General features: G+C 45.9%; 36 protein-coding genes (1 of these 36 cut by a window edge). 17 read left to right on the top strand and 19 right to left on the bottom strand.

The window, feature by feature from the left end; all coding sequences use genetic code 11:
• Window positions 1-753 precede the first annotated feature (753 nt).
• Window positions 754-1,197: a hypothetical protein gene (locus QUB51_RS15295; RefSeq protein WP_333058561.1), complete on the bottom strand. Its 444-nt coding sequence runs from the start codon at window positions 1,195-1,197 to the stop codon at window positions 754-756.
• A 66-nt stretch (window positions 1,198-1,263) separates the two neighbouring features.
• Entirely contained in the window at window positions 1,264-1,668 is a 405-nt protein-coding gene (locus tag QUB51_RS15290; protein WP_190741019.1) for an NIL domain-containing protein, read from the bottom strand.
• Between the two features lie 178 nt (window positions 1,669-1,846).
• On the opposite strand from QUB51_RS15290, the gene QUB51_RS15285 reads away from it, so the two are divergent.
• The 5 genes from QUB51_RS15285 to QUB51_RS15265 all read left to right on the top strand — a co-directional run bounded on the left by QUB51_RS15285 (window position 1,847) and on the right by QUB51_RS15265 (window position 11,042).
• The gene (locus QUB51_RS15285; protein ID WP_333058562.1) at window positions 1,847-2,449 is read left to right on the top strand and encodes a thioredoxin family protein; all 603 of its coding nucleotides are present in this window, start codon (window positions 1,847-1,849) and stop codon (window positions 2,447-2,449) included.
• A gap of 434 nt (window positions 2,450-2,883) precedes the next feature.
• Window positions 2,884-6,108, top strand: coding sequence for an efflux RND transporter permease subunit (locus tag QUB51_RS15280; protein WP_333208285.1), 3,225 nt, complete (start codon window positions 2,884-2,886; stop codon window positions 6,106-6,108).
• A gap of 462 nt (window positions 6,109-6,570) precedes the next feature.
• On the top strand, window positions 6,571-7,698 hold the full coding sequence (locus tag QUB51_RS15275) for a hypothetical protein (RefSeq protein ID WP_333262227.1): 1,128 nt from the start codon (window positions 6,571-6,573) through the stop codon (window positions 7,696-7,698).
• A 381-nt stretch (window positions 7,699-8,079) separates the two neighbouring features.
• Window positions 8,080-9,210 (top strand): hypothetical protein, encoded by a 1,131-nt coding sequence (locus QUB51_RS15270; protein ID WP_333262230.1) that lies wholly within the window; start codon window positions 8,080-8,082, stop codon window positions 9,208-9,210.
• 650 nt (window positions 9,211-9,860) lie between these two features.
• Window positions 9,861-11,042, top strand: a complete 1,182-nt coding sequence (locus QUB51_RS15265; protein WP_333262233.1) for an RtcB family protein — start codon at window positions 9,861-9,863, stop codon at window positions 11,040-11,042.
• Window positions 11,043-11,269: 227 nt separating this feature from the next.
• Here QUB51_RS15265 and QUB51_RS15260 read toward each other — a convergent pair whose 3' ends face one another.
• The 10 genes from QUB51_RS15260 to purC all read right to left on the bottom strand — a co-directional run bounded on the left by QUB51_RS15260 (window position 11,270) and on the right by purC (window position 21,873).
• Window positions 11,270-11,641: a DUF4278 domain-containing protein gene (locus tag QUB51_RS15260; protein ID WP_333262236.1), complete on the bottom strand. Its 372-nt coding sequence runs from the start codon at window positions 11,639-11,641 to the stop codon at window positions 11,270-11,272.
• Window positions 11,642-11,984: 343 nt separating this feature from the next.
• Window positions 11,985-12,329 (bottom strand): BON domain-containing protein, encoded by a 345-nt coding sequence (locus tag QUB51_RS15255; protein ID WP_333053154.1) that lies wholly within the window; start codon window positions 12,327-12,329, stop codon window positions 11,985-11,987.
• A 379-nt stretch (window positions 12,330-12,708) separates the two neighbouring features.
• Window positions 12,709-13,971 carry a DNA cytosine methyltransferase gene (locus QUB51_RS15250; RefSeq protein WP_333053155.1) on the bottom strand — a complete coding sequence of 421 codons (1,263 nt, stop codon included), beginning with the start codon at window positions 13,969-13,971 and terminating at the stop codon, window positions 12,709-12,711.
• Between the two features lie 136 nt (window positions 13,972-14,107).
• Window positions 14,108-15,280: a lipid-A-disaccharide synthase gene (lpxB, locus tag QUB51_RS15245; RefSeq protein ID WP_333208290.1), complete on the bottom strand. Its 1,173-nt coding sequence runs from the start codon at window positions 15,278-15,280 to the stop codon at window positions 14,108-14,110.
• Between the two features lie 9 nt (window positions 15,281-15,289).
• Window positions 15,290-15,892: a Uma2 family endonuclease gene (locus QUB51_RS15240; protein ID WP_333053159.1), complete on the bottom strand. Its 603-nt coding sequence runs from the start codon at window positions 15,890-15,892 to the stop codon at window positions 15,290-15,292.
• Window positions 15,893-15,933: 41 nt separating this feature from the next.
• Entirely contained in the window at window positions 15,934-16,728 is a 795-nt protein-coding gene (gene lpxA, locus QUB51_RS15235) for an acyl-ACP--UDP-N-acetylglucosamine O-acyltransferase (RefSeq protein ID WP_333208292.1), read from the bottom strand.
• Between the two features lie 267 nt (window positions 16,729-16,995).
• Entirely contained in the window at window positions 16,996-17,517 is a 522-nt protein-coding gene (fabZ, locus tag QUB51_RS15230; RefSeq protein WP_333053161.1) for a 3-hydroxyacyl-ACP dehydratase FabZ, read from the bottom strand.
• Between the two features lie 85 nt (window positions 17,518-17,602).
• A complete protein-coding gene (lpxC, locus tag QUB51_RS15225; RefSeq protein WP_333053162.1) occupies window positions 17,603-18,460 on the bottom strand; it encodes a UDP-3-O-acyl-N-acetylglucosamine deacetylase in 858 nt (285 codons plus the stop codon).
• 120 nt (window positions 18,461-18,580) lie between these two features.
• On the bottom strand, window positions 18,581-20,962 hold the full coding sequence (locus QUB51_RS15220; protein WP_333053164.1) for a BamA/TamA family outer membrane protein: 2,382 nt from the start codon (window positions 20,960-20,962) through the stop codon (window positions 18,581-18,583).
• A gap of 182 nt (window positions 20,963-21,144) precedes the next feature.
• Window positions 21,145-21,873, bottom strand: a complete 729-nt coding sequence (gene purC / locus QUB51_RS15215; protein WP_333041222.1) for a phosphoribosylaminoimidazolesuccinocarboxamide synthase — start codon at window positions 21,871-21,873, stop codon at window positions 21,145-21,147.
• A 402-nt stretch (window positions 21,874-22,275) separates the two neighbouring features.
• Here purC and QUB51_RS15210 point away from each other — a divergent pair, with 402 nt between their 5' ends.
• The 10 genes from QUB51_RS15210 to QUB51_RS15170 all read left to right on the top strand — a co-directional run bounded on the left by QUB51_RS15210 (window position 22,276) and on the right by QUB51_RS15170 (window position 31,166).
• Window positions 22,276-22,707: a response regulator gene (locus QUB51_RS15210; protein WP_333053165.1), complete on the top strand. Its 432-nt coding sequence runs from the start codon at window positions 22,276-22,278 to the stop codon at window positions 22,705-22,707.
• 120 nt (window positions 22,708-22,827) lie between these two features.
• Window positions 22,828-26,241 (top strand): response regulator, encoded by a 3,414-nt coding sequence (locus QUB51_RS15205; protein WP_333208293.1) that lies wholly within the window; start codon window positions 22,828-22,830, stop codon window positions 26,239-26,241.
• A 189-nt stretch (window positions 26,242-26,430) separates the two neighbouring features.
• Window positions 26,431-28,734, top strand: coding sequence for a DNA phosphorothioation-associated putative methyltransferase (locus tag QUB51_RS15200; protein WP_333053169.1), 2,304 nt, complete (start codon window positions 26,431-26,433; stop codon window positions 28,732-28,734).
• 161 nt (window positions 28,735-28,895) lie between these two features.
• The gene (locus QUB51_RS15195) at window positions 28,896-29,123 is read left to right on the top strand and encodes a hypothetical protein (protein WP_333053171.1); all 228 of its coding nucleotides are present in this window, start codon (window positions 28,896-28,898) and stop codon (window positions 29,121-29,123) included.
• A 7-nt stretch (window positions 29,124-29,130) separates the two neighbouring features.
• Window positions 29,131-29,520 (top strand): type II toxin-antitoxin system VapC family toxin, encoded by a 390-nt coding sequence (locus QUB51_RS15190; RefSeq protein WP_333053173.1) that lies wholly within the window; start codon window positions 29,131-29,133, stop codon window positions 29,518-29,520.
• Between the two features lie 136 nt (window positions 29,521-29,656).
• Window positions 29,657-29,884 carry a hypothetical protein gene (locus QUB51_RS15185; protein WP_333053175.1) on the top strand — a complete coding sequence of 76 codons (228 nt, stop codon included), beginning with the start codon at window positions 29,657-29,659 and terminating at the stop codon, window positions 29,882-29,884.
• Between the two features lie 170 nt (window positions 29,885-30,054).
• The gene (locus tag QUB51_RS15180) at window positions 30,055-30,420 is read left to right on the top strand and encodes a DUF433 domain-containing protein (RefSeq protein WP_333053176.1); all 366 of its coding nucleotides are present in this window, start codon (window positions 30,055-30,057) and stop codon (window positions 30,418-30,420) included.
• Window positions 30,404-30,643: a DUF5615 family PIN-like protein gene (locus QUB51_RS15175; protein WP_333053177.1), complete on the top strand. Its 240-nt coding sequence runs from the start codon at window positions 30,404-30,406 to the stop codon at window positions 30,641-30,643. Before QUB51_RS15180 ends, QUB51_RS15175 begins: the two co-directional genes overlap by 17 nt.
• A 114-nt stretch (window positions 30,644-30,757) precedes the next feature.
• Window positions 30,758-30,883, top strand: a complete 126-nt coding sequence (locus QUB51_RS30425; RefSeq protein WP_445243088.1) for a BrnT family toxin — start codon at window positions 30,758-30,760, stop codon at window positions 30,881-30,883.
• Window positions 30,873-31,166, top strand: a complete 294-nt coding sequence (locus QUB51_RS15170) for a hypothetical protein (RefSeq protein ID WP_333053179.1) — start codon at window positions 30,873-30,875, stop codon at window positions 31,164-31,166. The genes QUB51_RS30425 and QUB51_RS15170 overlap by 11 nt, the downstream gene beginning before the upstream one ends.
• A gap of 340 nt (window positions 31,167-31,506) precedes the next feature.
• On the opposite strand, the gene QUB51_RS15165 is transcribed toward QUB51_RS15170, so the two are convergent.
• Both QUB51_RS15165 and QUB51_RS15160 read right to left on the bottom strand, forming a co-directional pair.
• On the bottom strand, window positions 31,507-32,679 hold the full coding sequence (locus QUB51_RS15165) for a TRC40/GET3/ArsA family transport-energizing ATPase (RefSeq protein WP_333262239.1): 1,173 nt from the start codon (window positions 32,677-32,679) through the stop codon (window positions 31,507-31,509).
• A 298-nt stretch (window positions 32,680-32,977) separates the two neighbouring features.
• Window positions 32,978-33,370 carry a DUF2358 domain-containing protein gene (locus QUB51_RS15160; RefSeq protein WP_333053182.1) on the bottom strand — a complete coding sequence of 131 codons (393 nt, stop codon included), beginning with the start codon at window positions 33,368-33,370 and terminating at the stop codon, window positions 32,978-32,980.
• Between the two features lie 69 nt (window positions 33,371-33,439).
• On the opposite strand from QUB51_RS15160, the gene QUB51_RS15155 reads away from it, so the two are divergent.
• On the top strand, window positions 33,440-34,048 hold the full coding sequence (locus QUB51_RS15155) for a glutathione S-transferase N-terminal domain-containing protein (protein WP_333208294.1): 609 nt from the start codon (window positions 33,440-33,442) through the stop codon (window positions 34,046-34,048).
• A gap of 321 nt (window positions 34,049-34,369) precedes the next feature.
• Here QUB51_RS15155 and QUB51_RS15150 read toward each other — a convergent pair whose 3' ends face one another.
• From QUB51_RS15150 to ahcY, 3 genes are all read right to left on the bottom strand, one after another.
• Window positions 34,370-35,794, bottom strand: coding sequence for an NADP-dependent isocitrate dehydrogenase (locus QUB51_RS15150; RefSeq protein ID WP_333262243.1), 1,425 nt, complete (start codon window positions 35,792-35,794; stop codon window positions 34,370-34,372).
• A gap of 449 nt (window positions 35,795-36,243) precedes the next feature.
• Window positions 36,244-36,858 (bottom strand): DedA family protein, encoded by a 615-nt coding sequence (locus QUB51_RS15145; protein ID WP_333053186.1) that lies wholly within the window; start codon window positions 36,856-36,858, stop codon window positions 36,244-36,246.
• Window positions 36,859-37,019: 161 nt separating this feature from the next.
• Window positions 37,020-38,297: an adenosylhomocysteinase gene (gene ahcY, locus QUB51_RS15140; RefSeq protein ID WP_333047387.1), complete on the bottom strand. Its 1,278-nt coding sequence runs from the start codon at window positions 38,295-38,297 to the stop codon at window positions 37,020-37,022.
• A gap of 353 nt (window positions 38,298-38,650) precedes the next feature.
• On the opposite strand from ahcY, the gene QUB51_RS15135 reads away from it, so the two are divergent.
• Entirely contained in the window at window positions 38,651-38,944 is a 294-nt protein-coding gene (locus tag QUB51_RS15135; protein ID WP_333053187.1) for a mechanosensitive ion channel domain-containing protein, read from the top strand.
• A gap of 663 nt (window positions 38,945-39,607) precedes the next feature.
• Here the strand turns inward: QUB51_RS15135 and QUB51_RS15130 are convergent.
• Window positions 39,608-40,300, bottom strand: a complete 693-nt coding sequence (locus QUB51_RS15130) for a PEP-CTERM sorting domain-containing protein (protein ID WP_333232161.1) — start codon at window positions 40,298-40,300, stop codon at window positions 39,608-39,610.
• Window positions 40,301-40,927: 627 nt separating this feature from the next.
• On the bottom strand, window positions 40,928-41,086 hold the end of the coding sequence (locus tag QUB51_RS15125; RefSeq protein ID WP_333053320.1) for a sulfite oxidase-like oxidoreductase. It continues 441 nt past the right edge of the window; 159 of the gene's 600 nt are visible here — the last part of the coding sequence; its start codon lies off the right edge, out of view; its stop codon occupies window positions 40,928-40,930.

Genomic DNA, 41,086 nt, shown 5'->3' with positions numbered 1-41,086 from the left:
GCTCAAAGTAAAAGTGAAAGGGGAGGGACTTGAAGCCTCCCATGTCTATAAATGACTATACTTTTACCAGCTATGAGGATGTGGCGATGCGGAGATTTTATACAAGAACTAATGGCAGACTCATCTGATGCGTTAAAGTCGGCTATTGAGTTCTCCCTAAAAATAAAATGGCCCCACCGCTGAAGGGCTGTAGGGCGCAAGGACAGTTAAACGCTAACTTGATTGTCGGGAAATTTAGCATCAATGATACTCTGCTATGTGACGATTTTACGATCGTCCATTCACTAATCAACTCTCCCGTATCAAAAAATGTAACCCAGCACCGATCGAATTCAACCTGTCCTATTCTAAAAACAATACCTCATGCATTCTGACTAGCAGCTCCCTAAAGCTGCTTTTTTATTGCGATGAGTTTTTGGCTGCGGGACTTGCGGGTTCTTGGCAATAACATTTTGAGCAACAGTCGCTACACTTCAATACTGCCCTAGGGGTTTTCAGTTCCACTCCAGGTTTGTCGGTAATGGGTAATTAGTAATTGGGAATTAGTAACGCGCAACCGGGAATCGGCAATTGAGAAGCTTTACCTCACGAGGCTGGAAAACTGCTATGATTACGGCGCGGAACGGGGAATTAATCCGGGGGTGGGGGATTGAAAAAAAATAAGCTGTATTTATTGATGGGCGATCTGATAGTTTTCGGCTAAATATCCATTGCGAGTTATAGAATTTGGTTGGATGAATTTCCCGTTCCGAATTAAGAGAATACGAGCCTGCCTGTTTTTGCCCAAAACTCGATCGCTCCGCCCAACCCCACACCTGTTAAAGAAATGGTAGCTAATACCGCAAAAGCCCGCCAATTTTTCCAACCAGATATTTGAATATCGAGTCTTGCCAAAGCTCCGGCTGAAATCAAGAGTAAACAAGTAGCAAAAAGGTGCATCCAAGCAATAATTACTACTGCTACAAAAGCTCCTAAAATTATAGAAATAAAAGCACCCATATCACTCGAAAACCACCGCAAAATTAATGCTTTTATGTCTTTCAACGGGAACGAGAAGGCGGCAGTCAACACTAGAATTGAAGCTATGGCTAGAAACCAAGTCAGGTGCGGGGGAACATCAAACTCAGATAATTTCCAGCCAAAAGTGAAATAAGTAACAAAAAGTAGAGTTAGGGAAACCCAAGAGTTTTTTTTCATCCAATGGCACAATTAGGAGAACCAGGCAAAAAAAAAGATGATGCTCCCGATGAGTTTGTACAGGGCTTAGAGGTTAGTAGAAATAGCTTGCACCGGACAAGTAGGGATGCACTGCTCGCAAACGATACAGCGCGATCGAGCAAAACTTAGTTTAAAGCTTTCTGGGTCAAGGGTCAAGGCTTCTGTCGGGCAAACCCCCGTACATAAACCGCAGTCAACGCAGATATCTTCGTCTATAAGTATTTCCCGACTGGCTAGGGAAACGCCGATATTTTGCGATCGCATCCAGTCGATCGCGGCTTCTAGTTGGTCGATGTCCCCTGATAACTCTAGCACCAGTTTGCCCACCTGATTCGGAGCCACCTGAGCGCGGATAATGTTGGCTGCAACATTAAAATCCTTTGCCAGTCGATAGGTGACAGGCATTTGGATCGATCGTTGGGGAAACGTCAGTGTTACCCGTTTTTTCACCCTGCAAGTCCTCGGTAATTTACAAACAATCTTTGTTATCTTCTGTTTTAGCGCACTTAATCTAATTACTGCCTTTAGCACAAATTTTTATGAAATGGGTCTGATTATCTCAAAATGTGGTATAATCTGAATCTATTATTTAAAATAAAAACATAGAAATCAAAGCGCAATTTATTTTATGACCCAGAATTCGCCCAAGTCAACGGTCGCCCCCGTCGCCAAAAATCCCGAAACAAAAGTCGCCACGCGCCTCAGAAACTTATTGATCGTGTTAACAGCGATCGCCCTTTCAATATCCATCTTCTTCGGGCTGCAAACCCAAACGCCGTCAAGCAGTCTCACCGACATGGCAAAAGCTTCAACGCCATTAGAAACAGCTTTGGTAAATGGCAAACCGACACTCATGGAATTTTATGCTAATTGGTGCGGTAGCTGTCAGGCAATGGCTAAGGATCTGAGCGAAATCAAACAGAAATACGCCGAACCGATGAATTTTGTGATGCTGAATGTAGATAATGACAAATGGCTGCCCGAAATCACAAAATATCGAGTAGATGGCATTCCGCACTTTGTCTATTTGAACGATAAAGGCAGCGCCGTTGCTGAAACGATGGGCGAAATGCCGCGCAGTATTATGGAAGCTAACTTAGAAGCTTTAATTGCAGGAAAACCTCTGCCACACGCCCAAGCAGGCGGTCAAGTTTCTAATTTTACTCCCCCCACAGGGCCTGTGAAAACAAGTAGCTCCGACCCCCGCGCCCACGGCTCTCAAGTACAGTAAATGAAGGAAGTTCGGCAACGGATTCTGTAACGGATGTAACGGATGTCAGGAAGAAGGAAGAAGGAAGAAGGAATAAAGAAGAGGGAAAAGGGAAGAAGACTTTAGGAACAGGCAAGATTCCTGTTCCACAAGAAAGTTTATTTGTTGTGGAACAGGCATCTTGCCTGTTCCTGATGGCGATAAGTTAGAGAGATTCAAAAGCCCCTTGCAATTTCTGCCAATCTGCGTTGTGGGCGATCGACTACCTCTAAAGAAATATTCACAAAAACTTTTGGGAATATTTATTAAGATTTATTATACTCCTCGTAAGGTGCGTCAGTAGATATTCTCTCACCGCCTAGAAAAATTCAAGACTGACGCACCCTACTAGAATTAGTCTGAATGACGGGGCCGACTCTTCAATCTAAAATCTAAAATCTAAAATCTAAAATCGAATGACTCCTGACAAAACCGGATTCAGTATTAGCGCGACCGCGATTCGTCGCCACATCGGCACCCTCATGCTGACACTTGCTATCATAATCGTGGGCCTTTTCTACATCACCCAACTGCCCGTTGACTTGCTACCCTCCATCACCTATCCCCGCATCGGCGTGCGCTTGAACGCCCCAGGCGTATCCCCAGAAGTAGCAATAGACGAAGTTACTCGCCCCCTCGAACAAGGGCTGTCCGCCACTGAAGGCGTCATGCAAGTTTTCTCCCGCACTCGCGAAGGACAAGTCAGCGTCGATTTATTCTTCAGACCGGGGGGAAACATCGACCAGGCCCTCAACGACGCCACCGCCGCTGTCAACCGCATCCGCAACCGACTTCCCGATACAGTTGAATCGCCCACTCTATTCAAAGTGGACCCTTCCCAGCAGCCGATTTACGAATTTGCCCTCACTTCCGACTCCCTGCAAGGAGTAGATTTGCGCGTATTTGCTGACGAAGAATTATCCAGAGAACTAAACGTAATTCCTGGAATCGCAGCAATTGACGTGGCCGGCGGCGTGCAAGAAGAAATTCAAGTAAATATTGACTTAAATCGCTTGCAATCTTTAGGTGTCAGTATTTCTGACGTTTTATCAGCGCTCGAATCCCGGAACCTGGACACTTCCGGCGGGCGGCTGCGGCAAGAAGCAGCAGAACCTTTAACCCGCACCGTCGGGCGATTTCAGAACGCGAAAGAAATTCAGGCAATTTCTTTTCAAGCATCGGGTTCCAATCCGCCAAAACGAGTTTTTCTGCGCGATTTTGCTCAGGTAATTGACGGTACAGAAGAAGAGCGAGTTAAAGTATTTCTCAATCAGAAATCAGCCGTAAAAATTAGCATTCAAAAGCAGCCAGACGCGAATACAATTTCAGTTGTAGATGGCATCAAAAAGCGGCTAGAAGAATTAAAAACATCCGGGGCAATTCCCGAAGGTACGACTATCGTTACTACTTTTGATGAGTCTAAATTTATCCGCGATTCTATTAGTAACGTCGTATTTTCTGGTTTAACCGGGGCTGTTTTAGCGGGGGCATCTGTATTGCTTTTCCTCGCTTCACTTCGCCAAACTTTGATTATTGTCCTGGCAATTCCCCTCGCAACTTTAATGGCGATTATCCTGATGGGAGTTTTTGGCCTATCTCTGAACGTTTTCAGTTTGGGTGGTTTGGCGCTGGGTGTGGGAATTGTGGTCGATAACTCGATCGTCATGCTGGAGAATATTGTCGAAGGAACCAGCAATGCAAACAGTGCCAACGGCAAGCAGCGTTTAAGTAACAAGCAGTTGATTCAGCAAGCAGAAAAAAGCAGCCAAGAATTAGAATCAGCTTTATTTGCTTCCACCATCACTAACTTAGTTGCCGTACTGCCATTTTTGCTCATCGGCGGCTTAGTTTCCTTACTTTTCAACGAATTAATTCTCACCATCACCTTTTCTGTCGCCGCCTCTCTGATTGTCGGATTGACAGTTGTACCGATGATGGCTTCTCGACTGCTAGCGCTGCGGGTATCCAGCGGTTTGAGCAACTTTTGGCCGCTGCGCGCATTCGATCGAGCTTTTACCAATGCTACCGCCGGCTACGGGAAATTTTTATCGGGAGTAGTGCGGTGGCGGTTGATTATCATTGCAGTAGCGATTATTGGATTGGGTGGCGGCAGTTGGCTGATGGCTGGTCAAATTCCCCAGGAAATATTGCCCAGAATTAATACCGGTCAAGCGAGATTGTTTGCTTTGTTTCCTGCAGGCACAAATTTGGCAACCAACCAAAAAATCATGGCAGAAGCTGATAAAATTATCCTCAGCCAACCAGAAACTCAATACACTTTGACGACGGTGGGCGGGCTGTTATTCGGCAACAATACGGTTGAGAATTTGCTGCGCGGCGGCTGCAACATTACGCTGAAACCGGGCACCAATACATTGGATTTTGTGCAGCGAGTTACGCAAGAATTGAATAAAATTGATTTGCCAAAAAACACTCGTTTGCGCCTGATTCCAGAAAATGTGCGGGGTTTGGTTTTAACTAATTCGCCAGTGCGGGGCGCTGAAGTAGATGTCCTGCTTCAGGGCGAAAATGAACAAATATTGCAGCAAACTGGCCGCGAGATATTGGCAACTTTGGATCAAAAGGTAAAATTAGCTCGTTTTCGCCCGGATGGAGACCCGCAGCAAACGGAAGTGCAGATTCGCCCCAACTGGGAACAAGCGGAAGTCTACGGGTTGAATGCGAGGCAAATTGGAGAGGCGATTCAGACAGCAATTCAAGGTTCTGTTCCCACGCAATTGCAGCGGGGAAACCGTTTGGTTGATGTGCGGGTACAGTTCGATCGCGATTCTGTCCAATCGGTTTCGGAACTAAAATTTATTCCTTTAACTGCTAGGGATAACAGCATTATCCGCTTGAGCGATGTGGCGAATATTGAACTGGGAAAAGCGCCGGGGGAAATTCAAAGGCTTAACCAGCGCCAAGTTTTCTTGATTGCGGGGAATATTAATAAGGGCGCGAGTTTGGGCGATGCTTTGAAACAAGTGGATGCAGTTTTGTCAGAAATAAAATTGCCGCAAGGAGTGCGAGTCATACCGAGTTCGGCGGCGGAAACCAACCGGGAATTGCAAAGTTCGCTGATTGTTTTGGGTTCTTTGGCGGCGTTTTTGGTATTTGTGGTAATGGCGGTGCAGTACAATTCGCTTGTCGATCCGCTGGTGATTATGTTAACGGTGCCCCTGGCTTTGGCTGGGGGGATTTTCGGGTTGTATGCGACTAAAACTCCGATCGGCGCAACGGTGATTGTGGGGGCGATTTTGCTGGTGGGAATTGTGGTAAATAATGCGATTATTATGGTGGAGTTGGCGAACCAAATTGGGGAAGATGAAAAGGTCGATCGCGCCACAGCAATTCTCAGGGCCGCACCTCAGCGCTTGCGTCCGATTTTGATGACAACTATTACTACAGTTTTGGGTTTATTCCCCCTAGCTTTGGGCATTGGCGACGGTTCGGAATTCTTGCAACCGCTGGGTGTGGTGGTGTTTTCCGGTTTGTCGCTGGCGACGCTGCTGACGCTGTTTATTATTCCGTGTTTTTACATTTTGCTGCACGATTTATTTGGTATGTTTGCAGGGAATAAGAAACCGCAGGCGGTTGCTATTCCTGTGCAGAAGGTGGGGAGAAAGACTCCGAATTTGTAATAATTTAGTGCCAGCAAATACGCGCTTTTCCCACAATCCGACAGGGAATGAATTCCCTGCCTCATAGCGAAAGTCGGTTAAAACCGACTGTAGATTTTGACGGGAAGTGCGATCTATTTCAGTCCTCTTTTAGAGGACTTTTACTATGAGACAGGGAATTCATTCCCTGTCGGGCTGTCGGTTAAAACAGACTGTAGATTTTGAGGAAAAATACGATCTATTTCAGTCCTCTTTGAGAGGACTTTCGCTATGAGACAGGGAATTCATTCCCTGTCGGACTGTCGGACTTACCAACAATACTGGTACGGCATTTGATGTTAAGTTGACGCGCCGATAATTAGTCGGTAAGGTGCGTCAGTAAACAGTCTCTGACTCCCCAAAGAAATTCCAGACTGACGCACCCTACGATAAATGCTGCAAGATTTCAGTTAAAATAGAGCTTATTTACGCTGAAATATCTTTATGCTGATTTTACCAAAACATGAAAAACAAATTGACTGGGGTATCTTAGCCATAAATCAACGCACTGATTCCGATTGGACTATTGCGACAAGTTGCGATCACAAAAAAGTCACTTTAGTCGATCGTAACTTGTCGCCAAAATACGAATACCACCTTCCCGACGAAATTAGCTGTTTAGCCATCAGCCCCAAAGGCGATTTGCTGGCAGCAATTATGGCAAATGGCAATCATTTAGCAATTGTGGCAGCAGAAAACCAGCTAGTTTTTGAAGAACAGCTACCTAACCCTCCTGTTAAGTTTTCGTATAACAAAAATGGATTTCAGGACTGCTGGTTTGATGCAGACGGCGTGCGTTTTTGGTGCATGAAATTAATTGAAGGCGGGGAAGTCGAGATTCAAATTCGCGATACCAATTCGTGGCAAATCCAGCGACAACTTTTGCTCAAAGACCCTCTTGGCGCCGGCAGTTCTTTCTCGTTTCACCCGCACCCAGAAAATCACATTTTAGCTCTTTATGCTGCTGCCGGTCAGCACGGACAGCAAATCTACTGGCTTTATGATGATGGTACGAGAATTCATGCCGTGGAGGTTCCCTGTCTCTATGATACAGCGCCTCCAGAATTTCATCCTGCTGGTGGCGAATTTGTGGTTATAAATAATTACGATCGACAAATCAGCCGATTCAGTTTTCCTGACTGCAATCTACTTGGAATATGCGAATGCCCTTGTCCTGATTCGGATGACTGGTTTAGGTACTCTATGTGCTACCTATCAGACGATCGCCTTCTAATTGACACGGTTCAAGGAAGAATGTATTTAATCGATCTTAAAAAAATGGAGATATCAGATGAACTGATTTTAAGCGGTCATGAACCCCGTCCTTCTGAAGAACTTTACCCTAATCTCAAGGATGTTGAAGAAGGGCTTTGCAGCGACTTGGACTGTTTTTATCGATTTGATTCAGATAGGATTCTTTCCGTTCACTCACAACTGCCGAGTCAAAAACCTGACTCTAAACAGAAGACATTAGTTATCTTCGGGGGAAAAGAGCTGTTTGGTTCGCTGGCGAAGGTACAACAATCCGCACCCTACAGTAAATTATTCATTCAATCTTTAGGCATTTCTTAAGGATTTTCAATACAAAACGCTTTTTGTGCCGTGTTAGCTTTTCACTCGCTTTCCCGCAGTCCGACAGGGGTTGAAACCCCTGCCTCATAGCGAAAGTCGGTTAAAACCGACTGTAGATTTTGACGGGAAGTGCGAGGGATTTTAGTCCTCTTTCAGAGGACTTGAGCTATGAGACAGGGAATTCATTCCCTGTCGGAGTGTCGGATTTACCAACAATACCGCTACTGCATTTGATGTTAAGTTGACGCGCCGATAATTAGTCGGTAAGGTGCGTCAGTAAACAGTCTCTGACTCCCCAAAGAAATTCCAGACTGACGCACCCTACGATAAATGCTGCAAGATTTCAGTTAAAATAGAGCTTATTTACGCTGAAATATCTTTATGCTGATTTTACCAAAATATGAAATACAAATTGACTGGTCGTTCTCATATATAAATCAACCCATTAATTCCGAGTGGGCGACGATTGTCAGTGGCGATCGCAAAAAAGTCACTTTAGTCGATCGTAACTTGTCGCCAAAATACGAATACCACCTTCCCGACGAAATTAGCTGTTTAGCCATCAGCCCCAAAGGCGATTTGCTGGCAGCAATTATGGCAAATGGCAATCATTTAGCAATTGTGGCAGCAGAAAACCAGCTAGTTTTTGAAGAACAGCTACCTAACCCTCCTGTTAAGTTTTCACATTTGCATAACAAGAATGGATTTCAGGACTGCTGGTTTGATGCAGACGGCGTGCGTTTTTGGTGCATGAAATTAATTGAAATGAAGCAAGTCGAGATTCAAATTCGCGATACCAGTTCGTGGCAAATCCAGCGACAACTTTTGCTCAAAGACCCTCTTGGCGCCGGCAGTTCTTTCTCGTTTCACCCACACCCAGAAAATCACATTTTAGCTCTTTATGCTGCTGCCGGTCAGCACGGACAGCAAATCTACTGGCTTTATGATGATGGTACGAGAATTCATGCCGTGGAGGTTCCCTGTCTCTATGACACAGCGCCTCCAGAATTTCATCCTGCTGGTGGCGAATTTGTGGTTATAAATAATTACGATCGACAAATCAGCCGATTCAGTTTTCCTGACTGCAATCTACTTGGAATATGCGAATGCCCTTGTCCTGATTCGGATGACTGGTTTAGGTACTCTATGTGCTACCTATCAGACGATCGCCTTCTAATTGACACCGTTGAAGGGAGAATGTATTTAATCGATATTGACAAAATGGAAATGTTAGATGAACTGATTTTAAGCGGTCATGAACCGCGTCCTTCTCAAGAACTTTATCCTAATCTTAATGAGGAAGAAGGGCTTTGCAGCGACTTGGACTGCTTTTATAGATTTGATTCAGATAGGATTCTTTCGGTTCACTCACAACTGCCGAGTCAAAAGCCTGAGTCTAAACAGAAGACATTAGTTATCTTCGGCGGAAAAGAGCTGTTTGGTTCGCTGGCGGAGGTACAACAATCCGCACCATACAGTAAATTATTCATTCAATCTTTAGGCATTTCTTAATGATTTTCAATACAAAACGCTTCTTGTGCCGTGTTAGCTTTTCACTCGCTTTCCCACAATCCGACAGGGGTTGAAACCCCTGCCTCATAGCGAAAGTCGGTTAAAACCGACTGTAGATTTTGACGGGAAGTGCGAGGGATTTTAGTCCTCTTTCAGAGGACTTTAGCTATGAGACAGGGAATTCATTCCCTGTCGGACTGTCGCTTAAAACTGAGATATTGCACCATTCTCAATTAGACGTAGGGGCGGGTTCGCCAACAGCCTTAAAGCTTGCAAATAGGTTCTATAAACCCGCCCGACCCCACGAAAAATCCTCTTATTGATATTGCTGCAAGATGTCGGTTAAAACCGACTGTAGATTTTGACGGGAAGTGCGATCGATTTCAGTCCTCTTTGAGAGGACTTTTGCTATGAGACAGGGAATTCATTCCCTGTCGGAATGTCGGACTTACCAACAATACCGCTACTGCATCTGATGTGAAGTTGACGCGGCAAGAATTAGTGGGTAAGGTGCGTCAGTAAAAATTCTATGACTCCCAAAAGAAATTCCAGACTGACGCACCCTACGAGAATTAGTGTGTTTGACATCCGAAAGTCTTTGTGTTACACTCGTACTACATAACAAACTTGCAAAACCAACTTAAACAAAAATGCCCTACGAAAAATTAGACATATCAGCCCCAAAACCAGTATTATCTTGGGCAAATCACGCCCTGGGCGAAAAAGAAACCAAGATGACCGCAAACGTAGCATCTTTGCCCTTTGTATTCAAACACGTCGCACTAATGCCCGACGTACATTTAGGAAAAGGTGCTTTAGTCGGTTCAGTAATTGCCACAAAAGAAGCGATTATTCCGGCGGCTGTGGGCGTCGATGTGGGTTGCGGTATGTCTGCGATAAAAATGCCATTCAAAGCCAACAAACTAGAAGGCAAACTCAAACAAATTCGCCTCGATATCGAAGCAGCAATTCCAGTCGGATTTTCGGAAAACAAAGAAGTAGAAACAACTGTCACCAACTGGCAAGGATGGGGCGAGTTTAAGGAACTTCATCAAGGTGTGCAGCACCAAAACAATAAAGCCTTAAAACAAATGGGTTCCCTCGGCGGCGGTAATCATTTTATTGAGGTTTGCGTTGATACTGAAAACTTTGTGTGGCTAATGCTGCACTCCGGTTCTCGCGGCATTGGAAATTTGCTCGCACAGCAGCATATCGAGACTGCTAAAGATTTAGCTAAACTGGCAGAAATTAATCTGGCTGACAAAGATTTGGCTTATTTTGTAGCGGGTACGCGGGAGTTTGCGGCTTACTGGCACGATTTGCAGTGGGCGCAAGATTATGCTCGTTTTAATCGCGATGTAATGATGAATCGGTTTAAGCGAATTGTGGAAAAGCACGTCGCGGGTGGCAAATCTGTTAAGCCGTTATTAGAGGTGAATTGCCACCACAATTATGCGGAAAAAGAAGTGCATTTTGGCGAAGATGTGTATGTTACTCGCAAGGGTGCCGTACGCGCGGATGTAGAGGATTACGGGATTATTCCGGGTTCGATGGGGGCGAAATCTTTTATTGTTAAAGGGAAGGGAAATGCTGAAAGTTACTGTAGTTGCAGTCACGGTGCGGGGCGGTTGATGTCTCGCACTCAAGCTAAAAATGTATTCACTCTCGATGATTTGGTGCGGCAGACTGAGGGGGTTGAGTGCCGGAAAGATGAGCAATTTTTAGATGAAATTCCGGGGGCTTATAAGCCGATTGATGAGGTGATGAGTCAGCAGTCGGATTTGGTGGAAGTTGTGGCGACTTTGAAGCAGGTGGTTTGTGTCAAGGGGTGACAGAAACTGGTTTATTTGTACTTCATATCGTTTCCGGTTGTATCGGAATGATTTAACCGCAGAGGGCGCAGAGAACGCAGAGGGAGAGAATACAGAGAGGAATAATTCCGATGCTACCGGATTTGATATCACTTACCTGGAAAGTGCTTTATGGGAAGAGGGGGGAAATCAAGCCGCTGCTGATTTCCCCCCTCTTTACAAACGCTTTGTTTTCTGAAGCTTTTTCTCTAACACACCATTTGTCTCGACTCAATTTCTAGCAAGCGCAGCAGTGTTTCATCGCCCTTGGCTTTGGCTGCTTGCTTTCTACGATCGAGAATATTGCAAAGATTCGCTTGGTGCACTTGCGCCACTTCCACAACTGTTGGGTAATAATCCACCCTCGCTGAGGCGCTAGCTGCTGCGACATCACGATCGCCAGCTTGAGCATCTCGCTTTTTGGTATGGTTTGTGCCGCCGTATTTTCTGGGGTTGGGAATGTGTCTCGGATACCGATAGTTCCAGTTTTGACCCCGGTATTTGCCCGCGACTTCCCCTTCGATCATATCGACTGTCGGAATGTCGTACTCGTAGTTTGAACCGCGATAAGTGAGTTTCATATTTTTTGATCCTTATATTTATCGAGATAAAAAGGGCAATCAGGTCAGCGTTGGTTTTCTTCGCTAAAACATTTTTAGTTTCTGTATTCAATTATACTGTTTTTTTAGATAAATCGCTTTTTTTTACAAAAATTAATATTTTGAGGGGGAGACGGCAAGAAAAAACCCGCCGCAGCGGGTTTAATCCAGTTTCATAAAGTAGCGCTAGATATTACCCCCCCAACCCCCCCTCCCGCGGGGGGGCTAAGACTTCATCCATAGCACATCTTTAGAAAAATGGTATTAATCCAGTTTTTGACTGCTTCGAGCAGCCCCGGAGCGAAACTACTTCGGTTCCGAATAACTAGCCGACTGTCACCTGATCGGTTTGCACGTTTGTGGCACCTTCTTCAGCAGAGGCGATCGCCACCAACTTGTCGAGAATTTCCTGACTGGGAACTTGACCTTTGAGAACAACCGTGCTGCTGAGCTGAGCAACCCAAACAGTCTCGATATCAGCAACTTCTGCATCGCTGTCAAAAGCTAAAGCAACCCGCTTCGCGAGGCCACTTTCGTCAAAATTTCCGTCTGGGCCGACTTTAGCAGGAGCGATGGATTGCGCTTGTGCTGCTTGCTGTACTACTTGTGCCATCGGTTCAGCCTGGGGTGCAGGCTTTTCGAGTCCGAACAGTCTTTTAAACCAACCCATAGTATTTGAGTCTCCTGAAAATACACTTTTTACACAATAGCTCTAGAAGTCCAAAAGACTCGTAATTGTTGCAAAACTCAGCGAAATTTATCAAAATGTTTTCCGGTAGACTTTCACAATCTCAAATCTCCCATGATATGCAGATGTTAATTTTGCTATTTTATGTCTAGGATGCTACGCCTTGGATTGCAGACCAGTAGTCGAAATAGTTCCCACTTTTACCTTGAACAAACTGCACAGCGCGCCGGAATACATTCCCGGTTTGTTTAACTACTGGGGACATCTTGTGCTGGTCATCGAACTGTGTCCACGGATACAAGGGACGCTAAACCCGCGCTTAATTGGGGGTAGCCCTGCATATACGCTGTCAATCTAATTCTTAACTTTTTAGATAATATTCTTCTGCTTCTGACCAATTGAGTTTAAGCAAGGAATCATCTCCCCATGTCAGCTTGAGACTCGGCTTAATGGCTTCCACGCCCAAAGCGCTAATAATTTGCGCTGCGACAGCTTTCGCCAATAGCGGCGGTACAGAATTTCCGACTTGGCGAAAACCGTGCCATTTTGTGACATGAAATCTAAACCAGTCAGGATAGGAATGCAGTCGCGCAGCTTCTCTGACTGTAATGCACCGAGGGGCGATCGGGTGAATCGGTCTCGGCGAAGTATAAGCCCCCCTAGCCCTGTCGGTTCCGGCCCTGAGAGTGTTGCAAACTCCGTCGGGGTGAAGCTTGTAAAAACGGCTGATCGGCTCTTTTTCGCCGCGTTTTGCCGCCTGAAACCTTTCTATACATTCCTGAGAATGTTTAGTTCGCAAACTACAAGAGAGGATTTGTCGATCGTACTCGCGATCGTAGGAATAATCATCATCCAAACCATCAATTCCGCGCATTATACTCGCATAAGTGCTGCACTTTCCGTACTCTGCCATTACCCAATCTCGGTGCAGCAACTCGCTGTAGTTTTCCACTTCCGGCAAATCTCCAATCGCATCCCAAACAGTCGGAACAGCAGGTAAATTAATTTTTTTATAGCGTTTAGGAATTTTAATTTTGGGCAATATAGTAGTTTGCTGAGGGTATTTGGGTAGCTCATAACCTGCTTTGCACCCAATCAAAAACAATCGTTTGCGAGCTTGCGGCACTCCATAGTTAACAGCGTTGAGAACTTGATAATTTTCTTCTACTTTATAGCCACGTTTCAGAAAAGAGCTAATTAAAACATTCAGGAGTTCTTTGTGTTCTCCTGATGCAATTCCCGGTACATTTTCCATTACAAAAAACTTGGGTTTTAGCTCCAAAACTAAGCGCTGAAAGTGAAAAATTAGAGAATTTCGTGGATCGTCCACATCGCGCTTGCCCATCATCGAGAATCCTTGACAGGGCGAACCGCTGATTACTACGTCTATCTCGCGCCCCCCGATCGCCGATTTTTTCCGAATTTCCGAGCCCGTAAGCTGTGTGACATCTTTACACAGAATAGAACACAGCGGGAAATTAAACTCGTGTGTGGCGCAGTGAATAGGGTCAATTTCGACTGAGGCAAGTACGTCAAAACCTGCTTGTTCAAAGCCCAGAGTCATGCCGCCCGCACCTGCAAATAAATCAACAGCGATCGGTCGCTTTTTCCGATTGCTTGGCATAACATTTCAATAAAAAAGTTGCTTTAATAGAAATTAAGGAAATCAACAGCGTTTCTGGTAATAAATCGTGAATTTGTCCACGAGCCAGCCACAAAGGAACCGGGTTTATACATAACTTTTAAATACAAAAAATGCTTTAAGAAGCTGTATTTAATTTGACATTTTTCATTATTTCCGCAGCCGCCCGATCGCACACGCCCACATCTCCGAGACTTTCCCGCATTTCCCGATAACCCGCCAAAGTTTGCTGGCGCCGATCGGCATTTTGCAGCAATTCCAATGCGTGATGCACTATATTTTCCGCAGTCGCCTCGTCTTGCAGCAACTCCGGGACGATCGGCTTCATTTGCACCAAATTGGGCGGAGACATAAAAGGAATCGAAAATTTCAGCACGTGGCGAAAAATCCAAGCCGTAATTGGACTGACGCGATAGAGGACAACTTGCGGAACATCCAGCAAAGCCAGCTCCAGATTAACAGTACCAGATTTAGTAATCGCCAGATCGGCAGCAGCCAAGATTTCCAGAGTTTGATTTTCTAACAGAGTAGCCCGCAAACCGTAATTCTCGATCGCCTGTTCAATTTTGTGGCGAAAAGCGTTATTAGCAAGCGGAATCCAAAAATGAACTTCCGGCAATTTAGCTTGAATAATTTGAGCTGCCTCAAATATAACCGGCATCAGGTACTTGAGTTCTTGGTGTCTAGAAGCGGGAATTAGGGCGATCGACACCTGTTCCGGTCCAATTCCCAAAGTTTTGCGGGCAACTTCCCGGCTGGGCGCAGATTGCATTCTATCCACCAAAGGATGACCAACCCAACTCACTTCGGCTCCTTTTTCTCGATAATAACAAGCTTCCTCTGGGAAAATTGCCAAAAGTTGGTCGCAAATATTGACAATCAGATCAGTATTGCGAGGAGAAATCGACCAAACCCATTCTTGAGGTGCGATGTACCAAACCACGGGCAAATCAGGCAAACAGCGGCGGATATAGCTGCCAATACCGAGATTTGGAGTCAAATAATCAATCAATACAACAGCATCGGGGCGGAAGTTTTTGAGATATTGTTTAGCTTTTTGTTGAACTTTGATCGTTGGCCAAATATACGGCACTGATTCTATCAAACCCATAGAACCAATGCCCACAGTATCGCCTAAAATAGTAGCCCCAGCTTCTGCCATACGAGGGCCGCCCAATCCGGTTATTTCTAACTCCAAACCAGCGGCGACAGCGTAACGTTTTAAGGCTGCAACTAACAAAGCTCCTTGCAAATCGCCCGAAACCTCACCAGTGCTGATAAAAATTTTCATATTTTGACTTTATACAGGTGAGATGTTTGCTAATAACTCGGTAACAGCATCATATTGATCGGGCATATTAGCACAGCGTAGCAGTAATTCTAAGTCCAGAGCGGGAAGGAATGTACTCCGGGAAATCTGCTCATAATTTTCACCTGTTAAGTAATAGAGAGATAACTGACTATTTTGCCAAAACCAGACTTCCCGAACTCCCAATCTTTTGTAGAATTCTAGAGTATTTATCCCGCCACTGGTAATTACCACTTCAATAGCAATATCTGGGACTATTTTTTGGGTTCCTATATCATAGGAATCATCCGGCTCTTTTCTACCGCCTAATTCTCTGTTACCCAGAGTCGGGCCGCCCTTGCCGTAAAATCTAATCCCATTTGCTCTCATATATGCCTCTAGCAGCATACAGAGAGTTTTCTTGATTATTTCGTGTTCGGGCGAGACAGTCATAATTTGCAGTATTTTATCGAGATAGAAAAATTTCACACCTCTGACATCTTTAAAAGCTGCTTCTATCGCTTCAAATTGCTCCCAACTAACATCTGAGAACCTGATGCAGCCATCTGGTTCTGTTTCAGGGGATGTAGATTTGACAGAAGTATATACATTCATAGGGCAACAGTCGCTTAGTTCATAGGTTTATTCTACCTCATTCACTTTTTGCCAGGAATCAAACCGCGTCGCCCTTTGGTTATAGACTGCTGCATAAATCTCCGCAGGTGCTGCAAGTGGGCGTTTTCTGGCAACAAATCCAACTGTTCCAAAGCTCGATCGAGAGTGTAGCCAGAACGGTATAGAATACGAAAAGTTTTCTTCAAAAGTAGCAAATCTTCTTGGGTAAAACCGGCGCGTTCGAGGCCTATTTTGTTGATTGCTCGCACTCTCGAAGGATTTCCCTCGACTAGCATATAAGGAGGCACATCTCGATCGATCCTGCTCAAGCCGCCCACCATAGACAAACGGCCGATTTGGACAAACTGATGAACCCCCAAAACACCGCTCAAGCGGGCTTGAGACTCGATTTTAACGTGTCCGGCTAAGGCTACAGCATTAGCGATAATTACTCGATCGGCGATCGCGCAATTGTGTCCCACATGAACATAAGCCATCAATAGATTATGATTGCCAATAGTCGTGCTTTCCCCCGCTCCAGTAGCGCGGTTAATTGTCACGTATTCCCGAATGAGATTGTTGTCGCCAATTTTCACCCTAGTTAGAGAACCCTCATATTTCAAATCTTGAGGTTCCAAACCAATCGCCGCACCGGGGAAAATTTGATTGCGAGCGCCTATTTCTGTTAGCCCGTCGATAATAGCATGAGCGCCAATCTTAGTCTCCGGCCCTATTTTCACTCTTTCCCCAATTACAGCATAAGCTCCCACTTCTACAGTCGGGTGAAGTTCAGCGCGGGGATGAATCACAGCAGTTGGGTGAATCAAAGTAAGCATTTTTTATTAGTCAGTTTTCAGTTTTCAGTTTTCAGTTTTCATACAAAATCAAGCTTAAATACCCCGTTTATTTCTTAGTCCGCGGCGGACTTCGTTTGTGTAGTAGCGATTGCAATCGCCGAATCATCAAGGAGTAACAAACCAGGATTTAGTATCAGTAGTCAATTGTCAATTGTCAATTGTCAGTGGTTATCAGGAATATAGAGAAATCCCCAAATAACACATAACCAATCACCAATCACCAATCACCAATCACCAATCACCAACTTAATCTACCATCGAAAACGTCAATTCTCCTTCACAAACTTTTTGTCCGTCTACTTCAGCCAGAGCCTGCATTTTTGCGAAGCGGCGGCGTTTTACCCACAGCAATTCTACAGTCATCAGCAACTGATCGCCCGGTACAACCTGACGACGGAACTTGACTCGATCAATTCCGGTAAACATCCACAATCCTTGCTTGATATCGGGCAACTGAGCCAGAACAATACCGCCAACTTGAGCCATCGCTTCGACAATTAATACTCCAGGCATAATCGGCCGTCCGGGGAAATGCCCTTGAAAATGCGGTTCGTTAAAAGTCACATTTTTAATTCCTACAGCCTTCTCGGACGGCACGTAATCAACAATCTTGTCAACCAGTGCAAAAGGATAGCGATGAGGCAATAATTTCTGAACTTCTTCGAGAGTAAAAGTAGATTTAACCGCTGGAGAATCTTCACCGTTTTTGGTGGGGACGGATTCAGAATTAGCAGTATTGAGGGTGTTAACTTCAGTCAGCGTAGACATTTCTTGAAGAATTTTGAGTGTGGTATGGCAGAAGGCAGAAGGCAGAAGGAAGATGTAATCTTAACAGAAGATCGCCTGTTTTTTCCTAACTTTTATCTAGCGTAGCTAGAGCTTGGGAGTTCAGGGCTTGGGCGAGTTGGACGTGCAGGTTGTGACTGGCTTTGTAAGCCAAGTAGTGAGCTTTTGGCCAAGTTCCGAGCAGACTGAGGTCGCCTACTAAGTCTAGGATTTTATGGCGCACTGGTTCGTTGGCAAATCTCAAAGGCGGGTTGAGCCAGCCGGATCGATCGCAAACTAGGGCGTTTTCTAGGGTACCACCTTTGATCAAACCAGCTTGTCGCAATTGGTCAACTTGGCGAGCAAGTCCAAAAGTGCGGGCTGGGGCGATCGCCGTCGCAAAACTTTCTGCCTCTGGCGACCAACTGTACCATTGATTGCCGATCGCCTGTTCCTCAAAATCAATTCCGTAACTAAATCGAGTTTCGGCTGAGGGTAAAGCTGCTGCAAAAGCATCCCCGTGACGCACCCAAATTGGCTCACTAACGACAAAGGAGGAAGTGGGGTATTGCTTAGATTCTTGAGGAACTAAGCCGGTATGGGCGATCGCCTCTACCCAAACCAGAGCCGAACCGTCCAGCAGCGGCACTTCCGGCCCATCAACCTCAATTCGAGCATTATCCGCTCCCATCCCCGCCAAAGCGGCTAATAGATGCTCTACAGTGCGAATTTGAGCATCGATACCTGCCAGTTCCGTTGAAAGTGCAGTCTGGCAAACCGCCTCAATTTTTGCAGGAATTCTCGGAGCACCAGGCAAGTCAATTCTGACAAAATAGCGACCTTCCCCAACCTCTGCAGGCAAAACTCGGACGCGAGTTTGTTCGCCGCTGTGCAAACCGATTCCCGACAGTTCAAATTCAGATTTTAAGGTACGTTCAATAGTCATTAGTTAGTAGTCAGTAGTCATTAGTTAGTAGTCAGTAGTTAGTAGTCAACTGTCAACAGTCAACTGCCAACTGTCAACAGTCAACTGCCAACTGCCAACTGCCAACTGCCAACTGTCAACTTAGAATCGCTCACCAATTCCAAAGTGAATTTGATTGTCGCCAGTGTCGTTGATACCGTAATCGATCCGGATCGGCCCTAAAGGAGATTGAACCCGCACGCCGATGCCGTAACCGTAACCGCTACCGGGCTTTTCGCGGATACCTGCCGGGTCGCCTGGGACATCTTTGCCCGTGCCCAAGTCAGTGCCAGCATCCAAAAATAGCGCTCCGCCGATAAACGAAATAATCGGGAAACGGTACTCAACGCTGGCCTCTAGGAAGCTGCGGCCGGCTCCCATGTCGCCTTCGTCGTATCCGCGCACCGAGTTGGCGCCGCCCAAGGCAAAGGCTTCGTAGGGAGGCAAATCTCCGAATACGGTGCCGCCCCTAAAACTGAATGCCAGGGTTTGAGGGCCGGCGGTAAAGTTAGTGTACTTGACTGGTAGGTACAAGCTGTAGCTGGCCCGCAGGCGGTTTAACAGGATGCTGCCGGAACCTACAGGAATCGATTGTTCCATCCCAAATCTGAGCAGGGAACCGCTAGTGGGGCGGAGGGGGTCGTTGCGCCGATCGCGTACAACACCTGCTTGCAAAGTTGTCAAGTCATCCGAACCCGAATCGCTAAAACTCAACAGGTTGCCGAGTTCGTCCTCGGATTCGCGCCGGCCTTTGCGATCGGTAATTGAGACTCGCTGGTACTGCAAGCCTACTGAAGCTGTCCACTCAGAATCGGCAAAAGGATTCCGATCCAGGGGACGGGTGAAATTGATACCGGCACCAGTACGATTGATGCGGGGTCGATCGTCGTTGGGCAATCTGACTTCCCGTTCGCCGCCGTCAAAAATCACGCTGATCGATCGTCTTCTAAACGCATTAATCGTATAAGAAGTCCGGTAAGGATCGCCCGCAATCCAGGGATCTGTAAAACTCAAGTCAAACAGATTTTGGCGTTCCCCGATTTGTACTTCAGCCCCCAATTTCTGGTTCCTACCTCTCAAGTTTTGCTGCTGGTAACTCAGCGTACCGAACAAACCCGTCGCGGAACTCAAACCTGCACCAGCCGCCAGAGAACCGGTATTTTTCTCAATGACGTTGACAATTACTCTTGCCTTGCGGGGGTCAGTCGTTCCCGGTTCCAAGGCAAGTCGCACGTCTTCAAAAATTCCCAAACCAAACACCCGTCTCAAATCTCTTTCCGCCTTGGTGCGGTTAAAGATGTCTCCGGGCTTGAGTTCTACTTCGCGGGTGATGACAAACTGACGGGTGTTGCCTCCGATCGGCTGACCCGTCGCATCTGTTGCCTCTCCCTCCTTGTTCAGGAAGCGGACATCAACGGATTCGATCTGGCCTTCTGCCACTACCAGGGTGACAGTGCCGTCGTCTGCTACTTGCGGGGCATCAGTGATTTGGCCCAAAACATAGCCGTTCTCTTGATACCACGCATTAATTTTTTTCACTCCCTCTTCAAAGCGGCGGAGGTTGAGAATTTTGCCGTATTGATCGCGGAAGCTTTCGTCAATTACGCTTTGGGGCAGCACTTGCTGACCGGTGATTGTCACTCCCTGCAGCACCGGATTTGGCTGCACAATAAAAGTCACCCGGACGCCCAACGGGGTGTCTTCCGGTACTGCCCGCACGTTTCTAAAAAAGCCCGTGGCAAAAATGGCGTTGATGTCTTGTTGCAGTTGGCTGCGGTTGGTTGTGCGTCCCGGTTGGGTGCTGATGACTCGGTAAATTTCGGTTTCCAAGTCTTCCGTCGCGCCGGTGACTGTAACTTCTGCTACTAGCACTTGCGGTTCTGCCGCCCCGGCGGGTGCAGGGGCTTGTCTCGGCTGCGGTGCCCGGCCAGGGGGCAATGGAGGAACGGTGTTAGTCGGCGGTCCCGTCGGGGCCGGTATTGTCGGAACTTGGGCGTTTTGAGCGATCGCCTCGGATTCATCTGGTTTCCCTAGCTCTGCTGCGATCCAGGCGGGCGTTACCGCCGCTTCCGATGGGGGGAGCGAGCTTTCCTGTTGCGCCTCTGGCAGGGCGTTTTGGCTGCTAGAGGCGGGGGAAGGGTTGGATGCTAGCTCGGGTTTGAGTTCAAGGATCGGAGGTGAAACCGGGGATGGCGGGTCTGTGACTTGGTTTGGGGGTTCGCGGTCGTTCCCTCCTCTGGCAGGGGCCTCCGCTATTTTTAGGGCTTCCCCTTTGCTGGTTTTAGCGGCTTTAGGGTTTTGAGGAGGGTTTGGGGTTAATTCTGGAAGGGGGCGATCGGGTAATTCGATCGACGGGGCGGGCCCGGCGGCAGTCAAAGCTTCCTCTGCTGATTCAGAGTAGGATGTTTGGCCGGAAGCAGAATTTGATAACCCGAATGTTGCTGAGGCAGTAAAAACTGCCACCAATACAGCAGATAAACGCATTTTTGTTCACTTTTTTGGAATCCACACACCACATTAGTCATTAGTCATTAGTCATTAGTCATTAGTTATTAAGTCGGTTGAATTTCGCGCTGATCGCTAATTGATGACTGTTGACCGCTGATTGCTGACATCGAAAGCAGAAGGGTAACAAACTGTGCAATTCTAGCGCATTACCAAGGCCTCTAGACTTTCTGAGCGAGAACGCGTTGGAGAACTTGCTGGTAAGCGGTTTCTACCGATCCTAAGTCGCGGCGGAATCGGTCTTTGTCCATAACACGGGCGTCGGGGTCGGCTTCTGCATTGTCCCAGAGGCGGCAGGTGTCGGGACTGATTTCGTCGGCGAGGATCAGATTTTGATGTTGGTCGATACCGAATTCTAGTTTGAAGTCTACCAGGGTGATGCCGCACTGGCTGAAAAATTCTTTGAGTATTTCGTTAATTTCGCGGGCGGCGATTTCTAGTTGGTCTACTTGTTCGGGGGTGGCTAGCTGCATTAGCAGCAGCCTGTCGCGGGTCAGCAGCGGGTCTCCCAAATCGTCGTTTTTGTAATAAAACTCGACCAGCGGCGGATTGACAATTGTGCCGAGGGCGAGTCCGGTTTGCTTGCAAAGACTGCCGGCGGCAATGTTTCTGACTACGACTTCCAAGGGCAAGATTTGGACGCGACAGACTCGCATTTGGTTGGGGGCCGGGGTGTCGATGAAGTGGGTGGGAATGCCTTTGGCTTCTAGCATCCGAAACAGGTGGGCGGATACGGCGCAGTTGATTTCGCCTTTGCCGACGATGCTGCCGCGTTTCTGGGCGTTAAAGGCTGTGGCGTCGTCTTTGAAGTGGGTCAGCAAAATTTCGCTGTCTTCGGTGGAGTAGAGGATTTTGGCTTTGCCTTCGTAGAGTTTGCGATCGGCTGACATGGCGATTAATAATAATGTAGATGAGTTTTAGATTTTACCGTAGCTCGATCGGGTGTTATTGGCGAGTTTTTGGATCTCCGCTGCACCGCTCATCCTCTGACAAGCGAATTTCTTCATGTGGTACCCGCCACGTGATTTATCCGTGGAATCCATCCCAAATCTCAAATCTCAAATCCTCAAGCCCCCGCATTTATCCGTCGGGTCAATCCAAAATCTCAAATCTCAAATCCAAAATCGAATGACGGGCAAGTACGCCTGCAGGTAGATACTGTCATCGACCCCGGCATAAATGATTCTTGACAAAGGACAATAGATATTAAACCTGCTGGGTTCGCGATCCGTGCTGACAAAACCTCGCCAACGAGACGGGCGCTTAAAAAACATCTAGAAAATGGCTGATTTATGCAAGACAAAAAAATTCATATTCTTTTGGTAGAAGATGATGAGGTTGATGTGATGAACGTCCGGCGAGCTTTCAAAAAAAATAACATCGTCAACCCCCTCTACATTGCTGCCAATGGATTAGAAGCTCTAGCTATATTGCGTGGACAAGGAAAAATAGATCCTCCCATGCCTCAAGCGCGCCGGTTGATTTTGCTGGACTTGAATATGCCGAGAATGAGCGGGATCGAGTTTTTGCAAGAATTGCGACTGGATGAATGTTTGAGGTCGATTCCGGTAATCGTCCTCACAACTTCTAATGAAGATAGAGATAAAGTAAAAGCTTATAATTTGAATGTAGCGGGCTATATTCTTAAACCTGTTACTTTTTCTAACTTTGTGGAAGTGATGGCTACCCTAAACAAATACTGGATGCTGAGTGAAATTCCCTAAAATAGGGAAATTTGAATAGAAAAATTTTCAAGGGGGCTTTATGATTTTTCAGCGATGCAGTTGTTTTAAGTCCTTTTTCTTGACAGCAGCTTTTTCGGACTAATCCACAATTCGGTTTTTATGGACAAAATTCTCACAATTCTGATAGTTGATGACGATGCAGTCGATCGAATGGCAATCAAACGATCGCTCAAGTCTGCTGGTGTTTCTGCAGAAGTTACTGAAGCAGAAGACTGCGCGGATGCGCTGGCACAACTCTCGGTTAGCAAAAATTCTATGCAGGCTACCGCAAAACTCTCCCAACAAAATAAATCTCAACCTTTAAGCGAGGTTGAGGAGACAGAAAAGGGGCTGCTATTAAATCAAATATTTGAGTGCAAATTTGACTGCGTATTCCTCGACTACGGATTGCCGGACGGAGACGGACTGAGTTTGGTAAAACATCTACGAGAAGCTGGACTGAAAGTTCCCTTAATTGTACTCACAGGTCAAGGCGACGAACAAATCGCTGTGGAATTGATGAAGGCAGGAGCTTCTGATTATATTGCTAAAAATAAGCTTTCTCCCGATAGTTTGTCCCGCAGTTTGTCCAATGCGATGCGCGTTTACCGCGCCGAATTTCAGGCGTTTCATACCAGTCAAAAGCTTAAGGAAAGTGAGGAACGGTACAGGTTAGTTTTAGAGGGAGTGAACGACGGAATTTGGGATTGGGATTTAAGTAAAAATGAGGTTTATTGGAACGATCGCCTTTTGGAAATTATCGGTTTGTCGCGAAAGCAATTTGGCAGGACTATGGAAGCTCTATACAACCGCCTGCACCCCGATGACAAGGAGGGAATTGTCGCGGCGATCGCCGCTCACTTGGAACAAGAAATAGATTATAATGTAGAATTCCGGCTGCTACACTCGAACGGTGTTTACCGCTACTGCACTTCTCAGGGAAAAGCTCAGCGAAATTCCAAAGGAAAAGCGCTGCGAATGGCCGGCATGATTAGCGACATTACTGAGCGGAAACAGGCGGAATATGCTCTGGAAAGGGAACGGCAGCAACTGAAACAAATTATTACTTGCGTGCCGGTAGCAATGGCGATGTTCGATACGGAAATGCGCTATTTAGCTAACTCGCACAAATGGCTGACTCAATTTAATTTTGAGTGGCAGTCGCTGACTAATCTCAGTCATTACGAATTGTTTCCAGATACCCCGAATCGCTGGAAAGTAATGTATCAAGAAGTGCTCAGAGGTGAGGTCGTTTCTGTGAGCGAAGATGCTTGGGAACGAGCAGACGGCTCTGTTATCTACCTGCGCTGGGCCGCTCACCCTTGGTACAATCCAGACGGTAAAGTAGGGGGAATTGTGATGGTGGCCGACAAGATTAATGAGTTGGTGGAAGCGCGGGAAACTGCCTTAGAAGCTAGCCGGGTGAAGTCGCAATTCTTGGCGAACATGAGTCACGAAATTCGCACTCCGATGAATGGGGTTTTGGCAATGGCTCAATTGCTGCTGCGCGCTCCTCTGGAACAGAAACAGCGGGACTGTGCTCAGACGATTTACCGCAGTGCTGAACATTTGCTAAGTGTTATTAATGATATCCTTGATTTCTCTAAAATTGAAGCTGGAGAAATGCGACTTGAAAAGTCTAATTTTGATTTGGATAGTTGCGTTGAGTCGGTGATAGAAATTATAGCGCATTTGGCCGAAGAAAAAGGTATTGAATTGAATATTTTAGTTGACAGCTCAGTGCCGAGAAAGTTGGTGGGCGACTCGGGCAGATTGAAGCAAGTTTTGCTGAATTTGACGGGGAATGCCATAAAATTTACCGATCGCGGTCAAGTTCTAGTTCACGTAACTGTGAAACAGGGCAACAGACTGGCAGAGGGTAGACAAGAAGCAAGGTTGCTATTTTCGGTGCGGGATACTGGCATTGGAATTTCGGCCCAAGGACAAACAAAGCTGTTCCAATCTTTTTCTCAGGTAGATGATTCTCCTACTAGGCCTTACGGCGGGACGGGTTTAGGTTTGGCTATTTGTAAGCAGTTAGTGGAGATGATGGGAGGGGACATTGGAGTTCGCAGTTTGCTAGGCAGCGGTGCTACTTTTTGGTTTACTGTACCTTTGGAAAAACAGTTGCCAGTTGAGCCTCACGATCCCGAACTTGCGGGCAAGAAGTTGTTAGTAATCTCTGGAAGTGCTTTGAGGAGGGCAGCAGTGCGATCGCTCGCTCAAAGTTGGGGTGCGCGCTGCGACGAGGCAGAAAGTGCTGCTGAGGCTTGGAGTTGGTTGAAAAATACCCAGGGCGGGATTTCTCAGAATTCGGGAGAGGGGGGAAAAAGTTGGGATGTGGTGCTGGTGGACTTGCAAATGCCGGAGTTGGATGCGGAGGAATTTGCTAGGAAAGTGCGATCGACCTCGACAGTTGGCTCGTTAATCGCCATGACTGCTTTGCGAGAACAGCCGAAGGCTGAATCGCTTTGCAGTCGAGGTTTTAACGGATATTTGATCGAGCCGGTGCGGCCAAGTCGCCTGCTTGAGGCAATGGCGCCGATGAAGGGAAGGGGAGATTCTGGGAGAGTGGAGGCTGCTAATACTTGCAAGTTGCCACCAGTTAATACTCAATATGTTACTCCCAATTCGCTGTCATCGCTGAGAATTTTGGTGGCGGAAGACCACCCGATCAATCAACAAGTTCTTGTCGAACAGTTGGCAGTTTTAGGCTATCAGGCTGACTGCGTAGTCAACGGTCAAGAAGCGCTGGATTTGCTGGCAAAAAAAAGCTATGATTTAGTGCTGATGGACTGTCAAATGCCGGTACTGGATGGTTATAAAACGGCGCAAAAGTTGAGGGAAATCGAAGGAAGCGATCGGCATACTTTTGTGATGGCTTTAACTGCTCATGCTATGCCGGGGGAACGAGAAAAGTGTCTAGCGGCGGGGATGGACGATTATCTCAGCAAACCTGTAGATTTAGATGCTTTGGCGGCGGCCCTGAAAAAGTATGAAGCCCTAAATGTTCAGGATGAAAATAAGTATGGAGTTAAAACTATAAATTCGGAAAATAAATCTCAATTAGCAACAAATTATACAGAAGTTGTGGAAAAAGCGCAGGTTGTGGCCGGGCCGACACCAAGGGCGATCGCACTTCCAACTTGGGAACATAGAGACTGCGACGGACTGTTCGACAAGAGCAGATTGGAGCAACTCGGACGAGTTAATATTAAATTGCCAGAGCGACTCTTGCAAGCTTTTGTGGCAGGAGCCCAAGCTGATGTAGCTGCTGCCAAAAGAGCCGTAGAAGCTAAAGATTGGCAAGCTGTGGAATATCAAGCCCACCGTCTCAAGGGAACTTCGGCTAATGTGGGAGTTGCTCAGATGTCGGATTTGGCCGCACAATTGGAGCATCAAGCGCGAAGCTTTCAATCTGAACCAAAAGGGGTGGAATTGTCAAATAGTGAGAGGATTGAGAACCTATTAGTAAGTTTGTCCAGTCATTTAGCCCGGGTGCAAGAATTTGTGGAAAATCGAATGTTTAGTTAGTCGGTTAGTCGCTATTAATCGATATTAGTCGGCGCTTGAAATCGCGCCTAAACAAACGAAGTCCGCCTACGCGGACTAAGAAATAAATTCTTTGTTTCTTTGTTTGTTTATTTCTTTGTTTCTTTCTTTCTTCACTCTGTGTTCTCTGCGTTCTCTGCGGTTAATTTAAAAAAAATAATTAATTTAGCTATGAATTACGATACCATTACAAACACTATTTCAAATAGCAATTCCTTAGAAAACGAGGAAAAACTGCTAACGCCTTTGATGGTTTTTGCTCGCGAAATTTTATTGTATGAAAAAGAGGGTATTTCTGAGCAATATTCTGTAAATGCTGTGCCTTACCCGCTCGATGAAATCAATAATTTTTCTGTGGACAATCTAGTAGCAAAAGTGGCTCGCTGCTGTCGGGAAAGCAAGGTGGGAAAAAAATTACCTACGGCTTTTTACGTTCACGTTTCAGCTTTGCAGAGACTCAACCCTGTCCTCGGAATCTACGAAAATTGTGCCAGACGCACTCTCGAAAATATTGATGAAGCAACTTTAGTTAAATTTTTGCTTCATCAACCTAAAATATCTTATCTTTTTTACCCTGATTTCGATACAAATGCTCATCCTGATTTGCAAACCAGCATCCAGATTAATCTAGCAACAGGGGAAGTTAAATATTTTGATTACAGTAACTGCGAAAATCCCCCGGTTTTGCACCGCAAGGAAACTTTTGTAGCTGCGGATTATCCCCATTACGAAAAGTTTGCGAGGCTGACTCGCTGCGAGGAAAAGTGGGGACTGCTTGACAATACTAGCGTTATCGGAACTCGCGAAGGTTGGCTCAAATATTTGGGATATTGCGGTGTAGAAATTCAAGATCATACTGTTGTCGAGCGTTTGAAAGAGGAGAATAGTGAGCTATCAATTCCTAAAATCGAGCGACATAAAGCTGCAATGGTACGCAATTCGCTTTCTAAACCCCTGCGTCTGGTTTTAGAAGCTGATTTAGTGAGGGACGGGGCGACTTTTTTTGATTACGGTTGCGGTTACGGCGGGGATGTTAAATATATTGCACAAGAGGGTTATGCTATTTCTGGTTGGGACCCATACTATCAGCCGGATACTCCGCGAATGTGTGCGGATATTGTGAATATTGGTTATGTGATTAATGTAATTGAATCTTTGGCGGAACGCCGAGAAGCTTTGCTAAGTGCTTGGGAATTAACTAAGAGTTTATTAGTTGTAGCGGCTCAAGTTTTGATTGATGATAGCGATCGAGGCCAAATTGCTTATGGGGATGGGGTGATTACTTCTCGGAATACTTTTCAGAAGTATTACGAACAGGAAGAGTTGAAGGTTTATATTGACCAAGTTTTGAATGTTGATGCAATTCCTGTGGCTTTGGGAATCTATTTTGTGTTTCGGGATGCAGCGGAGGGTGAAAGTTTTCGTGCTTCTCGGTTTCGATCGCACTTATCGACTCCCAGGGTGCGATCGCAAGTTAAGCGGTTTGAGGATTATGCGGAAATGTTGGCTCCTTTGATGGCTTTTGTGAGCGATCGGGGCCGGCTTCCTGTTAAAGGCGAACTAGCGGAAGAATCGGCGATTAAGGAGGAATTTCACAGTTTTAATCGCGCTTGGAGGGTGATTTTGCAAGCAACGGATGCGGATGATTGGGAGAAAATCGCCGACAAGCGCCGCCAAGATTTGCTGGTATATCTCGCTCTCAACGGTTTGGGCGATCGACCTTCGATGCGCCGACTCCCAGCTCAAATCCGCAACGACATCAAAGGTTTGTTTGACAATTATCAAAAAGCTTGCACTTTGGCAGATTTAATGCTATATAGTCTGAGCAAACCTGATATTGTTGCGGATTGCTGCGAAGATAGTGCGATCGGCTACAAACAGCATGGTTCCCTTTCTGTTCACGTCTCTGCATTAGAAGAACTAGACCCTTTGCTCAGGCTCTACGAAGGCTGCGCCAACCGCACAATTGGCAGACTTGACGGCGCGACAATTATCAAATTTTACGCTCGCAGACCTCAGATTTCCTATCTATTTTATCCCGATTTTGACACTAACCCGCATCCAGCCCTTCACACTTCTATGCACATAGATTTGCGCGACCTTTCTGTGAGCTATCAAGACTATTCTGATGTGTACAATCCGCCAATTTTAGTGAGAAAAGAAGCTTTTGTTACTGAGAGTTATCCGCATTATGACAAGTTTGCGAAACTCACCCGCCAAGAAGAAAAGTTAGGTATTCTCGATCGTGGCGTAGTTAAGAAACATCGGGAATGGATGAAGTGTTTGGAGGAAAATTGCGTGAAAATTAAGGATCATAAGTTGTTTTGGCGATCGAATGCTGACCCAGAAAAGTTGAAAATGCTGCAAAAAGCTGCGTCGGAACGTCAGGCGCGAAAGATTGAGGTTAATGCAGGAAAGAGTGAAGGAACCGCAGAGGGCACAGAGAGCACAGAGGAAGGGAAAGAAGAGGAATAGTCATGGAAACAGAGAAAGTTTCTGCCTAACTACCCAAAATTGGGATTTCACACAGAAAATTTCTGCTTTTGACCCCATGACGGGAAGGGAGTAGTTCCCAAAATCTCAAAATATTGATAGACTTAATCAAAGATATCTTGTTCTGTTTAAAAGGTATAGCCATGACAAATCAAGAGTTTTTAGGTGAATTTTTATCTCTGCCGGCTGAAGCACAGAGTCAAGTGGTAAGTTTGATCGCCTTTTTAAAACAAAAGTACATATATGATGAACATGTCTCTTCGTCAGTAAATGTTGATTTAATGAACGATCCATTTATTGGAATGTGGCGAGATCGTCAAGACTTAGGTAGCACTACCTGGGTACGTAATCTCCGAGAAAACGAGTGGTAAAAAGCACATGGCTAGTTCAACTATCATAGATACCGACATAATCATCGATGTTGGTCGTGGTATTCCTGATGCAGTTAATTGTTTGCAAGGACTAAAATCAAGTTCTCGATTAGCAATTAGCATAATCACACAAATGGAGCTAATTGTTGGTTGCGCTAACAAGGTAGAGTTACAGACTCTAGAAAAATTTCTCCAGCAGTTTGACGTGATTAGAATTGACCAGTCTATTTCAGATAAGGCGGTTGACTTGTTACGGTTGTATCGGCTAAGTCACGGCTTACTAATTGCCGATGGCTTGATCGCAGCTACAGCAATAGTATGGGAGTACCCTTTCATCACTAAGAACCAACGAGATTATCGATTCATTCAAAACTTAAATTTATTGCCCTATCCGTAGCAATCAGAAAGCCTAACAATGCGTTGGAGTCGAGTATCGGTATTGGTTTACTTGATGGACGAATTGTAGTTGTTGTCTACACGGAGCTTGATGAGGAAACAGTTCGTATTATCTCCAGGGCGAAAGTCACTGTCTTATGAACGCAGACGCTATGAACAATACCTCACAAACCGACTGGGCGAGAATCGACGCAATGAGCAATGAAGATATCGATACTTCCGATAGTCCACCACTATCGGAGGAGTTCTTTACTAGAGCGCAATTACGAATGCCTCAGTCGGCTATTACTATGCAAGTTCAAGTCGATCCTGAAACATTTGCTTGGTTTCAGGCACAAGGAGAAACTGCCAGCAAATGTCTGTAGCACTTAGGATTTATGCAGATGCACACAAAACCTATCCTGCATTCGTAGCAAAGCCAGCATAGCGACAGCTATAATTATGGTTGGCTTTCATTACCTTCCGACAAAGAATTAGGCTTCTTGCTACAATGTTTTGATACAGTTCAAGTCAGGTAGAATATGTCCCTAATGTAATGAGCGCCCCAGCAAAATTCCAAGCAACCTCTCCTCCTTTCCGTTGGGATGAAGCGGGAGGTATCCGTATAGGTTCGAGTCGAGTCACCCTAGATAGCATACTTGCTTCATACCACAATGGCTCCACTCCCGAAGAAATCGCTATTCAGTATTCAGTTGTTCGCTTAGAAGACATATACAGTACCATTGCTTACTATCTAAACCATCGTCAGGAAATTGACAGTTATTTGGAACAGCGCAGCCAACAATCTCAGCAACTGAGACAAGAACTTTCTCGACAACACAACTTAGTTGATCTGAGACAACGTTTGCTTACTCGTTATCAGTCAAAAGGGGAGTCGATACCAAGTGCGCCTTCTAACTGATGAAAATTTTAATGGAGCCATATTGCGTGGGCTGGTGAGACGTTTGCCTGAATTAGATATTGTTCGTGTCCAAGATGTAGGGCTGATTCACACTGACGATCCAGATATTTTAGAATGGGCGGCTAATGAAGGACGCATCTTACTTACCCATGATGTGGCCACTATTACGATGTATGCCTACGAGCGAGTCAATCAAGGACTACCTAGGGCTTGGAGTTATTGAGGTTATTGCAACAGCACCCATTGGTAAGATCATTGATGATTTAGAACTATTTATTTGTTGCAGTCAGCCTGATGAATATGAAGGTCGAATTCTTTTCATCCCTTTCCCTATACTGTGATTTGGCTAGATAGTCGGTGGAATCTACTGTATGTGGTTCACATTGAGCGTGAAGAAAATGTCATTCGGATTATTTCAGCACGTAAAGCAACTCGTCAGGAGAGGGCAGAGTATGAAAGTTGAAGCATTAAAACAGCGATTAAACCGCAACCGTCCAATGACTAGCGTGACGATTCGTATGCCCGAAGATGTTGTGGAATATCTAAAGAAAGTTGCACCCTTGTTGGGTTTTTCGGGTTATCAGCCATTAATTCGTGCTTATATCGGTCAAGGTTTGCGCGTTGATTTAGAACGATTTGAGAGCGAGACAGTAAGAGCCTTAGTAGCAAGTTTGAAGCGCCGAGGTGTCAGCGATGCAGTGATTGATGAGGCATTAAAGGAAGTCGTTCATGCTAAATCATGTTAATTGTATCTAGCCAGCAGCATCTCATATCCAACCCGTTGACATCGGAATTATTCATCTCTCTCTTCTGGAGACTCTGCGCCCTCTGCGCCCTCTGCGGTTAAATCATTCCCATAAAATCGGAATTGATACCATTACAAAAGTCATGGTCTCATAAACGCAGACGCAACCATCCTACTTTTGACAAAGCAGTTCGCCTCAGACAAGAAGGGCGTAAGTCTGCTGAATAGCTCAATACCTGCACGCGGGCCAAAAACCCGGTTTCTGCGTGAATATCTCAAGGGATAATCCACGATTTTTCCTAGAAACCGGGTTTTTTAGGTAGAAGCGTGCGTAAGTCTTGTTAAGCAAACTTAATCTTCAAATAATCATCCTCCATCTTCGCCCCCGAAGGTTGCAGCGCCGCTAAAGCTTGCGGCAACACCAAATTACGGCGGTGATTCCCAATCCGAACATTCAACTCATCTCCCGTTTTGGTCAACTGGATCTGATCCTTAGCAATTCCGGGCAAATACAGTTCAAGACTATATTGATTGTTTTCCTGCACGATCTTAATCGTATTTTCTTTGTAATAAACTTGACTTGGGTCTTCGTCTTTGTAAAGCGTTTCTTTCAACCGTTCCAAAGCTGCCAAACCGCACATTTCTTCTGAATAAAGTGGCACTTCCTTAACTGGCAGCGGCATGAAATCTGAGTGAATTTCCTGACGGTACTGTTCCTGGCTTTCTTTCCACCGTTTAAAAAATGGGTCAGTTACTTCTGCGGGAATAATCCGGTTAGCTACTACTAAATCTGTGGCTACATTGTACAAACTCAAATAGGCATGAGCCCGCAGAGACTCTTTAATTACCATTTTTTCGGGATTGGTAACTAACCTTACCGAAGTCACAGTATTGTCAGTTAAAACCTTTTCCAAAGCTTCGATTTGTTCGTAAAATTCGTAAGGTGCATCCATCACCTCTTTGTCTGGTAAAGAAAAACCCGCAATTGGTCTAAAAATTGGTTCAACTAAAGGTCTAAGAGCGGCTGATATGCCTTGCAGCGGCTTGTAAAATTTTCTCATGTACCAGCCGCCAACTTCCGGCAAACTTAGCAGTCTCAATGCAGTGCCAGTCGGAGCCGAATCGATAATTAAAACATCAAATTCGCCTTCGTCGTAATGCCGCTTCATTCGCACCAAACCGAAGATTTCATCCATTCCTGGCAAGATAGCTAATTCTTCAGCTTGTACCCCTTCGAGTCCCTGGGCACGCAAGACTTGAGTAATGTAGCGCTTAACGGCTCCCCAATTGCCTTCTAATTCCCTGAGAGCGTCTAATTCTGCTCCCCACAAATTCGGTTTCACCAGCCGCGAATCGTGTCCGAGTTCCATGTCGAAGCTGTCGGCTAAGGAGTGAGCGGGATCTGTACTCAGCACTAGGGTTTTGTATCCCAATTCGGCACACCGCAGCCCCGTCGCAGCGGCTACGGAGGTTTTGCCGACGCCGCCTTTTCCGGTCATTAATATTAAGCGCATTGATTGTTTAGCTCGCCTGAAAGTAGTTTACTCCTATATTGTAACGTTATGTAACGGGAATTAATTTTGTGGGTAATTAATTTGGGCGACAAGCAGCCGCCGGACACAGCACATTTTCGCTAACTCACGAAATTGCTGCCATGTCAAGATAAGTTAAAATTATTTATTTCAGATATCAATTGCGACCCATAAAAATCAATCAGCGTTCATCTGTGTTTATCTGCTAATATTTGCCTTAAAAAAGGGATCTCGCTCTTGAAACACTATTTTTTATTGCTAACAAACCTAAGAACAATTCTCAAACATTAGTTTTCACAGGAAATACAAGCTGTTTGAGCACATCCAACCGCGAACAGTCCCAGTAATCGATGTGAGAAACAATTAAACCGTCGCTGTTGACTTTCAGTTCGCTCCTACCGGCGATCGCCATTTTCGGTTTCCAAGGTAGCGGTGCGATCCAGCTCAGAGTCCAGCGAGTGTCTATAGTATCTCCCGATCGCGAAATCCCGTGCAAATCGAGATTTATATCCTGAAAAAAAGTCCCCATAAACCCGATCATTTTGCGGTAGCGATCGACTCCTGTAAATCGATTCACTGGGTCTTCAAAATAAACATCTTTTGCATAGATGCTGTAAGTCTGATTATCGGGAAATCTTTGATAATCGTCTTTGAGAATTTCAATAAGATCCATTATGATTAGCTATTTGCCTGAAATTATTATAATATAGTTTATACCTGCTTGAGAAAAGGCGGACAACTTATGATCGACCTATACACTTTTACCACACCGAACGGCCGCAAAGTTTCGATCATGCTCGAAGAAATAGGTTTACCCTACAACGTGCACGTCATCGACATCACAAAAAACGACCAATTTAGCCCAGAGTTCATCGCCATCAACCCCAACAGCAAAATTCCGGCGATAGTCGATCGAGATAACGGCATCACCGTCTTCGAGTCCGGCGCTATTCTGATCTATCTTGCCGAAAAAAGCGGCAGATTTCTGCCCACAGACAAACAAAAATACTTTCAAGTTATGGAATGGCTGATGTTTCAAATGGCCAGCGTCGGCCCGATGTTTGGTCAGCTAAACCACTTCAAACGCTTTGCACCCGAACAAATTCCCTATGCGATCGGGCGCTACGAAAAAGAAACCTTGCGCCTCTACGGAGTATTAGACACTCAACTAGCAAAATACGAATACATCTGCGGCGACTATTCTATTGCCGACATTGCTACCTATCCCTGGGTTGCTATTTACGAATTTCAAGGATTAACCCTCGACAACCACCCCCACCTCAAACGTTGGGTAGAAACCTTGCAGAAGCGTCCCGCCGTTGAGCGCGGAATGGCTGTCCCATCATTATAAACCCCGCCTCTAAATTGTATTTTCAGGAGGGCAGGACACCCCACAAACAAGTTGACTTTTGTGGAACTCAGAGGTTGCACCATTCTCAATAAGCTTTTTAGGAACAGGCAAGATGCCTGTTCCACAAGAAAATTCCCTCTTTGTGGAACAGGCCGGAAAGCCTGTTCTTGACAATGGTGCAAGATGTGAGGTGGAACGGGCACGCGAGCCCGTTCTTAATCAACAGCGGGCGGGCTCGCGTGCCCAACCCCTACTCCCCACAAAGCAAATTGACTGGTTGTGGAACGGGCACGCGAGCCCGTTCAAAAAAAGCCCTCAAACTCAATCCACGAAATGCTTAATAATCGCCTCAGCAAACTCTGAACACTTCAACTCAGGCACCGGCGGCTCCATCAACCTCGCCAAATCATAAGTAACTTCACCGTTAGAAATTGCCGCTCCCAAACCCTTCTTAATCAAGTCTGCCGCTTCCTGCCATCCCATGTATTCTAACATCATCACCCCGGACAAAATCAGGGAACCGGGATTGACTTTATCCAAACCAGCGTGTTTCGGTGCAGTGCCGTGAGTCGCCTCAAAAACTGCACATTCATCACCAATATTCGCACCGGGGCCCATGCCCAATCCACCGACAATGGCGGCGGCCGCATCGGACAAATAATCCCCGTTCAGATTCATTGTCGCCAAAATCGAATACTCGGCCGGTCGGGTTTGAATTTGTTGGAAAATACTGTCAGCAATTCGGTCGTTGACCATGATTTTTTCTTTCCACTGGCCGCTGCCGTGACTGTCCCAAATTGCAAACAGAACGTCGGCTACTTCTTGACGAATTTTGGCTTGTTTTTCTGGGGTCAAAGCATCGTATCCTGGGTCTATTTGGCGAGCATTATCTTCTAAGCTAATGTCGGGATTTTTTTCTTTGTTGCTCAGAATCCAGGACTCTCTTTCCGTTACGCACTGTTGGCGAAACTCGGTGGTGGCTAATTCATAACCCCAATCTCGGAAAGCTCCTTCAGTATATTTCATGATGTTGCCTTTGTGCACCAAGGTCACTTGCTGCTTATCTCTCGGCAACCGTAAAGCGTGGGTAATGGCGCGCCGTACTAAACGCTGAGAACCTGTTTTGCTAATGGGTTTAATTCCGATGCCAGAATCGAGGCGAATTTGTTTTTGGCCGTGTTCTGGTGTTGCCGGAATTAACTCATTATTGAGGAATTCAATCAATTTTTTGCCGATTTCGCTGCCTTTGGCCCATTCAATTCCGAGGTAAATATCTTCTGTATTTTCCCGGTAAATAATTACGTCTAGGAGTTCAGGAGTTTTGTGTAGCGATGGTGTTCCAGCATAATATTTGCAGGGCCGCACGCAGGCGTAAAGGTCAAAGATTTGCCGCAAAGCTACGTTTAGCGATCGAATTCCGCCCCCGATTGGGGTTGTCAGCGGCCCTTTGATGGCGACTCCGTATTCTTTGATGGCGTCTAAGGAATCCTGGGGCAGATATTGGTAAGTACCGTAGACATCGCAGGCTTCGTCGCCTACATAGATTTTAAACCAGTTGATTTTGCGATCGCCACCGTAAGCCTTTTCTACCGCAGCATCCATGACTTTCTGGGATGCAGGCCACAAGTCAACGCCCGTACCGTCGCCGCGAATGAAGGGAATAATTGGGTCATTGGGGACGATCGGCAAACCGTCTTTGAAAGTAATTTTAGAACCTGTTGTCGGGGCTACAATCTTTTCGTACATATCTTAACAGCGCGGATAGGAATGTTCCCTATTTTGCCACGATTATCTGCCTAAACCTCCACCAATCCTAAATATTTGTATAAATTTAAGTTGGATTTTTGGGCGATCGGCTGCCCGTCACTGTGACTTTTGGGCGATCGCCCATTTAAAAGTTAATTTAAAAAAGTAGCCAAGATAGCAGAATTTTCTATCAAATTTCCCTCTCTATCTTTCAGCGCTACGGTTGAGAGGATGCTGGAAACAAGTCAGTGGATTTTAGATTTTACATTTTAGATTTTTAGATTTACTCCCCAGATTAATCGGGGAGGTTGAACCTTAGTCTAAAATTTTGGGTTGATAACGCACGACTCCTGTCGGAAAGTTGTATGCGTTTTGGGGTGGGGTCAAAATGGTGATTGTAGCCGCCGATGAACGCAAATAAAGGCAGATTATTTTCACAAATTTTGCATTTATTTGCGATATTTTTCCTTCTGCATATTCTTCTTCACAACCCACAAAATACACCAAATGACAATAATCACCACAACTATTTTGGAAACCGGGGCCAGATATTCCTCTACAAGTGTATAATTTTGCCCTAATTTATATCCGGTAAAAGTCAGGAAACTTACCCATAAAAGAGTACCTCCTGTTGAGTAGATTAAAAAAGGAATTAAAGGCATATTATTGATGCCAGCGGGCAGGGAAATCAGGGTGCGAACTCCGGGTACTAGGCGACACAAAAACACGGCTTTGTTGCCGTGTCTGTTAAACCATCTATTTGCTTTGTCAATATCGGCCCCCGATACAGTAATCCACTTGCCGTATTTGTCGGCTAAATTCCTCAAGCGTTCTTCGCTCAATAATTTACCAGCATAGTACCAGGGAAGCGCCCCCAAAACTGTACCGATTACCCCTGCGGCGATCGCCGGTGAAAACTCCATTCGGTTCTGGAATACCGTGAACCCTGCCAGCGGCATAATCAATTCTGAGGGTATGGGGGGGAAAAGATTTTCTAAAAACATCAACAGTCCTATTCCGAAATAGCCCATAGACTGCATTGTGTTAGTTATCCATTCAACCATTTTGATTCCCTAATTTGGTAAGAAGAAGTCATTAGTCATTGCTCGTTCCTAGGCTCTGCCTGGGAACACATATCGAGAGGCTCTGCCTCGACTCCCCATGAGGGAGGCAGAGCCTTGCTGCATTCATTCCCAGGCTGATCCTGGGAACGAGAATACTATGATTAAGTACCCGAAGTCCAAGAGTTTGTGTACTCAATTTGTTCGGCAGTCAAGGTATCAATGTGAATACCCATTGCTTCCAATTTGAGACGGGCAATTTCTTTGTCAACTTCCACGGGAATTGAGTGAATACCAGGCTCTAGTTTGCCTTTGTTCGTAACTAGATATTCGCAGGCTAAAGCTTGGTTAGCAAAGCTCATATCCATCACGGCGCTGGGGTGTCCTTCGGCTGCTGCCAAGTTGATCAAACGACCTTCGCCCAACACAATAATCGACTTGCCATTATTCAGGTGATATTCTTGAGTGAAAGACCGGACTGTTTTCACGTCGGTGCTTTTTGCGCCGAGGGATTTGAGGTCAATTTCAATGTCGAAGTGACCGGAATTGCAAACAATTGCGCCGTCTTTCATTGTCTCGAAATGTTCGGCACGAATGACGTGTTTGTTGCCGGTAACGGTAATGAATATATCTCCGACTGTTGCTGCTTCGTCCATCGGCATGACGCGGAAACCGTCCATCACTGCTTCGATCGCCCGAATCGGATCGATTTCTGTGACAATTACGTTAGCACCCATTCCGCGGGCGCGCAGTGCCGTGCCTTTGCCGCACCAACCGTAACCTGCAACCACAATATTTTTACCGGCTAACAAAATATTGGTAGCGCGGATAATCCCATCTAGGGTAGATTGACCGGTACCGTAGCGGTTGTCGAAGAAGTGCTTGGTGTCGGCGTCGTTGACGTTCATTGCGGGGAAAGTCAGCACGCCGTCTTTCAACATGGCCCGCAGGCGCACGATGCCTGTGGTAGTTTCTTCGGTAGTTCCGATTAAGTCGGAAATTTGGTTCGGGCGGTGCTGGATCAGGGCCGCTACCACGTCGCTGCCGTCGTCGATGATAATATTGGGGCGGTGGTCTAGGGCTGTGTAGACGTGACGTTCGTAGGTAGCCGCGTCTTCTCCTTTGAGGGCGAAGACGGAAATGCCGTAGTCTTCAACTAAGCAAGCTGCTACGTCATCTTGAGTGCTCAAGGGGTTGCTGGCGATCAGTACGGCGTCGCCACCGCCGAGTTTGATGGCGATTGCCAAATGAGCGGTTTCTGTGGTTACGTGGCAGCAAGCAGCCAAGCGAATGCCAGCGAAAGGCTTTTCTTTAGCGAAGCGTTCTTGAATTTGCCGCAAAACGGGCATTTCCCGGCCGGCCCACTCGATACGTTGCTTTCCCAAGGGGGCGAGGGACAAGTCTTTGACTTCGTGTTTAATCTTGACGGATGTAGCAACCATGTATGTTATTTCTCAGAAATCATCAAACTTTGTTAGTTTTAGCAGATTAACCCATCGGCGGGCAAGTGCTGTGATTTTACTCGATCGGGGTCGGCGCTGCTAATCTTAAATTTTGATTAGGTTTTAATGATTAGCGAACGAGTAGATGGAGTCACCCGCACCGTGAGAGTCAAACATTCTTGTCGGGCGATCGAGCTCAATCTTTTGTGTTAGCGTGGCCTTCTTTAATTTTTTGACAATCAAGCATCCAGGATACAAGCCCCCGAATTGATCCGTGGGGTCAAGGCTTCAATCGAAAATCGAAAATCTAAAATCTAAAATCGATTGACACTCTCACTTGGGCTGCTGGCAGTTTGAGCGCCTGCGTGGCGTTCCCAGCTTGGCACCCTGCAGATATCATCAGTTGGTTAGGACTTGGTTCCGTAGGGATTAGTTTCCCGTTCCCAGACATCTTCAAATACTTTTTATCGGAAATATTGTTGCTGTGGCACGAACCGTTTCAATTGGGCGATCGGATAATTGTGGAAGGCTTTGAAGGTACGGTTGAAAAGATTTTGCTGCGTTCAACTCAAGTTATTAGCGATCGGGGAGAGCGAGTTATCGTGCCGAAGGCGATCGTATTTGCCAATTCAGTGCGGGTAAGCTAATCCGCATTTAAATTGCATAGTCAAATAAATCTTTACTTGTGTGGGGAGTAGGGGTTGGGCAGGAGATCGCGCCCTCAATATACAATTTAAATGCACAACAGCTTAGGAATGAGAATTAAATAACTTCCACAAGTTTGTGGGACGGGCGGGACGCCCATCCCACAATAACAATTAAAATTATAAGTTATTTAATTCGCGCTCCTTATTTATTTTTCATTCCTAAAATTCCTCAACCGGTACTGGTGATTTTGTACTCGAACAATTTACCGTGAGTGAGTTTTTAATTTTGAGTTGGGAGAGGGAGAGAGTGGGAGGGTGGGAAAAATCCTCTTGCTTCACGCTTGACTTCTTCCCTCAACCCCCATCCGTTAAATCCGTTAAATCTCGTAGACTTCGCGTTCTTGAAATTCACCCTGACATCAAATCCGCGCTTGGAAAGTCGGGCGTAAAATCGAGTCAACATCCAACACTCAACCATCATTCAGTTTTGCGACCCCGAGTCAACAGTCAACAATTCCCGATGAGTGCAACCAGAATTGATATGACTTCTGCCTTCTGACTTTTCCAATCAAGCAAAAGGCGAGCCGATTTCTCATTAGCGCGCCTCCTAATTGAATTTTATTTTGTAACACGTAAAAGAGGAGATTGTTCCGGTTGACAAAATCATGAAGTCGTCTTGCTAGCGCGACGGCGGCGGGCTGCAACCAAACCACCCAAACCGAGAGCCAAACCAGTCATTGTCATGGGTTCGGGAACTGCTTCTGCGCTGACTGTGAAGTCTTGGAAGTCTGCGTCATTGCCGTTACCGCCATCGTCGAAGGAGATTAGTGTGCCTCCATTGAACAGAGAACCTATTCCGTTTGTGAATTTTCCGGCAGATCCGAAGCTGTTCGTTTCTTCTGTGTTGAGTGCGTCCCACAGTTGCGATTGCGCGCCAAACACTGCTTGCTGGTTGCGCGTATTCAAGGCTGAGGTCGAGTAGACAGTGCCAGCCCAGCCGCTGTTGAGTCCCAAAGTATAAATTTGATTGGCCAGGAATGTGAATACTGTCGAGCCAGAACCCAAGACTGTATTGCCCAGAGTTCCTTTCCATTCGTTACTCGAGCCGTTGTCTGAGGATTTAGTTTCCGAAAACAGGGTGCTAACTAGAGTGGCCGCCGAGTTGTTCACACTGTAGATGCCCAAAGAGGAAGTATACCCACCGTGAGATTCTTTGAAGTTAAACTTGACGCTGGTATCTTGGCTGAATGTGATGCCGTTGGTGCCAAAGGAGAAGGCTTGAGCTGGAGCTCCGGCGCCAAACAGAGCTGTGGCGGCGGCGGTAGCTGTTAGGGCGGATAAGAGTTTGGTATTCATAAACCTGTTCCTTTTGTGCGATCGTCTTAATAATTTCATTATGCGATACTTTGTTTGTATTTGGCGCACTTTAGGTAAAGTTTGACATATTCTTTATCAAGGCTTTACATATCCTTCATAAATTCTCTCTATCACATCTGCGGGCGGGGGATCGATCCCTAATAATACCCACTAAATAATTATAAATATTGTGGTCTGAAACCTTGCAGTCGCGGGCAGGGGAGCGCGGATGAACTTAAGTGATTTGGATCGGGCTTATGGCTACTTTTTTTTATAGTCTCAAGTCTAAATCCTCAATAGCAAACACTTAAGTATAAATACGGTAATATTCGTGGGTACTGACAGTTCCAGAAGTTTTCTATTAACCCTAAACTGGGAATATTTGTTTTTTGGGGCTTATGTATGGGAGTTAAAGTAGTTTATCTATCAGGTAAATTACGTACAAAATGCGATCGTGTGGTCTACGTATTTTGGTTGAATTAAATAGAACCCCTGGTGTGAGATATCCCCAAGATGGGATCGAGAAGATGCAATTTCCGCAGATTGAAGCGGTAAAAGACCGGATTGCCCCTCAACAAAGATTGTATAGAGAAGCTGTGGCCCCGTCTTTGCTCCCGATCGCCCGCATCAAAACAGACCGCTGTAGCGTTCCTCTGCCCAAGGTTCGCCCCGCCGATGGTAGCCGTTGCGTTCCCAAAAACCGAGTTCTTCGGTTTCTGTAAACTCCAGGCCGTTAATCCATTTGGCGCTTTTCCAAGCGTACAGGTGGGGAACTACGAGCCGCAT

The sequence above is a fragment of the Microcoleus sp. AT8-A3 genome, from assembly GCF_036705675.1.
GTDB lineage: Bacteria > Cyanobacteriota > Cyanobacteriia > Cyanobacteriales > Microcoleaceae > Microcoleus.
This window is presented reverse-complemented; position numbering and strand designations above follow the sequence as displayed.

Bases quoted from the DNA above. Each gene is read 5' to 3' on its own strand.
- QUB51_RS15295 (WP_333058561.1), bottom strand. From the start codon at position 1,197: ATGAAAAAAAACTCTTGGGTTTCCCTAACTCTACTTTTTGTTACTTAT.
- QUB51_RS15155 (WP_333208294.1), top strand. From the start codon at position 33,440: ATGATCGACCTATACACTTTTACCACACCGAACGGCCGCAAAGTTTCG.
- fabZ (WP_333053161.1), bottom strand. From the start codon at position 17,517: ATGTCTACGCTGACTGAAGTTAACACCCTCAATACTGCTAATTCTGAA.
- ahcY (WP_333047387.1), bottom strand. From the start codon at position 38,297: ATGGTTGCTACATCCGTCAAGATTAAACACGAAGTCAAAGACTTGTCC.
- QUB51_RS15200 (WP_333053169.1), top strand. From the start codon at position 26,431: ATGAATTACGATACCATTACAAACACTATTTCAAATAGCAATTCCTTA.
- QUB51_RS15190 (WP_333053173.1), top strand. From the start codon at position 29,131: ATGGCTAGTTCAACTATCATAGATACCGACATAATCATCGATGTTGGT.
- QUB51_RS15265 (WP_333262233.1), top strand. From the start codon at position 9,861: ATGCCCTACGAAAAATTAGACATATCAGCCCCAAAACCAGTATTATCT.
- lpxC (WP_333053162.1), bottom strand. From the start codon at position 18,460: ATGACTATTGAACGTACCTTAAAATCTGAATTTGAACTGTCGGGAATC.
- QUB51_RS15255 (WP_333053154.1), bottom strand. From the start codon at position 12,329: ATGGGTTGGTTTAAAAGACTGTTCGGACTCGAAAAGCCTGCACCCCAG.
- lpxA (WP_333208292.1), bottom strand. From the start codon at position 16,728: ATGCTTACTTTGATTCACCCAACTGCTGTGATTCATCCCCGCGCTGAA.
- QUB51_RS15275 (WP_333262227.1), top strand. From the start codon at position 6,571: ATGCTGATTTTACCAAAACATGAAAAACAAATTGACTGGGGTATCTTA.
- QUB51_RS15220 (WP_333053164.1), bottom strand. From the start codon at position 20,962: ATGCGTTTATCTGCTGTATTGGTGGCAGTTTTTACTGCCTCAGCAACA.
- QUB51_RS15240 (WP_333053159.1), bottom strand. From the start codon at position 15,892: ATGAATGTATATACTTCTGTCAAATCTACATCCCCTGAAACAGAACCA.
- lpxB (WP_333208290.1), bottom strand. From the start codon at position 15,280: ATGAAAATTTTTATCAGCACTGGTGAGGTTTCGGGCGATTTGCAAGGA.
- QUB51_RS15195 (WP_333053171.1), top strand. From the start codon at position 28,896: ATGACAAATCAAGAGTTTTTAGGTGAATTTTTATCTCTGCCGGCTGAA.
- QUB51_RS15205 (WP_333208293.1), top strand. From the start codon at position 22,828: ATGGACAAAATTCTCACAATTCTGATAGTTGATGACGATGCAGTCGAT.
- QUB51_RS15280 (WP_333208285.1), top strand. From the start codon at position 2,884: ATGACTCCTGACAAAACCGGATTCAGTATTAGCGCGACCGCGATTCGT.
- QUB51_RS15160 (WP_333053182.1), bottom strand. From the start codon at position 33,370: ATGGATCTTATTGAAATTCTCAAAGACGATTATCAAAGATTTCCCGAT.
- QUB51_RS15170 (WP_333053179.1), top strand. From the start codon at position 30,873: ATGAAAGTTGAAGCATTAAAACAGCGATTAAACCGCAACCGTCCAATG.
- QUB51_RS15210 (WP_333053165.1), top strand. From the start codon at position 22,276: ATGCAAGACAAAAAAATTCATATTCTTTTGGTAGAAGATGATGAGGTT.
- QUB51_RS15260 (WP_333262236.1), bottom strand. From the start codon at position 11,641: ATGAAACTCACTTATCGCGGTTCAAACTACGAGTACGACATTCCGACA.
- QUB51_RS15285 (WP_333058562.1), top strand. From the start codon at position 1,847: ATGACCCAGAATTCGCCCAAGTCAACGGTCGCCCCCGTCGCCAAAAAT.
- QUB51_RS15250 (WP_333053155.1), bottom strand. From the start codon at position 13,971: ATGCCAAGCAATCGGAAAAAGCGACCGATCGCTGTTGATTTATTTGCA.
- QUB51_RS15180 (WP_333053176.1), top strand. From the start codon at position 30,055: ATGAGCGCCCCAGCAAAATTCCAAGCAACCTCTCCTCCTTTCCGTTGG.
- QUB51_RS15185 (WP_333053175.1), top strand. From the start codon at position 29,657: ATGAACGCAGACGCTATGAACAATACCTCACAAACCGACTGGGCGAGA.
- QUB51_RS15130 (WP_333232161.1), bottom strand. From the start codon at position 40,300: ATGAATACCAAACTCTTATCCGCCCTAACAGCTACCGCCGCCGCCACA.
- QUB51_RS15165 (WP_333262239.1), bottom strand. From the start codon at position 32,679: ATGCGCTTAATATTAATGACCGGAAAAGGCGGCGTCGGCAAAACCTCC.
- purC (WP_333041222.1), bottom strand. From the start codon at position 21,873: ATGTCAGCCGATCGCAAACTCTACGAAGGCAAAGCCAAAATCCTCTAC.
- QUB51_RS15150 (WP_333262243.1), bottom strand. From the start codon at position 35,794: ATGTACGAAAAGATTGTAGCCCCGACAACAGGTTCTAAAATTACTTTC.
- QUB51_RS15270 (WP_333262230.1), top strand. From the start codon at position 8,080: ATGCTGATTTTACCAAAATATGAAATACAAATTGACTGGTCGTTCTCA.
- QUB51_RS15145 (WP_333053186.1), bottom strand. From the start codon at position 36,858: ATGGTTGAATGGATAACTAACACAATGCAGTCTATGGGCTATTTCGGA.